Genomic DNA, 57,671 nt, shown 5'->3' with positions numbered 1-57,671 from the left:
GCAGGGCGGTCACCCACTGAAAAAATTCACTTTGCGGGCTGGGGATTCCCAGGATTTTCCCCGTCTGCGGATCAACATAAGCCGTCAGGTTTTTGCCGTCGGCGTCGCTTCCTTTGATCTGCACAAACTGGTTGGCATCGACGCTCAGCTCACTGATTTCTGCAACGCTTTTTTTGAGGACCGGCAGCGTCTGAGCCAGGGTAAGCTCAGTAAACCTTTCGGAACGATACGGCTGAATTTTCCCCAAAACCGGTTCGAAAGCCAGAATAACGCCCGTTACGGAGGCTAACAGCAATAAAAGAAAAGAAGATACAGCCAACGCGAAGTGGCTGTATCTCCACACTGAAATGGTCATAAATCCGTCCGCTTTAATTGGGGCAACTCAGTTGCCCGTGTTGGGGCTGAACCGTACGTAGCGAATGAAACCCGTGCCTTCACTCTTGGCCGAAAGCCCTTCCGTCGTGAGCGGAATTTCGATGTCTTTGGCGTGGTCTTCCTTGTCTTCCACGGCACTTTCGAACCGCAGTTTATAATCCTTGTTGAGCTTCGAATTGTCGATTTCCAGCACAATTACGCTGCGGTCGCCCCCCGCTACCGACGCCCCGGAAATGGCACTGATGTTGGGTGTTTTTTTGCCCAGCGCCTTGTACCAGGCTTTCACATCCTTGTACCATTTTTTGTCGGAGCCGAGCACATACATGGTTTTCTCGTAGGCACCCTGTCCATTCATCAGCGAAACGGCGATATACGCCTTCTCACCCATGTAATTGGTCATCTGGATCATGCACCTGTACTGGGTGGTGCCGGACTGCGCCACCGAAGCCGATGATCCGGCCACGGTCAGGGCCAGCAGCAGCAAGCCGATTTTATGCAAACACGTCATGGCCTTATTTCAGGAAGTTAACGGATACGTTGCTTTTCGAAAGCGATTCATTCTCGCTCGCCAGATCGAAAGCGGTTTCTTTAAAGTTGGTCGCAATCTCCTTTTTGGCCCCGATGGACAGCAGGTACTTCAGGATAGCATCGTCTTTCGAAATCATGGCCGCTTTGTGCAGGGCCGTAATGCCTTCTTTGTTTTTACCGTTGACGTCGATCTGGAGCGGTTCCAGCTTTTTGAGCAACGCCAGATCGTTTTTGGCCACGGCCAAATGGTAGAGCGTATTGCCGTTTTTCTGCGAAGTTTTGAGGTCGAGCCCCTTGTCCTGCAGCAGTTTCAGTTTCGCATCAAACTCGTCGGCCCGGGTCGGGTTATACGACTGGATCAGGTAAGCAACCAGGTTATCACCGGTTTTGTCGGCCACGTTCACGTCGGCACCCTTGCTCAACAGATAACCGACCGCTTCGGGCGAATTGCCCCGAACCGCCAGCGTCAGGGCCGTTGCGCCTTTCTCGTTGCTCTGGTTGATGTTTTTCACTTTCGGTTGCAGCATTTCGAGCACGCTCAGATCGCGGTTGAAAGCCGCAGCGTTCATAAAAACCGTATTGCCTTCGTCGTCGGCCTGGTTAACATCAACGCCTTTCCCCAGAAAATACTGGATAATTTCGTTTTGTTTCGGCCGGCGAACCAGGGCGTGCAGGGCGTTCTCACCCGCCTTGTTGGTAGCCGTCGGTTTGAGGGTCAGGCTTTCCAGATACTGAAACACCTCCATGCAATTTCCGCCCTGACGACCGCCCTGGCTGGCCATGATGATGGCATTGTCCGTGGCCGGAACGCCCCGTTGCAACAGCGCTTTCAGGAGGTTGATGTTCCCGCTGCGGGCCGCATAACTGAACGCGTTGTTGCCAATCGCATCCGTACTTTTCAGGCTCAGTCCTTTCGAGACAAAATAGTCGGTCAGTTTGAAATCCTTGTCGTTGGCAATCGCAATCAGCAAGGCGTTGGCGCCGTCCGGATTCAGGTCTTTCTTCAGGTCGGCACCGTTCTTCAGGCACAATTCATACACCTGCGTATTGGGCTGACCGGCACCGGCCGCAAAATTCAACACGGTCATGCCGTGGCTGTCCACCACGTTGGTTTTGGAACCTTTCGAGAGCAGGTATTCCATCAGCTCCACATTGCCCCGGATGGCGGCCCAGTGCAGGTAGATCCGGCTGTCGTGGGTGATTTTGTTAACCTCGTTGCCGGGTTGCGCCAGCAGATACTTGATCGTTTCGTTCGGTGCCTGCGCATTGATCGCCATTACGACGGGATCAAAACTGGCGGGATTGAACTGCGACGGGCTGTTTCCTTTCTCAATTTCGGCCTTTACCAGACTGACGTCCGGTTTCCCCTGCCAGAACGATGACTCCAGCAAGGTGTTTTTCTGCGCCTGGGCAGCGATGGTAAGGCCGACGAGAAGGACGGTGAGCAGTTTTTTCATACAGATATAAGTCAGTTGAAATACTTTATGAGCCTGTAAATTCTTACGGAATGGCGAAACCGCCCGCAAATTAGTAAGATTGAATCTAAATAAGAGCGTTTGGGTTCTACTAAATTTGACCGGTCGCTGATTTTAAGACCGAAATAGTGGGGCAGAAAAACCGGGGTGTTTTACGGATTCCACCAGATTTTATCGGTTACGATGTCGTCGCTGCCTTGTTTGGACGCTTCCGTGTTGTTGGTCTGGCGCTCCGATTCGGGATACATCAGCCGGAGCGGGCGGGCCGTCGGGGCGGGTGCGTCCAACGAATTCGGAATGGCCGGAATGCCCAACCGGCGGTAATCGCTCCAGGCTTCGATGCTGCTGATGCTGTTCAGAGCCAGCCATTTCTGGGTCACAATGGCCCCCAGCTTGTTGGTAGCCTGATCCAGATTGACGGTCGGCTGGGCGTTGTAAGCCGCAAATTCCGTGGCCGCTACTTCCATGTATTTAAACGATTCCTGAATACCCTGCTCGTAGAAGGTTTTGGCCGAACCGGTGAGCCAGCCGCGCTGGGCGGCTTCGGCTTGCAGAAACAGGCTTTCGAATGAACCCAGCAAAACCGAAGGTTGGATGGCGGTTTTGAACAACGCGCCGGGCCGGTTGCCGTTTTCCTGCGGCCCTTTGAAAGCCGAGGTATTGGCCCGATTGTACTGCGCTTCGGCATTCGGATTGCCAAACAGCACGCCTTTGTAGTCGGTTCCAACGGTGGTGTAAAGCGTGGTCAGGCGTGGGTCGTTCCGGAGTTTGTACTGCTCCACCACAAAAACCGTCGGGCGCAGATCCTGGTGATTGCCGGTGACGGCTCCCTGAACGTTGCGGTAGTAATTTTCCCAGAATGGATTCAGCTTGGCAGCCGTGTTCAGGTAACCGGGTTGCACGAAGGCATTTTCGCCCACGCCCAGAAAACCGCTGCCTTCGGCCTGAATTTTCTGAATTTCGGCCGTGATATACGCCTGATTGCCGGCTTCGCTCTGGTGAACCAGGGCCCGCAGTTTCAGCGTGTTCGCAAACTTGATCCACAACGTTTTGTTGCCTTTGAACAGGACATCGTCGGCGCCGGGCCCCACGCCGGCGGGGGCATTTTTGAGGTCATCGATGCCTTCGCTGATCAGGTTGATGGATTTTTCGTACACGGTTTTCCCGTCTTCGTAGCGGGGCGTCGGATGCCGGGTTCCCTGCAAGGCATCGTCGAACGGCAGGTTGTTGTAGATATCCACCAGCCGAATAAAATGCAGACCCTGCATAATTTTGGCGATTCCGGCGTAAAACGCAGCACCTTCGGTCTGGGCCTGTTCTTTCATCAACTGGTAATACAGCAGCGTCGTATACCCATTTTCCCAGACCGGAATCCCGTCGCGCTGGTGGCGAATGGCCGGACCGTTGTAGGATTTCAGATCGACGAACAGGTTCACCCCTTCGCTGGTGGTTCCCCAGTAGCCCGCCCAGAACGCCCCGATCTGGTTGAGCTGGCCGGTTTCCTGATTGACGGTACTGACCAAGGCCGCCGGAAGTTTGGCGCTCAGCGAGAGATTTTCGCTAACCGGGGCATTGGGGTTGTTGTTCACTTCCAGAAACTCACTGCACGAACTGAAAGAAACCGTCAGCGCAGCCACTAAAACTATCTTTACTATCTTCTTCATGGTCTTTCTCAGAAAGTAAAATTAACATTGAAACCGTACGTGCGATACGGCGGAACCTGACGGAAGCTCAGATAACCGTCTGTGCTGTTGTAGAGGTATTCCGGATCACCGTACTGGTTGTCCTTGTGACGAATGATGAACAGGTTCGTGGCAACGAAACCCAGGCTGGCTTCGCGAACAACTTTCTGTTTGCTGAGCAGCGCAGCGGGCAGCGCGTACGAAACGTTTAATTCCCGTAATTTGAAATAGTCGGATTTGGCTGCGGTATTGCTCTGAATTTCACCCTGTTTGGTCCAGAACGCCTTATCGCCTTTCGACAAAACCGTGGTATTCGGCGTGAAGGTCCCGTCGGCATTCTGAATCACGGAGTTCGGGAAAATGAACGGCTGGCGGTCAAATTCGGCGGTGCGCGGGTCGGTTCCGGCGGTGTACATCCGGGGAACGATTTCGGAATACAGCCAGCCGCCCATCCGCCAGTCGAACTGCGCGCCCACACTGAACCCTTTGACCTGCAGGTTGGTGCTCAGCCCCATCTGGTACGGCGGCACCATGGTGCCCAGGTGAACCGGGTTGGTGGCCACCAGCGGCTCGCCGGTAGTCGGATTGAGAATCACCCGCCCCTGCGGATCGCGCTGGTAATCGCTCACCTGCAGGCTCGGATACTGCTGCCCAATGTTGGCGTACGATTGCCGGAAAATGTTAAACGACGTCAGCCCTTCATACAACTCCTTCACCTCGTTGTTGATGTGCGTAAAATTGAAACCGACGTTCCATTTCAGACCAGTGTTGCGAATTACATCCCCATTCACGCTCAACTCCACAATGTTGTTGGTCAGTCGCCCGGCGTTTACAACTGCGCTGCTGTAACCCGTGGCCCGCGAGGTGGTTGCGTTAAAAATCTGCCCTTTCGAGTCCGAATACACGTAGCTTCCTTCCACATTCAGGCGGTTATTCAGGAAACTTAACTGAAGGCCAGCTTCGTAAGAGGTAACAAATTCGGGCTGAATGTTGGGGTTCGGATACCGCGTTCCCGGCGTAAAACCGACCAGATTGCCGAACGGAAATCCGTTGGCCTGGCTGTAGGGGTTGTTGAGAGAATACGGTTCCAGCGTTACGTTACCGGTTTTGTTCCAGGAAGCAAATACTTTCCCAAACGACAGAAAACGGCTGTTTTTCAGGACATCGATGGCTTCGTTGAATACAAAAGAAGCACTCAGCCCGGGGTAGAAATACGAGCGGTTTTCCCGGCTCAGCACCGAAACCCATTCGTTGCGGCCCGTGAACGTCAGAAACAGAACGTTTTTGTAACCACCTGTGAACTCACCGTATCCGGCGACCGAGCGATACTGCGTAATTCCGGAACTACCGGTTAATTCGCCAATCCGGGTGCTGGGGTTGAACAGATCCGGCAGCAGCAAATTGCTGGACGAAATGGTGGCGGTTTTGGTGTAATCAGAACGGAAGTTCTGACCCAGGATCAGGCGGGTGCTGAACGGGCCGAATTGCCGGTTGAAATTCAGAATCAGGTCGCCATTGAGCCGCTGGAAATTGGCGCTGCCGTCGCTCACGCTCCCGTTCACATTCCGGCGCCCGGCGGCTTCGAACTTGCCCGTCGTACTGCGGGTCTGGGTCGTTGTGCTGAACATCCCAATGCGGTACATGGCGTTGAACCAGGGCGTTACCTGATAATCGAGTTCTACTTTTCCGTTGATGGTCTGCTGCTCGCTGAGGTCGCGGGTATTGTCAATCTGGTGGTACGGGTTTTTCTGCAAATCCGTGAAAAAGTAGTTTGGATTGGCATACGAAGCTGGATTCCTCCAGTCTTTCATCGAATTGAAATCGAAGTTGGCGGGCAAGGCATACGCCGTAATCCAGGGGCCGTCAGGCGTGGTGTTCTTCTTGAAATAAACGTAATTGACGTTGTACGCTGTGTTCAGTCTGCCAAATTTGCGGGTTCCGTTAAACCGGGCACCCGTCCGGTGGCTCACGTCTTCCGGAATGATCCCCTTGATGGCGACATCCTGAACAGAGAAAAAGTAGGTGTTTTTCTCGTCACCACCCGAAAACGAAACGTCGTTCTGAAGGTTGACGCCAGTTTGGAACAAATCGAGCCGGTTGTCACGCGAGGGAGCCGCGTACAGAACCTGATGCCGCAAACCGCCGGGCAAAACCGGGCCAAAATCCTTCATCGTACCGTCAAAGGCCGGACCCCAGGATTCGGCCTGCGTCGGATCATAGACGCCATTGACACCCTGACCAAATTTTGTCTGGGCCGGGGGAAGCATAAAGACCTGCGAGAAGGTCGTCGTATTGCTGAAATTCACCGTTCCGCGTCCGCGGGTGCCGTTTTTGGTCGTAATCATCAGCGCCCCATTCACACCCTCCGACCCGTACAGCGCAGCCGCGTTGGCGCCCTTCAAAACCGTAATATTCTCGATGTCGTTGGGGTTCAGGCGCGTAATTTCCGGCACCGGAATACCGTCCACCACGTAAATCGGTGCGTTTTTGGCGCGATTCAGCGACCGGCTGCCCCGCATCGTGATCTGAATCTGCGGATCCACCTTGCTGTCGTACATATTAATCCGCAAACCGGCCACCTTGCTCGTCAGGCCGAAAAGCGGATTGACGGTTTTTCCCTGATTCAAATTTTCGTTGCTCACCACCTGAGCCCCACCGCCGAACTCGCGGGCGGCCCGTTTGATGCCCAACGCCCCGGTAACGACGACTTCCGATAGTTGCTTCAGATCTTCTTTCAGGGCCACATCGAGTGTTTGGGTGCCGTCGGTGATCGCTATTTCCTGGGCTTCGTAGCTAATAAATGAAAAGACCAGCACCTGCCCCGGATTCACCCGGATCGAAAACTCGCCTTTCTGATCGGCGGTTGTTCCCTGCGCCGTCCCCTTGATGGTGATGTTCGTTCCCGGAAGCGGGGCGCCGGTCGTTTGCTCAATCACTTTCCCCCGCAGCGGGCGACCTTCCTGTGAGAAAGCGGTCAATGTCAGTACTAATAGAAAGAATAAAGTGGATAGTGATTTTACCATAGGGCTTGAATTTTAATTTCAAATTAGAGCCTTCTAATTTTATTTAGATCCAGTCTAATTAATTTTACGGTCGCAAAGGTAGAGACAGAATGAAAAGAGAAATGACGGATCAGGGAGAATCAATGACGCCAGAGGGAGAAATAGGACAAATTGGCCTTACAGGATTTCGGGGACCCACAGGAATCCGATACAACCCGGTTTTTTTTGGAGAAGAGAAAGATTTAATTGTAGAAGAACGGGATCAGCATTTGCAGGATGGATTGGATGGTTCCAGTTACGAATTTATTTCGGGCGGAATTCATATCTGGTACGGAACCATGTGTTTATCCAGGAAAATAAAAACCCGGTTTGCCAATGTCAAGTCGTATATCCAGATGGTTTTTTCGATGCGATCGGATAGCACTTATAATTTTGAAGACACCAACCGTTTTTCTTACAAATTCTCGGATCAGGAACACAACATTTTAGCGCTGCCGGCTAATTATCTATTTGTTGAATTGAAACCCGCAAATCAACTGGAAACACTTTCTATCAATTTATCGCCCGATTTATTTTTCAGTTATTTTTCCGCTACCACCTCCCTTTTAACCGGATTTAAAAGAAGCCTTGAAAAGCAAGTACCGTCGCGATTGAGTAAACGAAATTTACCCATTACGCCCAGAATCAATTCATTACTGTATGAAATTATCCATTGCCCGCTCAATGGTTATAGCAAACGACTTTATATAGAAGCAAAGATAATTGAGCTGTTAGCGCTCCAGCTTGATCAGTACGAACAGGGCTATAATGAACCCGCTCATGCGAATTTAAAAAAGGAAGAAGTTGAAAAAATGCACCAAATTCAACAATTAATATCCGAACATCCTGAGCAAGCGTTCTCGTTAAAAGAAATGGCCCGTCAGGTTGGCACCAATGAATATAACCTGAAAAAGCATTTTAAACAGGTTTTCGGAACTACGGTTTTCGGGTATATTCAAACTTTTCGGATGGAGAAAGCGAAAGAAATGCTGGCGGACAGCACAATGAAAATAGCCGAAATTAGCCGACAAGTAGGCTATAAACATGCAACGCATTTCACCACAGCGTTTAAAAAACATTTCGGTTTTCTCCCGCATAAATTAAAAGCAATGGTATGGCTTCAATTCGTTGAATTGGATACCTTTCTACTTGAAGTTATTTAGTGGACTTTGTCGGAGAAGTTGGATTTTTCGATGTCGATCCGGCTGTAATAAAACCGGTCAGGGCGCATCGTGTCAATCCACCTCATTAGGGCGGTCAGTGGGCCGGCGCGATGAAGGGTTAGCAGTAATGCCGCGCGAAAACCGGTGTTTAAGGGGCGGATTCCCTTTCCTGTCGAAAACAATTGCCTGATTTCGACGATTCATTGACTGTATTCCGGCTTCAAAGCGAGACTCTACTGATGGAAACGAATAAGACAATCTTAGAAAAGGCAAACGCGGCTGTCACGGCGGGCGATAATGAGGGATTTCTGGCTTATTGCACCGAAGATACCGACTGGGTATTTGTCGGCGAAAGAACCCTGCACGGAAAAGAGGCTGTTCGACAGTGGATGACTGTGGCCTACGCAGAACCGCCAAAATTCATGGTTGACCACCTAATCGCTGAGGGTGATTTTGTTACCGCAATTGGCAAAATCAGCACGAAGGACGAAACCGGAGAAACAATTCACTCGGAATATTGCGATGTATGGCGATTTCGCGACGGCAAAATGGCCGAATTAAAAGCATTTGTTATTAAAGCGTAGTCAACGAGTTGGGCTACAACCGCGCTATCACGCCAAAACCGGGATTTGCTGAGCGGTCAATCAACAGCCGGTATTACAGCCGCAGCCTAAACCGGCTTGTTCTGAACATCCTGCCAAAGTTGCTATGTTGCCGGGGATGAGTAACCAACCCTTCGTTTCGACTTACTTGTAATGTCCATTGGTGAGCAGATTGCCGTCTTCGGTGACGGAGTAGCTCTCAACGTTATCGTATTCTTTTACTTCGTACGTTTCATCGGGCCCAAGGTTGTACTTTTCTTTAAACCTTTCTTCGGCCTGCTCGCGCGTTTGATTCACAAAAACCGCCAGGTATTGATAGGGCTCTTTTTGATAAACAATCAGGAAAACGGAACTCGGGCTTGGTAGATAGGCGGCTATTTGATTTTGCATGGCTGTCGTTTCGTTTGGGCTAATAACCGAAAAACTTCCAATGGTAGCCGTTTGTTTGGGGCAGTGAGGCAATAGCCCGGAAAACCTTTTCGGCATTGCCCAACAAAAAGCTCAATCCGGCGGCAGAGCTTACCTCCCTACGAATTGTATTACCACCGAATTTTCAATGAGTTCCAAATCAAAAACCGTCGATCAGTCTGCAACGGGCATGCCCGTTGGTGATTCGGCCGCCGGATTGAATATATTTCTACACGTGGTTACTAAAAGCATCCCGACCTTTGGGATTGTGTATTGCCCCTCGGTAGTATGGAGGTAGTACCGGGGACATCATTAACGAATACACGTTTCCGCTCTACATACCCAGCTACTAATAGCTGGGTATTGTTTTCGGGGCGGTTTAAGCAACCCAGTTGCTTCCTACGGCCACCTTTTCATCCCAAAATCCGGTCCGTTCACCCCATTGTTCCCCACGGTATTTCACCTGTTTGTAAGCTTGCACTACTTGATAAGTCGATTGGTTGCAGGCCCGGTATTTTATGCCGGGTTTTGCTTTTGGAATTGGTCTCCTCGGCTGATTAGTGCATTTCTTCCAGGTCACAAACGGCTCCTTCAATCCCTTGCCTTGATACGCTATTGTTCATCTCGTATCTTTCGGGTAATTACCCTTCCAGTAAAATAGGTAATTAGTTAGTAGCCTATGATTCTTAAAAATGATCCACAGCCCTGGCAAGTGCAGTCGTCTGAATACCTCCACCGGGAGCCGTGGTTTACGGTTCGCCGGGAAGCGGTGCAGATGGCCAACGGCGGTCACATTCCCAACTATTATGTCCTTGAATATCCCGACTGGATCAACGTCGTTGCGGTCACCACGGAAGGTCAACTCGTGCTAATTCGTCAATACCGGCACGGTTTGTCGGACGTTCACTATGAACTTTGTGCAGGCGTAGCCGAATCGGGCGAAGATCCACTCGCAGCCGCGCAGCGCGAATTACTCGAAGAAACCGGTTTTGGTGGCGGTGTCTGGCAATCCTTGCTCACCTTGTCCGCAAATCCGGCAACGCACACCAACCTGACCTATTCCTTTTTGGCAACCGGGGTTGCAGTACAGCAAACACAGCAGCTGGAAGCAACCGAAGAAATCAGTGTGCATCTGGTAAGTCCTGGGCAGGTATTGGACTTGATCAACGCCGGTCAGTTGGTGCAGGCCCTCCACGTAGCTCCTTTACTCCGCTATCTGCTCAGTCTAAACTCAAAAGGCGGTTTTACCCAGGCGGTTTTTAATACAATAGCCTGAAATGTGTTTAAACGTTTTCTTGACTAGGCGTTTAAAAATTCGGTTAAGCATTAGTATCGAGAGAAATTCTTCCCTCAGAGGCTGCAAAAGATTTAAAGCGGATCCCGTTAGAATGTAGTGCTAACCAATCAAAAATACCCGATTGAAATGTACAGCGCCGGCTCTGTCTGAATTTCAACTAAGGTCAATTGTCGGTCAATCGCTTTGCCGGTATTCATTCGAGTTCAACATTCTGAAAAACGCTTTTACGGGCCGACTACACCGTCCCTACCTGCTGTGGGTCTGGGTCAGCAACGCATAGATTTTTTTCACGGCTTTCTTTTCATAAGCTTCTTTGAGAGAAACAATCATAATCGTTCGCTTCATATTTTCTCCTTCAATGGGGATTGCCACGACATCGGGATCGTTTATGCTCGTGTCACTTAATATGGTGTGCCACTGGCCTGTTTTTACAATTTCAAATAAAGTAGGGATGTCGTTTATCTCCATACAGATGTTCGGCTCCAGATTTTTCTGGCTGAAAACGTCTTCAAAAAACTGAATCGTACTGGACCCGCTGAACGGCAAAGCCAGGGGCAGCTCGGCCACTTCCTGAAGCGCTATCGTGTTTTTTTGGGCCAAGGATGATTTCTTAGCCGTTACCAACACCATATTAGAGCTTAAAAGTGGTTGATACTTCAGATGCGGCTCTTTGGGTTTCTCATGAAAAGTCAACACGAAGTCAAAGTGATGCAGATTAAGTCTTTCGAGAAGGTCTTTGGTAGTACCAAACACAACCTGGATTTTGATCTTTGGATACTGCGTAGCGAACTGAATCAAGGTTTTGGCAAACGGAATTCGCATGGAATAAATCACGCCAATGGTGATTTTCCCCGTATTCAGATTTTTTAAATCCTGTAAAAGCAACAATCCTTCATTCGCTTTATTTATACTTTGCAGCGCGTATTCACCAAACAGCTGACCCGCTTCGGTCAGTGTAATCCGTTTTCCAATACGGTTAAACAACGGCACATTTAATTCCTCCTCCAGCTGCTTAATTTGCTGCGACAACGTGCTTTGGCTAATGTTCAAAACCCTTGCCGCTTCCGTAAAATTTAATAGCTCTTTGGCTTTCAAAAAATAATTGAGCTGTCTTAATTCCATTTTTCTAAATCGATTTTTCCGATTGTTTTCATCGAAAAATAACGTTTTGCAAATAAAGGCATTGTTTGAATATTTGCGGAATACGATTTCAAATTGAACCTTTTACCAGTAAATAACGTGATTATGAAATTTAAACTGATTGCATCGTTTTTTCTTTTAACTCTGTGTTTTGCTGCGTCTGGTCAGGAAAAATCCAACCCGGCTGGCGCTGAAAAAGGACTCATTAAAGTATCCATCATGTACCCGTTTGCCGAAGGGAAAACCTTTGATATGGCGTATTATGAAACGAAGCACATGCCGATGGTAGCCGGTTTTTTAGGAGCAAATCTGGTCAAATACACCATCGAAAAAGGACTTGCCAGTGGTATTCCGAACCAACCGCTGCCTTTTATGGCTATTGGAACATTTTATGTAAAAAGCTTAAGCGGTTATCAGGCGGCCATTGCGCCCAACCGAGACGCCATTCGTGCCGATTTTCCAAATTACACCAACATCAGTCCAGTCATTCTGGTGAGTGAGGTAGTCAAATAAACCGGGGATCGCGACCAAGCCGACGGTTAAACCGGGTAGCTGTATCCCAGCCGGATGTACATTGTCAAATGAAAGCGGACCTATACGCGGCTTGATTAAGGTTGAAAAGCCGCGTCAACCAACATTGTGATCACCACACCAATTCACCGAAAGACTATCATCCGTTGAACCGCCTACCGTATCTGCCAAAACTATTCACGGCGGTCAGCTTCCTGATCCTTCTGGGAATCTTTCTCTTTCTTTTCTGGGGGAGAACGAAGCCAGAGTTGCGACCTGAGTGGTTATTGACGTTCCAGCCCGATTTCTACCAGCATGCGTCAAATCTTTGCATCAGCTACTTTCTCTATTCCGCTATCGGCTACACCTGGCTACTCATCGGCGTGAGTCTACGATACCTTGTCCTGCTAGGTGCAGCCATCATATTCGCTAATTTCATCTATGAAAGCTGGATTCCCATTCTGAATACCCCCGACTTACTGGATGCTTATTACGGCGCTGCGGGGACCAGCCTGGGCTTTTTATTTTTAGCCCTTGCCAAACGCTTTGGCCTCCGATTCAACCGGGCGGCAAGCTAAAAGACCTTGTCAGCGAAAACCGGAAAGAGGCTATAAACCTCTTTCCGGTTTTGTTCCGTAAAGTTTAGGCTACCGGTGCGGAGAAATTCAAGAGACCATTGGGCCTGCTCGAGTTTAGCCTCATCCTCCTAGCGAGAAGCCGGAAAAAGAACTATGCAGGTAGTCGTTAACTCTTTTTAACAAGCCGCTCCGTTTGATTCAAAGGCGCAATTCCCATCTTTGCCAGCGCTCCAGGCGCTACACCTGGATCGACTCGTTTGATGAAGCTATTCCCTCTCTTTATACCAACCACCCCAATCTGGGTCTTCAACTTCCCCGAGCGCCGGGGTTCAGCGGAGCGGTATACCTGCTTATTAACGGTGGGACCTTTTCGACGGCGGCCGAGTTTGCCGCTCTGGTTCGCAGCCAGAAGCGGGGGCAGTTTATTGGCCAGGAAACCGGTGGCGGGTATTTGGGTAACAGCAGCCTGGCCGCCCCGGTGCTGACGCTGCCCCATTCGCAATTCAGACTGACCGTTCCCCTGGGCCGGTATGACTTAGCGGTTATGCCACAAGCCATCGTCGGCCGGGGCGTCCAGCCCGACCACCCGATTCGTTATACGCTGGAAGACCATGTGGAAAAGAAAGACCCTGAGCTGACTCGGTGTTTTGAACTCATCCGAAAGCAGAAAACGACGGGGGCATCACGCTAAAGGGTATCCGCATGATAGCAGTACTTAGTTTTCTATAAAGTCAAGGTTGTAAACAAACTGTAAACGAACGCCGTGATTCAGCTCGACCACGGATCGGTTGGTGAAGGGATCAGGCTGAGCATGCTGCCGAATCTGGTACAAATAATTCAGCTCCAGTTTAGTATTTCCACTGAACTGATACCCTATACCACCCGACAGGCGATTCTGGTTAAACACATTATCCTTAACATTCGGACCAAACCCAATAAAGAGTTCATCAAACCCATTAAGATAAAATTCCTGGTCGTCAATTGTGGAGCCAGTTAAGGGAAGGGTTACGGATAACTGAAATCGAATACGGTTTTGAAATTCCCACTTCTGTACTGCCTCCTGGCCCGTTTTATCGCGGCTTCCTAGCCAGCGTTGTTCAAGACGAATACGCTGCTCCAGGCCCAGGCGACCCAATTGATCCTTTAGCGTAATATCTTCATAGATTCGATTTTCCGGTTCTGGTTTACCAGCCACCTCAGGGTATTTACCGTATCGGAACGATTGAAAATAGGTATACCCAGCTGACACTTCCACCCGATCCGAAAGAGTTCGTACGAGACCTAACCGCGCTAAATTTTGCTGCGGCATGCGCAATCCACCCACTCTGCGCCCTTGGTATTCGGTATGGATGGCCCAGTTGGTATTTAATTTATGGTCGCCCACGTAGACAAACCATCCCAGGCAATTCGGATCACGTAGGCGGGGACCTTGTCCGAAGCAAGCCGGCATGGTAGCGATAACCATCCATCCCATAAATAGTAAAGCTTTCATAAACAATGAATGGTGAAAAGCAGGACTTTGTTAACACTGCTCGTTTACTCCAGGAGATTGCCTCGTAATTTTACGTTTCAACTCCCTCCCTGTTCGTCAATTCTTCGGCCAGCGTTTGCATCAGGTCTTTACGCTTTGCTCCGGAATTTGTTCAGACTCAGCTTCTGTTGGGCTCGGTTTTCCTCCATTAGCCGCTTATATGCACGCAAGGCATTGCCGGTGGTCAATTCTTTCCCTCTGGATGAAACCTTTGAGTAAAGGATTAGTTAATCGGGAGTATCATTCGAATTCGTCTCTAGAATTAAGCCTCTTCAATCAGTCGTTATGAAATTGCCTTCGACTCTGTTTAGAATAGTAGGGATTGCTTTTGTTTTGATTGCCCCAAGGGCCTTTTCGCAGGAAGGCAACAAAGAAGTTATTGCCCAGCAAATGGAAGGGCATATTTTTCGGCCCAAACAACTACAGGCCACATCGGATAATATCGCTCAACTGAAATTACCGGCTGGATTTACCATCCGTAAATTTGCAGAAGGTCTGGGGAAACCCCGCATGCTAGCGGTCAGCTCAACTGGAACGGTATACGTTACGAACCGGGAAACCGGAACGGTGACCATGTTGCAAGACCAGAATAAAGATGGGCGAGCCGACAAGAGCCAGGTAGTTGCTCAGAAAAAAAATATGCATGGTATAACCATTCGGGGCAATAAAGTGTACCTGATCACGGTCAATGAGGTTTACACGGCGGCAATCAAACCGGACGGTACGCTGGATAGCCTGCAACAAATCATAAAGGGCTTGCCAGATGGGGGACAGCACGGGAACCGAACCATTCATTTTGGTCCCGACGACCAGCTGTATATCTCCGTAGGCAGCACGTGCAATGCCTGTAAGGAGACCAGTGACGAAAGCGCCACGATGATTCAGGCAAAAGCCGATGGCAGCAGCCGGCGCATTTTTGCGAAAGGACTACGCAACACCATCGGGTTTGACTGGCATCCCCAAACCCACGAGTTGTGGGGGTTCGACCACGGTATTGACTGGCTGGGTGATGAAGACCAGAAAGAGGAATTGAATAAAATTAGCGATGGCGCCGATTACGGCTGGCCGTATGTATATGCCGACGGAAAATTCGAGATGCACTTCGACCCATCGGGAATGACCCACGAGGAGTACGCTAAAAAGACCACCAAACCCACGCTGCTGTATGAGGCTCACGCAGCGCCAATGTCGCTGCTTTTTTACACGGGCGCTCAGTTTCCGGCCGATTACCGGGGTGATGCCTTGGTGAGCATGCACGGTTCGTGGAACCGGGCCAAGCCATCAGGCTACAAAATTGTTCGGGTACGGTTTGATAAAGGAAAACCGGTAAAGATCATGGATTTCATTAGCGGTTTTCTGACCGACAACAACCAGGCCCAGTTTGCCCGCGTCTGTGGACTGGCCCAACTGCCGGATGGTTCGTTGCTAATTGCGGAAGATGCCACTGGAATCGTTTACCGGGTAAGCTATTCCCAGACCAAATAACAAACATCGCCATTGGTCTGTGCCCTTGTATTTTTAAGATGAAGAAAATGGGATGAGTAAATTTATTTTAAATTCCTACTGACTTCCCCTTATAGCTGCATGGCGTGAAATTCCTTTGCGGTTGAAGTAACAAAACAGCTAGTAGTCTGACCGACGATCCGGGACAAATTTTCCTAACCCTGATTTTTGCCGGTTTTCCCGGGAATCCACCTTACGCTTTCAGGTAAAATAGTGGGGAGCGTTATTTCTAAAATTCTCAGGATCAGGCTCAAATGCCCTCTGGCTTTGGCTCCCTCAACTGCCGACAACGTAATGATCAAAAAGCTTCACTTTAAAAGACGTCCTACAGGTTGCCTTGCAACTGAAATAGAAAAAGCACTTACAAATGAATGTAAGTGCCTGATCATTAATGTGGGCCTACTTGGAATCGAACCAAGCACCTACTGATTATGAGTCAGTTGCTCTAACCGAATGAGCTATAGGCCCGGGCCGGAAAACCGGCAGCTTTGTCCGATAGGAGGAAAGCGTTTGCAAATATACAAAATTCGTTGTTTGCTTCAAGGTGCCGCCGGAAAAGTCCCTGCAACATTCTCCCCTATTTTGACGTATATTTGCCCAAGAACCGGCCCCCTTTCCATTGGCTTTCCAGAACAAAAAAAAGATCCTGAACGACCCCGTTTACGGGTTTATTACGCTTCCGAACGAGTTGACCTTCGACTTGGTCGAACACCCGTATTTTCAGCGGCTCCGGCGCATCAAGCAGTTGGGCCTGTCGGAACTGGTTTATCCCGGCGCCCTGCATACCCGGTTTCACCACGCCCTGGGCGCTATGCACCTGATGGGACAGGCCATCCAGACGCTGCGGGGCAAAGGCCACCGGATTTCGGAAGCCGAATGCGATGCCGCCCAGATTGCCATTCTCCTCCACGACATTGGCCACGGGCCGTTTTCGCACGTTCTGGAATATACCATTATGGAGGGCATCCCGCACGAACAGTTGTCGCTGCTGCTCATGCACGAACTCAATCAGCAGTTCAACGGCGGCCTGAGCCTGGCCATCCAGATGTTTGAAGGAACCTACCCCCGCCCGTTCTTTCACCAACTGGTTTCCAGTCAGTTGGATATGGACCGCATGGATTACCTCAACCGCGACTGTTTTTACACGGGCGTAGCCGAAGGCACCATCGGGGCCGACCGCATCATTAAAATGCTGGACCTGGTCGATGACCACCTCGTGGTGGAAGCCAAAGGAATTCTGAGCATTGAAAATTTTCTGAGTTCGCGCCGGCTGATGTACTGGCAGGTTTACCTCCACAAAACATCCCTGTGTGCCGAAGCCATGCTGTTGCAGATCATTCGCCGGGCCCGGTTTCTGCTCACCCAAACCGGGGGTGATCCGGCCAGCGAGCAGGCGGTTTTTACCACCCCGGCGCTGCACACTTTTTTGTCCGGAAAGATCACGATGGACGACTTTCACCAGCATCCCGAATACCTGAGGGCTTTTTCCCGACTGGACGATTACGACATCTGGACCTGCATCAAATTCTGGAGCCAGCATCCCGACCGGGTACTGGCAACGCTCTGTCAGATGCTCCTCGACCGGCGGCTTTTTAAAATCATCATGTCGGACGTACCCTTTGCCGGCGAACTGGTTCACGAAATCGAACAGCAATTGCTCGAATCCAGGGTTCAACCGGATGAATTATCCTATTTCCTGGTTGAGGGAGTTGCAACCAATTCCGCCTATTTACCGTCTATTGATAATATAAATATTAAAATGAAAGACGGGCGGATCATCGACATTGCCGATGCTTCTGATCTACCCGGCATCAAAGCACTTACAAACATGGTCAAACGGTATTATCTCTGCTGGGCGAAAAACCTGCCTCACCAACCGGTTTGGTTGGTATAGTTCAATTTGTTGTCTACCTTAGCGGCACAATTAACCGACTCATACATAGCTCCAACGACGACGACGTCCACCCTATGGAATTAACAGTGAAGCAGATTGCTGCCCTGCTCGGCGGTATAGTTGATGGAAATGAATTTCTGAAAATCAATCAACTATCCAAAATTGAAGAAGGTCAGGAAGGCAGTATCTCTTTTTTATCCAATCCGAAATACGAACAATATTTGTATACTACAGCCGCTTCAGCCGTCATTGTCAACACCGATTTTCAGCCCCGGCAAGCGGTCCAGGCTACATTGATTTTCGTAGATAACTCCTATTCTGCGTTTACCAAATTACTGGAGCAGGTCAACCGGCTTCAACCCGTCGAAAAAATAGGCGTTGAACAGCCTTCCTTTCTGGCCGAAAGTGCGCAGGTGGGCGATCGGATTTACCGCGGAGCTTTTTCGTACGTCGGCGAAAATTGCCGGATCGGCAACAACGTCAAAATTTACCCGCAGGTCTACATCGGCAACAACGTAACCATTGGCGACAATACGGTTATTCAGGCCGGCACCCGGATCAACGACAATACGGTTATTGGTCAGAACTGCGTCATCAAACCCAACGCCGTCATCGGTAGCGAAGGCTTTGGGTTTGCGCCCGAAGCCGACGGTTCGTACCGAACCATCCCGCAATTGGGCAACGTCATCATTGAAGACAATGTCAACATCGGCGCTAATACCACCATCGATTGCGCCACGGTCGGCTCCACCATCATCCGGCAGGGCGTCAAACTGGATAACCTGATTCAGGTTGGTCATAATGTCGAAATTGGTAAAAATACCGTCATTGCGGCCCAATCCGGCATTGCCGGTTCTACCAAAATCGGTGAGAATTGCGTCATCGGTGGACAAGCGGGCGTTACGGGACACATCGCACTAGCGGACGGCACCAAAGTGGGCGGCCGGTCCGGTGTCATGAAAACGGTAAAAAAAAGTGGCCGATCCATTCAGGGATCACCCGCTTTCGAGCTTCAGGAGAGTTTGCGCTCGCAGGTGGTTTACCAGCGGCTTCCTGCGCTCGAAAAGCGTATTGAAGATATTGAAAATAAATTAACCAAACCATGAGTTACGGACGAACGGTTTTCGTTGGAAACACCGTTTTAATGTAACGATAAATGTCTTTAGGTCAGAAGCTTACGGAATGAATACCAAACAGCAAACGATTCAAAAAGCAGTCTCGGTCTCGGGCGTTGGATTGCATACCGGCGTGGTGGCAACAATGACGTTCCTGCCCGCACCGCCCAACCACGGTTACAAATTTCAGCGCATTGATTTACCGGGTCAGCCGATTGTCGATGCCGATGTTGACAATGTAGTCGATCTCTCGCGTGGCACCACTCTGGAGCAAAACGGCGCCCGGATTCATACCGTCGAACACACCCTGGCGTCGCTCGTCGGGCTGCAACTCGACAATATTCTGATTCAGCTCGATGGACCCGAACCACCCATCATGGACGGCAGTTCGATCAAATTCATCGAAGCCCTGCAGGACGCCGGTATTGAAGAGCAGAATGCTTACCGCAACTACTTCGAAATCAACGAGTACGTTCATTTCAAAAATTCAGAAAAAGACATTGAGATCGCGGCTCTGCCGCTCAGCGATTACCGGCTCACCGTTATGGTGGACTATAATTCGCGGGTCATTACGAGTCAGCACGCGTTTCTGAACGACATCAGCCAGTTTTCATCGCAGATTGCCATGTGCCGCACCTTCGTGTTTTTGCACGAACTGGAAGCTCTTTACAAACAGGACCTGATCAAAGGTGGTGACCTGACCAACGCCATTGTGATTGTTGATCGGGATGTGCAGGAAGGCGAACTGGATTACCTGGCTGATCTGCTCAATAAACCCAAAGTCAGCGTTAACAAAAAGGAGGGCATTCTCAACAACCTCGATCTGCATTATCCAAACGAAATGGCGCGCCATAAGCTGCTGGATCTCGTGGGTGATCTGGCCCTTATCGGACGACCCATCAAGGCGCAGATTCTGGCCGCCCGGCCCGGTCATGCGGCTAACGTGGCTTTTGCGAAGAAAATTAAAAAACTGATGCAGAAGAACGCAGCCAACAACATTCCGACGTACGACCCCACCCAGGCGCCGGTGTACGATTTTCAGCGAATTGCCAGCCTCCTGCCCCACCGCTACCCGTTCCAGATGATCGACAAAATCATCGCTCTGGACGAAAACAGCGTAGTGGGTATTAAAAATGTGACGATGAATGAACAGTATTTCATGGGTCACTTTCCGGGCAACCCGGTGATGCCGGGCGTTCTGCAACTCGAGTCGATGGCCCAAACCGGCGGTATTCTGGTGCTCAGCACGGTTCCGGATCCGGAAAATTACTGGCCGTATCTGATCGGTATTGAAAACTGCCGCTTCCGCCGGAATGTCGTTCCGGGCGATACGGTTATTTTCCGGTGCGAATTTATCTCGCCCATGAAGCGGGGAATCGTCAAAATGTCTGGGCGGGGCTATGTGGCCGGACAGCTGGTCTGCGAAGCCGAAATGATCGCCAGTCTCGTCAGAAAAAAATAGGTTTACTGTTTAACGTTTAATGCAAAAACCGGCACCTCAAACGTTAAGCATCAAACGTTAGACGTTCAATAGAAAACCACACAGTTTGATGATTCAACCACTTGCATACATTCACCCGGATGCTAAAATTGCTCATAATGTTGTCATTGAGCCGTTCGCGATCATCCATAAAGATGTCGAAATAGGTGAAGGTACCTGGATTGGCTCCCATGCCGTCATTAACGAAGGAGCCCGCATCGGCAAAAATTGCCGGATTTATCCGGGTGGTGTTATCTCAGCGATTCCGCAGGACCTGAAGTTTAAAGGCGAATATACCTTAACATTTGTCGGTGACAATACGACCATCCGGGAGTACGCAACGGTGAGCCGCGGAACGGAAGAGCACCGCCGAACCGAAATTGGCAGCGGTTGCCTGATCATGGCCTATGCGCACGTTGCCCACGACTGCCGGATTGGCAACAACTGCATCATTGGCAATACCGTGCAGATGGCCGGGCACGTTTACCTCGGTGACTGGGCCATCATCAGCGCCTTCAGCGCCGTCCATCAGTTTGCTAAAATCGGCATCCACGCCTTTATTTCGGGCGGTTCACTGGTGCGGAAAGACGTGCCACCGTTCTCGAAAGCCGCCCGCGAACCAATCACCTATGCGGGAATCAACTCGGTGGGCCTGCGTCGACGCGGCTACACCAACGAGCAGATTAACCAGATTCAGGAAATTTACCGCTACATCTACCTGCGCGGTTTAAACAATGCCGAGGCCCTCACCCGCATCGACCTCGAACTGCCACCTTCCGACGAACGCGACGAAATTGTCAACTTCATCCGTAGTTCCGAACGCGGCATCATGAAAGGGCCCTCGGGCCGGGAAGTAGGCGAATAAAACTACAATATACATGATGAATTGTGAACGATGAAATTCCGTGTGGTAGCTCATCTAGAATTCATCATTCATTGTTCATCCTATTAATGAAAATTACCACCGAACGAATAGGCAAGCGTTTCCGGCGTGAATGGATTTTCCGGCACGTCGACCTGTCTTTGCAGGCTGGCACCAGCTACACGTTCGTCGGCCCTAACGGAAGCGGCAAATCAACCCTGCTGCAAACCCTGATGGGCGTTTTGCCCGCATCGGAAGGGACAATTCAGTATACCCATCAGGAAAAACCGGTTGAGGTGGACGACTGGTTTCGTCACGTCGTGATGGCCGCTCCCTATCTCGAACTGATCGAAGAATTGACCCTCCTCGAACTACTGACTTTTCACCAGTCGTTCAAACCCTTCAAGGATCAGCGCACCCCCGAGCAACTCTGCGAACTGATGCACCTCAGTCACGCCCGCCATAAAGAAGTCAAGGTTTTCTCGTCCGGCATGAAACAGCGGGTCAAACTGGGACTGGCGTTCTACTCCGAAGCAGCCCTGGTCATTCTCGACGAACCGACCTCCAACCTCGACAAGCAAGGCGTGGCCTGGTATCAGGAGCGCGTCCGGCAACTCTCCGACCAGCTTCTGCTCATTGGCTCCAACCAGCCCGACGAATACGATTTCTGCCCCAACGTTATTGATATCAGTCGCTGGAAATGATTTTCCCCACCCGGAAAATGCTTTCAATACGGTTTTTAAAGTCGATCAGCCCCGTATACGGTTGCAACTCTTTGCGTCGTTATGGAGTCATGGTAAGAAAGACAGGAGACGGTAGACCGGAGAAAAGTCCGGGTCGTTCCCAGAAAGTCCGATAAAGTCTTTTGCCGATCGGCTGTACTCTTTTGTCCCAAATAGCTATCTTGACAATCATTTGTGCTGTCGGTCTATGCGTCGAACTTTTACGGTTTTTCTTTTCTTTTTGCTTCTCAACCGGCCGGAATTTGCCTTTGCCGACTCGCCAGCAGCCAGCGCCGTCCGGTTTGTGCAGAACAAAGGCCAGTGGTCGCCCGAAGTGTTGTTTCGGGCCGAGTTGCCGGGCGGTTTTTTATTTCTGAAAAAGCAGTCGCTTCACTACGTGTTTTACGATACTGAAGCGCTGGACGTCATCCATTCGGGCCGGAATAAGCCGGCAGCCGCCCGAACCTCGGCCCCGCCCGAACGAACCGAACCGCTGGTCCGGGCCCACGGCGTCGAGGTGCACCTGGAAAACAGCGCATCCACGGCAACCCTTGAAAGCAAAAACCGGGTTTCTGAAAACCTGAATTATTTTCTGGGCAATGAATCCCGCCGTTGGGCCAGTTCCGTACCGGCTTTTGCCGAACTCGTTTACCACGACATTTATCCGGGCATTGATCTGCGGGTATTCGCGTATTACCAGACCCTGAAATACGAATTCCTGGTCAACCCCGGTGCCGATCCGTCGGTGATCCGGTTGCGGTATGAGGGGGCCAAAACCGTTCGGGCGGAAAAGGAGCAATTGGTGATCGAAACTTCTTTACTGCCGTTTCGGGAAGAAAAACCGTATTCCTTTACCGAAAAAAACGGCAAAACGACCGAAGTACCCTCGCAGTGGACGCTGGCCGATCAGACAGCCTCGTTTCGCTTTCCGAACGGTTTTGACCGGCAGCAAGCCCTCACCATCGACCCCACCCTGATTTTCTCGAGCTATTCCGGTTCGGTCAGCGACAACTGGGGCCACACGGCCACCTACGACAACGCCGGTAATCTGTACACCGCCGGAACGGTTTTCGGAACCAGTTTTGTACCGACCACCGGCGCGTTCCAGACGCGCTACGGCGCCGAAATCGACGTCGCCATCATGAAATTCAGTCCGGACGGGCGGCAGTTGCTGTATGCCGCCTACCTGGGTGGCTCTACCGGCGAAACTCCTCACAGCCTGATCGTTAACAGCAAAAATGAACTGCTGATTTATGGCGTAACGTCCTCCACCAACTTCCCAACGACGTCCTCGGCGTACAGCAAAAAATTCGCAGGCGGCACGCCCTACATTCCCATCGGAAATCAGCTGCCCGATCCCGGCAGCCTCTACGGTTCCATCTATTTCCGCAACGGAACGGATTTGTTTCTGGCCAAAATCAGCCCGGATGGCCGGGCCCTGCAAGCCAGCACCTACGTCGGCGGCTCGTCCAACGACGGGGTCAATTATGCGGATATGTTTCTGGGTATTTACAATTACGGCGACGATTTGCGGGGCGAAATCATGGTCGACAAAACCGACAATGTCTACGTGGCTACCGTTTCCTATTCGGCGGATTTTCCAATCACCACCAACGCTTCGCAGACGAAACTTCAGGGGCCGGCCGATGCGGTTTTGCTGCAACTGAATGCGGATTTGAGTCAGTTACGCTGGAGTACCTTTTTTGGAGGAAGCGGTTACGATGTAGCCTACGCCCTGCGGGTCGGCGCGTCGGGAGCCGTTTATGCCGTGGGCACCACCCGCAGCGCCGACTTACCCGCCACCGCCGGAGCGTATAAACCGCAATTGGGTGGGCAGGAAGACGGTTTTCTGGTTAAATTCACAAACAATCAGGTGGCGCGCAGCACCTATCTGGGAACCACCGCCAACGATGCGGCCTACCTGATCGACCTCGATCCGCAGGAAAATCCGCACGTTTTTGGCCTGACGCGGGGGCAATATCCGGTTTCCGACAGCGTGTACCAGAACGCCCGCAGCGGCCAGTTCATCCACGCCCTGGACCCGACGCTTGCTAAAACCGTCTTTTCGACCGTCATCGGCTCCGGCCGGACGTCGCCGGATATTTCGCCCACGGCTTTTCTGGTCAATGAGTGTGGCAATATTTATCTGTCGGGTTGGGGCGGGGCCGTCAACGTTCGGAATGGGAATGCTTCCAGCAGCACGCGCGGCCTGCCCATCACGCCCGATGCCTATCGCCGAACCACGGACGGCAACAATTACTGGCTGGCGTTGCTGGAACAGGGGGGCAAATCGCTGCTCTATGCCACGTATTTCGGCAGTGACAATCCGGAAGGGCGCGGGGACCACGTCGACGGCGGCACCAGCCGTTTCGACAAAAGCGGGGTGATTTATCATGCCGCCTGTGCCTGCGGGGGAACCCGGTTTCCGGCGACGGCGCAGGCCTGGTCGCAAACCAACAAAAGCCCGAACTGCAACAATGCCGCTTTTAAGTTCGACATTGACCGGTTGAAAGCTGCCTTTGATGCCTACGAAGGTACCAAAAAAGATGTGGTGGAAGGCTGCACACCGCTGACGCTCAACTTCGTGAACACCAGCGAGGGCGGGATAACCTACGCCTGGGACTTCGGCGGAACCGGCGCTTCCACCAATCCCGGTCAGGTCAGCCATACGTTTGAAAAACCGGGTGAATACACCGTCACGCTGACGGCGACGAATAAACTGACCTGCAAGCGGGTCGATGTGGCGCAGAAGCTCATCAAAGTGTATCCAGCCAATTTCAAGGTCAGCAACGACACCACCATTTGCGCCGGAAAACCGGTACAGCTGCTGGCGGAAGGCGGCAAAACCTACGAATGGTCGCCCGTTCAGACCATTACCAGCGCCACCGTGAACAATCCGGTGGTTAATCCGACCCAAACCACCACGTATACCGTCAAAATGACGAATGAAAACGGCTGTTCGACGCAGAGACAGGTGACGATCAAAACCGATGATTCGTTCAAACCCGTGGCTGAGGTACGGCTGAGTTCGGAATGTGGTCAGCCCATGAAGGTAGAACTGGTCAACACCACATCGGCGGCCGACGGTTTTCAGTGGGCCATGGGCAACGGCGACACGCTGAAGACCAATACGCCCGGCACGTACCAGTATGCGCAATCGGGCCAGTACCAGATCTCACTGACCAGTTACAAAAGCGGCTGTAGCCTGACGCTCAATCTGCCGGTTGAAATCGAAAACATGAGCATGGTGCCGAACGTGGTAACCGCCAACGGCGACGGCAAAAATGATGTGTTCGACATCGGTTTCGCGGGGGCCAGGATGGAGATCATGAACCGCTGGGGCAAGCTGATTTACCGCAGCGATAATTACCCCAACAACTGGGGTTCTGATGTTCCGAACGGTTTGTATTACTACCTGATTACGACGCAGCGCGGCACGAAATGCAAGGGATGGGTGGAGGTGATGGAATAAATTTTCTGGTTTATTTTTAGTCGGCCTCTGCTCCTATTCTGGTCCAGCTGTTCAATGAATCTTGTTTTTCGCTATTTTTGTTTAGCAACATCACTAAACTGCATCAGATTATGAAGCACTTAGCCACCTGGGCGCTCGCGCTGGGTCTTTCCTACGGCGCACTGGCGCAGGATAACGTCAGCTACCACGGCAAGAAAATTACGACCGACAATGCCGTTTCGACGACCGAACTGGCCGCTAAACTGGGCGATCAAAAAGCCATCGAAACGAAAGTAGAAGGTACCGTTGAGTCGGTCTGTCAGGTGAAAGGCTGCTGGATTCGCGTCAAAACCGCCGACAACCAGACCATGCTGGTGCGGTTCCGCGATTACGGTTTTTTTGTTCCGAAAGACATTGCCGGTAAAAACGTGGTGTTTGAAGGAACCGCCGAAACCAAAACGACTTCGGTGGCCGAACTCCGCCACTACGCCGAAGATGCGGGCAAAAGCAAGGAAGAAATCGCCAAAATCACCGAACCCGTCAAAGCCATTACCTTTATGGCCGATGGGGTAGTTGTGAAAAAATAAGGAGAAAGGGAGGACGGGAAGAGAGGATGAAAGAGCGAATTGGTTGTCCTCTCCTGCTTTCCCTCCCCTAGTTAAAATTTAAAATACTCCTTCGCATTGTTGTAACAGATGTTCTGAACGAGCTTGCCGATCCAGTCGATGTCGCTGGGGAGTTCGCCGTTTTCGACGTCCTTGCCGAAGATATTGCAGAGAATCCGGCGGAAATACTCGTGACGTGGGTACGACAGGAAACTGCGCGAATCGGTGAGCATCCCGACAAACCGGCTCAGCAGACCCATGTTCGACAAGGCGTTGATCTGCCGTTCCATACCGTCTTTCTGATCCAGAAACCACCAGCCCGAGCCAAACTGAATTTTGCCCGGCGTCGATCCGTCGTTGAAATTCCCGATCATGGTCGCCATGATTTCGTTGTCGCTCGGATTCAGGTTATACAGAATCGTTTTGGCCAGCTGATCGCGGTTGTCCAGCCCCCCCAGAAACCGGGCCAGCGGACGAGCCTGCTGGAAGTCGCCGATGCTATCCCAACCCGTATCCGGTCCGAGCGTCCGCAAAGCCCGCTGGTTGTTGTTCCGCAGCGCCCCCAGGTGAAACTGCTGCGTCCAGCCTTTTTCCCAATCCCATTCGGCAAACCGGTCGAGCATATACGACTTGAATTGCAGCTTTTCCGTTTCGCTCAGCGCCATGCCCGAAAGAAGTTTCTCAAAAACCGCCCGAACCGCCGATTCCGTATAGGCTTCCGCGTACACGGTTTCCAGTCCGTGATCCGACAGGCGGCAGCCCCTTTCGGCAAAATAATCGTGCCTCTGTTTCAGGCACGTCATGTACGTTTCGAGCGTCCGGATTTCTTCATTACAGACCTCCCCGACCCGCTTCACATACGCCTGAAAAACCGCCATGTCATCGACGGCCATCGCCTTGTCGGGCCGGAACGTGGGCAGCACCTTGATCTCAAAACCGTCGTCGGCAATTTTTTTATGATGCTCCAGCGAATCGGTCGGGTCGTCGGTTGTGCAGACGGTTTTGACGTTAAAATGACGCAGCAACGTCCGGGTTGACAAACCGGGCAACTGGCCCGTACAGGTACCATAAACCGACCGCGCCGTCTGGCCGTTCAGAATCGTTTCGACGCCAAACGGATTTTTCAATTCCATATGCGTCCAGTGGTAGAGCGGATTCCGCATCGTGTACGGCACGGTTTCGGCCCACTTCTGGAATTTCTCAAAATCCGACGCATCGCCGGTGCAATACTGTTCCGGAACGCCGTTGGTCCGCATCGCCCGCCATTTGTAATGGTCGCCGTACAGCCAGATTTGCGTCAGGTTTTCGAACGTTTTGTCGGCGGCAATCTGATCGGGCGGCAGGTGACAGTGGTAATCGATGATGGGCATCGCCTTGGCGTAGTCGTGGTAGAGCCGCCGGGCGGTATCGGTCTGAAGCAGAAAATCTTCGTCTAAAAAGGATTTAATCGGTTGGTCGACCAGCATGATCGTAATGGATTCGTTTAAATAGCAAAGACCGCCTAGCCGGCTTTTTACCCGTCGGTGCGGTTTCCGGTTTTTGTTTACCGTGGCTGAGGCCGGAAGAACAGGCTGTAGCTGCCACCGGAAACAAAAACCGGAAACCCGCTTAAAGACTCGAACGCTCAATGCCGAGCATCAAACCGCGTAGTTCGGCGAGGCCACGCAGCCGTCCGATGGCCGTGTACCCCGGATTCGTCCGTTTGCCGGTATTCAGATCATCGAGCATTTTGTGGCCGTGGTCGGGCCGGAACGGCATCCGGAAATTTTCGAGCCCTTCTTCTTCCCGACGGCGTTGTTCGCCGAGCAGGGCACTGACCACCCCAAACATGTCCACGTCGCCGTCGAGGTGGTTGGCTTCGTAAAAATTTCCTTCCTCATCCCGTTTCGTGGCCCGCAAATGAATAAAATGGATGCGGGAACCCAGCCGATCGACCATGCCCACCAGGTCATTGTCCGCCCGGACTCCGTACGAACCGGTACAGAAACACAGTCCGTTGGCCGAACTATCGACGGCATCCAGCAGCATTTTGGCATCGGCTTCCGTGCTGACCACGCGCGGCAAACCCAGAATCGGGTACGGCGGATCATCGGGGTGGATCGACAACCGGACGCCGGCATCCTGCGCTACGGGCGCAATCTCCCGCACAAATGCGTATAGATTTTCGCGTAACTCTTTGTCACCGACGTATTTATAGGCATCCAGCGTTTCCTGAAACTGCTCAACGGTGTAGCTCTCTTCCGAGCCCGGCAAACCGGCGATGATGTTGCGCTGCAACCGCAACGCGGCCGCTTCGTCCAGCGATTCATAGTGGTTGCGGGCTTTCAGGATTTGCTCAGGGGTATAGTGCGCTTCGGCGCCGGGCCGTTTGAGGATAAACAATTCAAAAGCCGCGAACGCTACGGCGTCAAACCGCAGGGCTGTTGACCCGTCCGGCATTTTGTAATCCAGATCGGTGCGCGTCCAGTCGAGCACCGGCATGAAATTGTAACAAACCGTATCGATGCCGCAGCGGCCCAGATTGACCAGTGATTCCTTGTAATTTTCGATGTAGTGCTGAAACCCTTCCGAGCGGGTTTTGATGGCGTCATGAACCGGAATACTCTCCACCACCGACCACGTCAGGCGATCTTCGCCGGGCGCAGCGGCTTCGATGAGGGATTTGCGCGCCTTGATTTCGTCGACCGCCCACACCTGCCCGTTCGGGATGTGGTGCAGCGCCGTAACAATGCCCGTGGCACCGGCTTGTTTGATATCAGCGAGACGAACGGGATCATTGGGGCCGAACCAGCGCCAGGTTTGTTCTAATGCCATTTTGAGTGTGAAATTTTGATAAAAAAGGAACGGAACCAGTGGCTCTACTCATTTCGGGATCCGGCCCGGCGAAGTACTGTTTTTTCGCGCTATTTCGGTAAGTTTGGCAAAACTTTGTCGGCCCAGACTTGCCTTAAACTTCCTTTACTGATGCCTGACCCATCTGGAAATTATCGCTGGCGCATTGTGCTGCTGTTGTTTTTTGCCACCACCATCAATTACATCGACCGGCAGGTGCTTTCGTTTACGATGATTGATGAAACGTTTCGGCAGGAAATGATGGGCAAACCCGCCGGTGAACCCCTGACGGAGAGCGATCTGGACCAGTTTAAAGTGCTCTACAGCTACATCGATACGGTTTTCAAGATAGCCTACGCCCTCGGTTTTCTGCTGACCGGCTGGCTCATCGACCGGGTCGGCACCAAACGCGGTTTTTCCATTTCGATCATCGTCTGGAGCATTGCGGGCGTGCTCAACGCCTTCATCGGTTCGCTGCGCGGCCTGAGCATGGTTCGCTTCATGCTGGGCATCGGCGAGGCCGGTAATTTCCCGTCGGCCATCAAATCGGTGGCCGAGTGGTTCCCCAAAAAGGAACGGTCGTTTGCCGCCGGTCTGTTCAACGCCGGTACCAACGTCGGCATCATTGCCACGGCCGCCCTGATTCCCTGGCTCACGCTCCAATTTGGCTGGCGGTTTTCGTTCATTGCCACGGGTCTGCTCGGTTTTCTGGTGCTGATCGCCTGGCTGAAAACCTACCACCGCCCGGAAGAACACCCGCGCGTCAGCCAGGCCGAATTGGCCTATATTCAACAGGATTACGAAGAAGAGATTCCGGAAGAAAAACTGTCGTGGTGGCGCTTGCTGGGCTTTCGGCAAACCTGGGCGTTCATCGTCGGCAAGTTCATGTGCGACCCCATCTGGTGGTTTTATCTGAGCTGGTTGCCCGATTTCTTCAACAGCAGCGAATCCCTCGACCAGCGTCTGGATCTGAAAAATGTCGGGTTGCCGTTTCTGGTCATTTACATCGTTTCCGACGGCGGCAGTGTGCTGTTTGGCTGGCTTTCCTCCAAGTTCATTCACATGGGCTGGTCGGCCAACCGGGCGCGAAAAATTACGATGCTGATCTGCGCCCTTTGCGTCATTCCAATATTTTTTGCCGCCCAAACCAGTAGTATTTACGTAGCCATTGCCTTAATTTCTTTGGCAACGGCGGCCCACCAGGGCTGGTCGGCCAACATTTACACCTTTGCCTCCGATCTGTTTCCCAAAAGCGCGGTGGCTTCGGTGACGGGCATTGGCGGCATGTTCGGCGCCATGGGCGGTATCTTGCTGGCGGCTGTCGCGGGTAATATCCGGGTCAATTTCGGCTATTTACCTTTGTTTATCATTGCCAGCTCGACCTACCTGATCGCGCTGGTGATCATCCATTTCCTTTCGCCCACCCTCGAACCGGTGACCAAGAAGGAATTGGAAAGTATTGGCGTTTAACAAAGCGAGGAGGAAAGGACGAGAGGAGGCAAGGGAGGAAGGATAACAAACCCTTCTCTCCTTTCCTTCTTTCCTCATCTCCTTCCATAATCCTTTATTCCTTGAAAAAAATAGTTACGTTCGGCGAGGTCATGATGCGACTGGCCCCGCCCGGTTTTGCCAAATTCAATCAGGCGCATTCCCTGAACGTCGTTTACGGCGGCACCGAAGCCAATGTGGCCGTTTCGCTGGCTTATTTCGGGTGCCAGGCTAGCCACGTCACCCGGTTTCCGGACCACGCCCTGGGCCATGCCGCAGCGTCAACGCTGCGGTTTCACGGTGTCGATACGTCCCGGATTACGTTCGGTGCCGGGCGACTGGGCCTGTATTTTCTGGAAACCGGGGCCGTGAGCCGCGCCAGTCAGATCATTTACGACCGCTACGATTCGGCATTTTCGCTCATTCAACCCGGCGATTTCGACTGGGAAGCCATTTTAACCGGGGCCGACTGGTTCCACTGGTCGGGCATCACGCCGGCGCTGTCGCAACAGGCCGCTGACTGCCTGCTGGACGCCATCCAGACGGCAAACCGGCTGGGCGTGAAGGTTTCGGGCGACATTTATTTTCGCAGCAATTTGTGGAAATATGGCAAAAAACCGCAGGACATTCTGCCTGATTTAACCGCCGGGTGCGACCTGGTGCTGGGCAATCAGCAAAACTTTGAGGAACTCTACGGCGTTAAAGCTGAAACGTTCGACGACGCCTGCCGGGGGATGCAGACCAAGTTTCCGCGAATCCGGTATTTTACCGATACAGAACGGCAATCCGTCAGTGCATCGCATAACCGGCTGACGGCCAAGATCTTCGACGGCACCACCATGTACTCGTCGGAAGTATACGACATCACCCACATCATCGACCGGATTGGTGGTGGCGACGCCTACCTGGCCGGTTTGATTTACGGCTTATTAAGCACCGATGATCCGCAGTATGCCGTTGAATTCGGTGCGGCTGCTTCGGCGCTGAAACACACCGTCGAAGGTGACGCAAACTTAGTGTCCGTTTCGGAAGTTGAAGCCTTGGTGGGCGGTGACAAGTCGGGGCGACTGAGAAGATAATTGTTTAAAACGATGCGTTATGAATGCCAAATGGTATTGCGTCAGCCCATTCATCATTCATGATCCATAATTCCAAAAATCCTGTGGCTCGTTTTTCAAGATTGGAAGTATACGAAACCATCCGGCGGGTGCCGGTGGTACCGGTTTTTTACCACGCCGACGCTGGGGTGTGTCGGGAAGTGCTGGGGGCCTGCTACCGGGCCGGCATCCGGGCATTCGAGTTTACAAACCGGGGTGATTTTGCCCACGAACTGTTCAATGAACTGGTCAAAACAGCCGCCCGTGATTTTCCGGATCTGATTCTGGGCGCCGGAACACTCGTGGAAGCCGCCACGGCCGCGCTGTATATCCAGTCGGGGGCGAACTTTATCGTTGGCCCGTCGTTTCACGAATCCATTGCCCGCACCTGCAACCGCCGGAAGGTGGCTTATATGCCCGGTTGTGCGACGCTGACCGAGATTTCAGCCGCGGAAGAACTGGGCGTGGAAGTGGTGAAAGTCTTTCCGGGCGACGCCTTGGGACCCGGTTTTGTCAAAGCCGTGAAAGGACCCATGCCGTGGACCAGCATGATGGTGACGGGTGGTGTCGAACCCACGAAAGAAAGCCTGGGCTCCTGGTTCAACGCGGGGGTGACGGCCGTCGGCATCGGCTCCCAATTGTTCCCGAAAGAAGTCCTGAGCAACCGGCAATTCGACCAGATCGAAGCCAAAGCCAAAGACGTGCTGGCCATTGTCGATTCGCTGCGCGGCCAATACTGAATGATGAACGATGGGTTATAAACGATGAATGGGCTGGCGTACGCAATTCATCGTTCATCATGCATCGATCATCATCCACTATTTAGGTTCAGTTGCGCTCAATGCGTTAAAGCCTTACATTTACACCTTACAAGAAATCCTGAATTCCGTCGAAATAACCGAGAAACGTCGTCCATCACCATGACAGCACTGAACCGTTCAACCCATTCGGCTCCCTCCCATCCTGAGCGCGTCCTCCAATTTGGCACGGGCGTTTTGCTGCGGGGATTGCCCGACTACCTGATTCATAAAGCCAACCAGCAGGGCGTATTTAACGGCAGCATCGTCGTTGTGAAATCAACCGGCGGAGCGACGGACGAATTTGCCGAACAGGATGGGTTGTATACGGTGGTGAACCGGGGCATTCAGAAAGGCCAGCTGGTGGATAAACACACGGTGGTGTCGGCCATTAGCCGGGTTCTTTCGGCGCAGGAAAACTGGAAAGCCGTGCTCGACGTGGCGAAAAAACCGTCCCTGCAAGTCATTATTTCCAACACGACCGAGGTGGGGATTCAGTATGTGGAAGAAAGCATTTTTCAGAATCCTCCGCAGTCGTATCCGGCAAAGCTGACGGCCTTTCTCTACGAACGGTTCAAGAATTTTGGCGGGGGCCGCAACAAAGGCCTGGTGGTGATACCGACCGAACTCATCACGGATAACGGGCTGAAACTCCGCGACATCGTCGAAAAAATCGCTCTGCACAACGAACTGGGCAAGCTGTTTATGAAGTGGCTGAAGTACCACGTTCGCTTCTGCAATTCGCTGGTCGACCGGATCGTTCCGGGAAAACCGGATGCCGAAACCCGTCAGCAACTGCAACAGGAACTCGGTTATGAGGACAAGCTGCTGATTATGGCCGAGCCCTATAGGCTGTGGGCGATTGAAGGTGACGACCGGGTTAAAAATGTGCTTACGTTCGCTAAGGCCGATGCCAATGTCATCATCGATGAAGACATTAATTTTTACCGCGAACGCAAACTTCGCGTGCTGAACGGCGGTCATACGATCAGCGTTCCGCTGGCTTACCTGCTCGGGCTCGAAACCGTCAACGAAATGATGCAGCACCCGCTGATGAGCCGGTTTGTGGAAGAAGTCATTACGCAGGAAATTGTGCCGACCCTGCCGGCCTGGATGATTCCGGAAGAAAACCCGGATGCGGTTCGCGAGTTTGCCGCCGATGTGCTCGACCGGTTTCGCAATCCCTACATCGAACACCTGCTGCTGAGCATTACCCTGCAGGAAACCCTGAAAATGAAAGCCCGCAACCTGCCGACGATTCAGCGATTTGTGGAACAGAACCAGCAGGTTCCGCAGCGCATGGCCCTCGGTTTTGCGGCTTATTTGCGGTTTATGAAAGCGGTGCGGTTTGAAGAAGGCGTCTACCTGGGCGAAGCAAGCACGCCAACCGGTGGCATCATTACCTACCCCATCAAAGACGATCACGCGGAATACTTCTACAAGTTGTGGCAGCAGGTCGATGTGCACGATGCGGCATCGGTCCGGAATTTTGTGCAGACTCTGTGTGCCGATACCATGCTGTGGGAAATGGATCTGAGCGCACTCAGCGGTTTTGCCGACGCCGTGGCCGAGCAGCTCACCAACCTGCTGACCCTGGGCGTCGAAGCCACCATTGAGCGGCAGGTAGCCACCGCCGAGTCTACGACCAGCGACTCAGAAATTGGTTGAAGGCATCTTTATGCTGATCGCTGACCGGAATGGTGGCCGACCCGATCTGGATCGTGTTCCGGGTAACGGCTTCAATTTTGTCCAGCGCAACGATGAACGAGCGGTGCACCCGCATAAACCGCCGGCCCGGCAGTTTATCCTCCAGCGCCTTTAGGCTCGTCAGCGACAAAACCGGCCGGGGCACCGCATCCGGGCGTTCTTTCCGCAAGTGCACTTTGACGTAATCTTTCAGCCCCTCGATGTAAAGAATGTCGTTGAAGGCGATTCGTACCAACTGGTATTCTACTTTCAGGAACAGATACTCTTCTTCCGGTTCGGGAACCGCCGGAGCCAGGGCCGCAGCGGGACGTTTCACCAGTTCAAAGTACGTTTTGGCTTTGCTGGCGGCCCGCAGAAACTCCTCGTAGTTGAACGGTTTGAGCAGGTAATCCAGCGCGTCGACTTTGTACCCTTCCAGGGCAAAATGGTTGAAGGCCGTCGTGAAAATGATGCGGGGTGTGTAACCGGTGGCGTTGCGTTCGAGCACCCGGGCCAGTTCCATCCCCGTCAGATCGGGCATTTGAATATCCAGAAACAACAGATCGACCGGGTGTTCGTGCAGCCCCTGCAAGGCTTCAACCGCACTGCTGTAACGGCCTAACAGGTTCAGAAAAGGCGTTTTGTCGATGAACGCGCACACGAGTCCGAGCGCCAGAGGTTCGTCATCAACCGCAATGCAGTTTAAGGTCATGCCAGATTCAGGTTCAGATGGACCAGATACTCATTAGCGGGCGTATCCTCCATCACCGACAGCTGGTACCGTTCGGGATAGAGCAGATCGAGCCGCCGGCGGGTATTGGTTAAACCGATGCCACTACCGACTTCGAGGGACTGGTTTTTTTCGGGGAAGATCGTATTTCTCACTTTCATTTCCAATTTCTCGCCTTCCTGATGGATGCTGATGACAATGCGGCTCGGCATCAGGGCACTGACCCCGTGTTTGAACGCATTTTCGACGAAGGGCAGCAACAACATCGGCGCTACCGGCACATCGCGCAGCGGCCGGGGCTGCTCGAGCGTTACACTGACCTTGTCCGTCAGCCGGAGTTGCATGAGTTGAATGTAATCCTGCACAAAGTCGATTTCCTTGCTCAGCATGGTGGTGTCGTTTCCGGTTTCGTACAACACATACCGCATCATCCGCGACAACCGGTGCAGAGCCTCGCGGGAGGCTTCGGCGTCGATCAGCGTCAGAGCGTAGATATTATTGAGCGTGTTGAAAAAGAAGTGAGGATTAATCTGCGCCTTCAGAAAGGAGAGTTCGGAGCTGACCCGGGCCTGTTCCAAGTCGAGCCGCAGCCGGGCATCCTCCTGCCATTTCTGAACCGACGCAATGCTGGTTCCAATCCCCAGCATGAGGAAGGTGGTCACCAGAATGGACTGACTCCAGCCCCAGACGTTCCGCGGTTTTCGCGGTCCGCCTTCCGGATGCCAGGCTTTGTGCATCAGTTCCGGCAAATTGAGCCAGTTATCGATATGAAAAAGCAGCACCACCACAAAAACAGCAGTAACAAACAGCGAAACAATGTATAAACTGGTTTGGTCCTTAAAAAGCAGGCGAGGCACCAGCACGATCGTGTTCAGGTAATAGGCACCGACCAGCAATCCAAAATAAAGGGCCTGTTTAACCCAGAACTGCGAAGGGGCCCTGATGTCCCAGTTCAGCGGCTGATAAACCAGCAAGGCAAAACCCAGTAAGCCCCAGGCCAGTATGTGAATCAGCACCGGTACACTACGACGTAACGTGAGTAAATTCATGGAATGCGTAGAATTGTGGGATACTACCAAGTTGAAGATATTTGGCAAGAAAGACAAAACAACCTGATTTCAGCGAAATCAGGTTGTCCAACTACCATCTCTATTAATAAAATCTATCGTATCGTCCGGCAACCATCGGCTTGATTGGGTCTGTCGAAGCGTTCATGAGCTCAATTGATTTACAATCATACGGGACAAACCCCAAACCATCCTCGCAGAATCGACAAATTGCCAGCTTGTCCCGACCAATGGCCGGTTTTTGCCTATTATCCCCTTTCCGCAAACCTTTACGAGCCAAAAACCGCCCTTTTGGGTGCTAATCGGTCAGATCCTGGCATTAATCGACGTCTCTAACTCCCTGGTATATCGCATTTTGTGGTCAATTTGAATTGGGATTGTTTTGTGTCAGTCAAACAGCCGGAACCGGCTATTCAGCAACCAACTACATTATTTATCTTACTCATTGATCATCATGAAAACCGCACTTGCTTCCTTCTTTTTCGCACTCGCCATCAGCGCATCGTCCGTTAGTCTGGCCGCCAACACCGGCGACAAAGCGCCGTTTCAATCATCCGTCGTGGCGTTCCCTTCGACCATGAAAGTGGATGTTGTCGTCGAGAATCCCAACAACGCCAACGTAACGATCCGGCTGGTCGATCACCTGGGCGTTGTTCAGGCTTCGCAAAAACTGAACAAACACGAAAAAGCACTCCGCACCCGCTTCGACATCAGCGAACTGGCGGATGGGGTCTATCAGGTTGTGGTCACTGACGGTGCCAGCACCCAGACGCAGGAGATTAACGTCAAAACCCAGGTGCCGGCGCCCACCACCTACCGCACGGTTTCAATCGGTTGATTACGAACGTTCCGGCACCGGTTTTCGAGCGGGTGCCGGAACAAAAACCGGTGGTGAATTCATCGGTAAAAAGATGCCATCCGACGACGTTTGCACCCTCTTGGTCTATTCCGTTTTCCAGAGTTCCCGCGCTAGTGTTGTTTTGTAACTTCAGTGCATAATGTAATCACACTCATGAACAAGTTTTCCTTCTCACTATTTTCAGTAGCATTCAGTCTGATCGCGTTCCAGACCTTCGCTCAGTTTCCGGGCGGTGGTGGACCGGGGGGCGGTTTTGGAGGCCGGGGACAAGGGCAGGGCCGGATGGGCCAACCAGGGCAACGCGGGGATCAACAGGAAAAAACATTTATTCCCGGTACAGCCGATGACGATAAACCACGCGGCAATGGCAAGATCAACGGCTACCTGATGGATTCGACGTCCAACCAACCCGTTGAATACGCAACAATTGCACTCCTCGATATTAATACCGGCAAACCGATCGACGGTACGACGGCCGACGGAAAAGGAAAGTTCAGCCTGACCCGGCTGGCTCCCGGCGACTATAAATTGCAGTACTCGTTTCTGGGTTACCAGAACAAGATCTCCAATGTGATCAAAATTGTAAAGGGGTCCGACATTAACATCGGCATCGTAAAATTATCGCAGGATGTCCGCACGCTGAACGAGGTGGTGGTGACGGGACAGGCCGCGCTGATCGAAGAGAAAGTGGACCGGCTGGTCTACAACGCCGAAAAAGATATTACCTCCAAAGGGGGCGATGCCGCCGATATCATGCGGAAAGTGCCGATGCTGTCCGTTGACCTGGATGGCAACGTCAGCCTGCGGGGTAGCAGCAACGTCCGGGTGTTGATCAACAACAAACCGTCGACAATCATCGCCAGCAGTGTTGCCGACGCCCTGAAACAGATTCCGGCCGACATGATCAAGTCGGTGGAAGTGATTACCAGCCCGTCGGCCAAATACGACGCCGAAGGGTCTGCCGGGATTATCAACATTGTTACCAAAAAGAACACCCTGCAGGGCGCAACGCTCAACATGGACGTCGGTACCGGAAACCGGAGTTCCAACCTGAACCTGAACGCCAGCTACCGTCAGGGCAAAATGGGTTTCAACCTGGGCGGTTTTGGCCGGGCCATGTACAACGTCAAAGGGGCCTTCAACAGCCAGCAAACGACCGTTGGGCAGATGGGAACCACCACAACCATTCAATCGGCGGATACCCGTCAGCACGGTATGTTCGGAAACTACCAACTGGGCTGGGATTACGACATCGACAAAAATACCTCGCTCACGGCCAGTGTTCGCTACGGCGTTCGGAACATGGTCAACTTCCAGGATAACCTGCAAACGCTGTCGTACCTCAACCTGCTGGCCAGCCGCTCGGGCCGGAATGTCGAAACCAAAAACCTGTCGGGCACGGTCGATGCGAACGTAAGTTATACCAAGACGTACAAAACGAATCAGGAACTGAGCATTCTGGGTTTGTACAGCCGCAACAACAACACGAACAATTTTGTAACCGAACTGCTCAACGGCACCGACATGCACACCATAACCGGTCGCCAGCGGAACGACAACCTGAGCTACAACCAGGAATCAACCCTGCAGGTCGATTACCAAACCCCGATCAAACGCACGCAACTGCTGGAGTTTGGCGGTAAAGGTATTTTCCGGAAAATGAACAGCGATTACCAGTTCTTTACGGCGGCTGGCGATAGCGAGAACTACCAACTGAGCCCGATCCAACCTTCCAACGGCCTGGACTACGATCAAAACATCACCTCGGTCTATGCGGCCTACACCCTGTCTACCAAAACCAAGTGGACGCTGAAAGCCGGTGGTCGTTACGAATACACCTTCATCAACGCCCGTTTTCAGAACAGCGAGCAGGGTGAAATTGAGCAGAACAGTGATTTGAGCAAAATCCCGAATTACGGTGTTTTTGTGCCGAGTGTTAACATTTCGAAAGGCATCAAAGGCGGCAAAATCATCAAGCTGGCCTACAACCGCCGGATTCAGCGGCCGGGTATCCAATCGCTGAACCCCAACCTGAACGCGGCCAACCCGCTCAACATTAGCCAGGGAAATCCGAATCTGTCGCCCGAATACACCGACAACGTCGAACTGGGGATGAGCGGCCAGATCAAGAAGTTCTACCTGAACACCACCCTGTTTGCGCGGATTACCGACAACTCGATTATGAGCGTTCGGGATACCATCACCTACAACGGACAACAGGCGGTTTTGAGCACGTCACAGAACATCGGAACCGAGCGCGCCTACGGGGTCAATGTCTTCACGAACGTGACGCTGTTCTCGATCTGGCAGATGGGGGGCGGTTTTGACCTCTACCACGCCTTCCTGACCAACAACAACGCCAGCGCCATCTACGGGGCTTCCAACTCGGGTTGGGTGCTGGGTGGCCGGCTGTTCACCAGCATCACGCTGAAAAACGGCTGGGGCATCCAGGGCTTCGGCGGGGGTCGCGGACGGCAGATCAACCTGCAGGGGTATCAGGGCAGCTTTGCGTTCTACAACCTCGGCGTGAAGAAAGACTTCAACAACAAGCGCGGCAGCATCGGAATTGGCGCGGAAAACTTCCTGAACCACCCGTTCAAAGTTCGCTCCGAAACGACCTCACCGCTGGTGTCGCAGCGCAGTGTCAACAGCATGTACAACGCCGGTGTCCGCGTAAACTTCTCCTATCGTCTGGGTAAAATGAGCATGGACGGCTCCGGTTTCAGCATCGGACGCCGGAAAAAATCCATCAACAACGATGACCAGAAAAGTGGTGGCGACGACAACGGCGGTGGTGGCCAGCAACAGCAATCACAACCAGCGGGTGGCAACTCCGGCGGCCGTCCCCGGCAAAAATAATACCTGATTATTCCGCCCGACAGGATTACAGCGTGGTTTTATTCTGTAATCCTGTTTACCTTTCCTAGCAAAAACCGTTCATAATAAACCAACCTCTCTATTCATGAAAACCAACCAAATTTTTGCCGGCTTACTAGCGTTCGTTCTCCTGGCCTCGACCCCGCTGACCATCATCGCCGGAACCAGCGGCCCCGGTAAACGGCCCGGCGCGGTCGTTGCCAAATCCGTAACGTACGCCGTTGATACCGAACAAAGTACCCTCATCTGGAATGCCAAAAAAGTAGGTGGAGAACACACCGGAAACATCAAGCTCACCAAAGGCGAGTTTGTTTTTGACGGCAAAAAATTAACGGCCGGCAACTTCACCGCCGACATGACGACGATTACCGAAAACAAAGGCAGCGAGCGCGTGGTGACGCACCTGAAAAATGACGACTTTTTTGCGGTCGACAAAAACCCGACGGCGACCTTCAAAATCACCAAGCTGGCCCCGATTTCCGGCGCGGCTGCGGGTCAGCCCAATTACAACGTCACCGGCGATCTGATGATTAAAGGCACCACCAAGCCAATCACGTTCCCGGCCGTTGTCAAGCAGGACGGCGAGAACGTGGAAGCCGTTGCGAAACTGACCGTCAACCGGCTGGAGTACGATATCAAATACCGGGCTGCGCTGATCGGCACGGCGGCCGACAAAATCATCGAAGACACCTTTTCGCTTGACCTGAAACTGGTCGGTAAAAAATCAAAACCGATGTAATCTGATTCAGACCTGGCAGGTTTTGAAACCTGCCAGGTCTCAGAACTTCTCTGCACCTTCCTGCTTACCAATTCAAAGTCATTCGTTGTTCAGCGGCTTCTCTGATTTCCTTACTTCCATACGTATCGAAACAACCGGAAAAGCTTTTGTAACAACGAATGACTTTTTCTGTAAATTAGTACACAACGAGTTCCGATCGGGGCTCTATTTTTATGATGAAGGATAAAAACCGTCTCTCCAGACCCTTTTCATTTTTGCTCAATGCGACGCTGGTGGCTGGGCTGGCTTCGTTTACCTGGCAGGACAATCCTGCCCATCAAAAACCGGACGAAAGCCGGTTTACGCCGGTCGTTGTGGCTGAAGGGCTGGACGAACCGATGGTGTTTGAAGTAGACAAGGACGGAAGGGTCTACATCATCGAGCGGAAGGGCGCTTTGAAAAAATACGATCCGGCTACCAAAACCGTCAACCTCATTGCCACCATTCCGGTCAACACCAAATACACCAGCGCCGAAGGCGTGTCGCGCGAAGCCGAAGAAGGGCTGATGGGCCTGACACTCGATCCGAATTTCGACAAAAACCATTGGGTATATCTCTATTACGCCCATCCGACCGAGAAAAAACACATTCTGACCCGCTGGAATCTGGTTGATGACAAGCTCGTTGAAGGCTCCGAAAAAGTGATGCTGGACGTGACAACGCAGCGCGAAGTCTGTTGCCATACCGGTGGCGGCATGACCTGGGACAAAACCGGGAATCTGTACCTGACCGTTGGTAATAATACCGGGAACCAGCAGGCGGCCCAAACCGACGAACGGCCCGGCCGCGCCAGTTGGGATGATCAGGGGCACGCCGGCAACACGAACGATTTGCGCGGCAAAATTCTGCGCATCCACCCCGAACCGGACGGTTCCTACACCATCCCCGACGGTAATCTGTACCCGAAAGGCACGGCCAAAACCCGCCCGGAAATCTATTCGATGGGCCACCGCAACCCCTGGCGAATTTCCATCGACAGCAAAACCGGTTTTCTGTACTGGGGCGAAGTGGGTCCGGATGCCAACGAAGACACCGAAATCGGACCGCGCGGCTACGACGAAATGAACCAGGGTCGAAAACCGGGTAACTTCGGCTGGCCCTGGTTTGTCGGCGACGATCAGGCGTTTCCGGTGTATGATTACGCCAACAATAAACCGCTGGCAAAAAAAGATCCGAAAAAACCGGTCAACAATTCGCCCAACAACACGGGTTTGACGGAGTTGCCGCCAGTAGCTCCTACTTTTATTTACTACCCGTACGGCGTTTCCGAGAAGTTTCCGCTGGTCGGCAGCGGCTCGCGTTCGGCCACCGGCGGCCCGGTTTACCACCGCTCCGATTTCAAAAATCCCAAGCGTCCGTGGCCGGCCTATTACGAAAACAAATGGATCACGACCGATTTTTCGCGCGGCTGGATCATGGCGATCACGATGGACGCCAATGGCGATTACCAGTCGATGGAACGCGTGTTGCCCAGCTACCGCCCGGTGGAGCCCATTGACATGAAATTCGGGCCGGACGGCGATATGTACGTACTGGAATACGGCAGCAACTGGTTCCGCAAAAGCGACAATTCGCGGCTCGTTCGGCTGGAGTACAACGGTGGAAACCGCAAACCGCTCGTTCAGGCGTCGGCCAGCAAAACCGGCGGCACGGTTCCGTTCAAAATTACCCTGTCGTCCGAAGGCAGCAAGGATTTCGACGGTGATGCCCTGAAATACTTCTGGAAAGTGGCGTCAGCGGGCGGGGCCGCCCGCACCTTCACGACCGCCAACCCGGCGGTTTCGTTTGACAAACCGGGCGTTTATACGGCCACCCTGACCGTCAGCGACCCGAAAGGAGCCAGCAACAGCCAGTCGGTCAAAATCATTGCGGGCAACGAACCACCCGCCGTGGCCGTGAACCTGACCGGTAACCAATCCTTTTTCTTTCCCGAAAAACCGATTCAGTACGCAGTTCAGGTGACGGACAAAGAAGACGGCAGCCTGGCCAAATCAAACGCGGCTTCGGGAATCAATCCGGCGCGGGTGGCCGTGAGCATCGATTACACCGCCCAGGGGTTTGATTATGCCGAAGTGATTCAGAGTCAGCGCAGTGTCGATGCTTCCACGCAATTTGCCGTGGCCCAGACGCTGATCGGGCAAAGCGATTGCAAGGTATGCCATCAGGTGGCGTCGAAATCCGTCGGGCCGTCGTTTCACGAGGTTGCGAACCGTTCCAAAGGCAAACCGGGCGAAACCGAACGTCTGATCAAGAAGATCATCAACGGCGGTGGCGGTGTCTGGGGTGAAGTGGCCATGCCCGCGCACCCGGCCATGCCGGTCGCCGATGCGGCAGTCCTTGTCAAATACATTCTGAACAGCACCGAAAAAACGCTGAGTACCCTGCCGGTTCAGGGCAGTTATACGGTTAAAATCCCGGAAGGCGACAACGGCAAAGGGGCGGTTTTGGTCCGGGCCGCTTACACCGACCGACCTGTGAAAGCCATTCCTTCTCAAACCTCGGAAAGTCAGATCATTCTGCGTAATCCGGAACTGAGCCCGGTCGATGCGGAGATTACCAAAGGCGTCGACATCAAGGCGCGCGGCATGGGGAACGGCGTCAGCCTGATGGCCTTTTCAAACGGGTACATTGGTTTTAAAAAGCTGGATCTGACTGATATTAAACAACTGGAACTGATGGCTGCGGCCCAGAAACGCGAAGGAGCCGTTGGCGGGACCATCGAAATCCGGCGGGATTCACCGACCGGCGAACTGCTCGGCCAGGTCACTGTTGAAGTCGCCCAACCCCGAACAGCCGCGCCCACGGCGACGGCCATTCAGAACGCGGGTGGCACGAACACCGGCACCACGGCGGCCAAAACACCGGCAACGCCCGCTCCGCCCCGCGCCCCGGTTTATCCGAAAGTCGATCTGAAAGAAACAAACGGCGTGCACGATGTGTACCTGGTGTTTAAAAACGATCGGGCCAAAGACATCGAGCCACTGCTGTCACTGGCGGGGGTTAAATTCAATCTGGAAAAGAAATAAACCCAAATTGTAAAATGATGAATGATGAATGATGAATGATGAATGTAAAAGTTCTGGATTGGAAAACACTTTTAAAATCATCATTCATCATTTATAATTCATCGTTCCTCTTTGTCGTATCAGCTAAAGGCCAGGTTGCCTTCCTTCAGCGCTTTTTTGTATTTTTCTTTATTGAAGCGAAAGAGAAAGGGTGACTTGAAAGCCCCGCCTTTTCGTTGTTCCTCCAGCTTTTCGATGATGCCCAGCGCCCGCATTTTCTTGGAAAAATTTCGGGGATCAAGCGGGCGGTTCAGAATGGTTTCGTAAAGTCGCTGCAATTCGGGCATCGTAAATTTCTCGGGCAGTAAATTGTAACCGACGGGTTGCCAGCTCAGTTGAACCCGCAGCGTTTTAAGCGCCACTTCGATGATGTGGTTGTGGTCGAACAACAGGGGTGGCAGGTTTTCGACGTCCCACCAGCGGCATTCGTCCGTCAGAAAATCGGCGGTGGGCGTCACCTTCGAAAAATCCACCAAGGCAAAATAACCGATGGAAACCGTCCGATTGGGCCACCGGCGCGTCGAGTTATCCGGCCAGTGGAGCTTTTTACTGATCTCTTCCCGGTCGTACCGGGCATTTTCGCCAAACGTGTGAAACTGCTGCAAAAAAAGTTCGTTGATGCCGGTTCGCTCTTTTAACGTACGCTGGGCCGCCACATCAACCGATTCTTCCTTGTAAATAAAACCGCCCGGCAAGCCCCACTCTTCCGTTTGTTTCCACCGCAACAGCAATACTTTTAATTGATTATTAAAAAAACCGAAGATTATACAGTCAATCGAAAGACCCGGCAAACACTTTTCGTCGGCTTCCGCAAAGAACGTTTCCAGTTGTTTTTTGTAATTCATAAGGAAAAAATAAAAAATCTGCTTTATGCATTAAGTACATATTCGATATTTATTTTTAATCGACGCTTTACTTCCGGCTCGCCCATGATCCCACAACTTCGGTTTTTCCTCTCACTGAATTGCATTTTTCTGATCTTCGCACCGCTCGTTTGGGCGCAGCAGGCCCACGTCAATTTAGACTGGAATCCGCACCAAAACACCCAAAATTTAAATCCGTTCGGCGCCAATGTCATTTCGCCCGATGTGGGCAACGACCGGATGGTCACCTTTCGGCTGAAAGCTCCGCAGGCCCGGGAGGTGCTGCTCACGGGCGGACCGATGTTGCTGGCGCTCAAGGCTGCCAAGCCGATTCCTTTCAAAAAAGAAACCGATACGCTCTGGACGCTGACGGTTGGGCCGGTCAAACCGGATGTTTACGTCTACAAATTTATCATCGACGGCGTGACGGTGGTCGATCCCAACAACACCCTGACCGGTTTTTCGGATCAGCCGGGCTACAGCCAGCTGGTGGTGCACGGCGACGGCCCGGCCTATTACGACGCCCGCAGCGTACCGCACGGCGCCGTCACCCGGCATATTTACCATTCCGACGTGCTGAATGGCGAACGGGAAATTTACGTTTACACCCCACCGGGTTACAATCCGAAGAAAAAATACCCGGTTTTATACTTGCTTGGCGGCAGCGGAGAGCTGGCTTCTACCTGGGCGCTGGACGGACGGGCGAACTTCATCGAGGACAATCTGATTGCCGAAGGAAAAGCCGTTCCAATGATCATTGCCATGCCGAACAACCAGGTCATTCACCGCAGTGATCCCCGGCATACGGAGCTGACGTTCAAGCTTTTTGAGGAAGAATTACGCAAGCAGATCGTTCCATTTGTCGACAAAAATTACAGCACCATTACCCGGCCGCAGGGTCGGGCGCTGGCGGGTTTGTCGATGGGCGGACGGCACACCCAACTGGTCGGATTTAATTGCCTGGATTTGTTCAGTTCGTTTGGTTGCCTGAGTTCCGGCGATCTGAACACCCAGCAGACCAGCGCGAAATTTCTGAACGATCCGGCCGTCAACCAGAAAGTCGATTATCTGTTTGTCGGACAGGGAACCGGCGAAGTAGCGACCATCGGTTTGCGCGCCGTGGCGCTGCACGACGCCCTGCAGAAGCACAACATCAGGCACGAATACTACGTCGGTGGCGACGGAGCCCACGACTGGGGAACCTGGCGTCATTTGCTGTATTACCGGTTTTTGCCGAATCTCTGGCGCAAAAAATAGGCCTCGAAAAACCGATCAACCGGGCCAGGTTTTGTTGCCGCGACCGTCAACGGAATAGCTGCCCGGGCCCACAAAAAAGATCGTCGCATAAATCAGGAAAAACAACAACGGCAGTTCTTTTTTGCCAAACGGATCGCTGGCGTGCGCAAAAAACGCAATAACTACCATATTGATCATCAGTACCAGCGCGGCCAGCCGGGTCTGAAAACCGAGGATCAGCAGCAGGGAGCACCCGAATTCGGCCAGCGTAGCCAGAATCAGCGAGGGCGCGCTACCAATGCCAATGGGGTCGCCAAATTGAAAATTACCGGCCAGGATTTTGGTGAATTTGGGCCAGCCGTGCGTCAGCATCAGGGCCGACACGCCCAGGCGCAACAGCAACAACACGGCATGAACCGTCGATGGGCTGGCTTTGGTTCCGAAGAGTGCTTTCATAGAAAGGTTGGATAGTTGGATACTAAACGACCTTCCCGGGATTCTTGTTTTGGCCGCGTTTCGGCGCAGGCCGAAAAGACGGTAGCCAGGCGATTTCGCCAAGGTGTTTACCCTTAGTTACCTGGCTACCGTCTTTCTCCTTTTTCTTCCTTAAAACTGATACAGGATCCGCGCCCGAAAACCGGCGGTGGTCTGGTTCAGGCTACTGCGCGAACTCAGCAGCGGATTCGATAAGTAAGGCATGATTTGCAGCGCCCAGGAACCCGCCTGTTTCTCGACGCCCAGGCTGACCAGCCAGCTATTGTACAGACTGGGTTCGCATTTCCGGTCAAAGACTTCCTGCTTAAATCCGTCGTAGAGGCTGGGGCCTTTCCGGCGCGTAAACGTAATCTCCTCGCGGGTATCCAGACTGAAACTGGCCCCGGCCGTCGGCAGCAGGGCCACCTGGTTGCCAATGGGCAGACGGTAAGTGAGCGTCACCGGCACCTGCCAGGATTTGGCGCGCTGGCCGATGTTCAGCACTTCGATCTTCGGATCAACCGGAACTTTGCCCGGGAAGTCCCGCCGGAAATCGCTCTTTCGCTTTTGGTAATATTGCAGGTCGTTGAAAAACTCATCGCCGGACAGCTTCAGGCGGTTTAGTCCCAGGCCAATGGCCAGATGCTTACCCACCAGGAATTCACCCGCCAGTCCAAAACCGGATTGGCCGCCCGCAATTTCGCCCCCGCCCCCCAGCCGGAACCGGAAGCGCGACTGCGGTTCTTCCACCTCGGGTTGCTTTTTCGGCCGGGCCGTTCCGGCAACAGCCGTAGCAACGGAAGGAGTGTACAACGGGCGAATCCGGCGGACCCGGCGCTGGTAATTTTCAGCGTAATAGCTGGAATCAAACGCCACCGTCCGGTTCAAAACCGGTTCCCACGAAATGGCAGGAGCAGCCGGCGAACCGGTTGAGGGAGCCGCAGCACCCGGTTCGGTGTTCAGGCCCGAAGCGGCTCCGGAAAACGGCCGGCTGGTTTCAAATCCGGGCGACGGTTTTTGCCGGGCCGAATACCGACGGTCCCCGCTGCGGTTCCAGCCATCCCGACCCCGTCGGGAAGAATTAGCAGACGGGGCGGTGTTGTGAACGGCTTCTTCGGAAAGCGCCTGTCCGGGGTTTTCAGAGCCGGTTTCGTTCGGCGGCTTTTGCGCGTCAGTCAACCGTTCCGACGATCCGGGCTGTTCCAACGGCGGCCTGTCACCCGGTTTTTGAAACGGCGAAGCAGGGGTGGTTCCGTCGCTCCGGCGTCGGTTTGGCTCCGGAGCGCCATCAGTCGCCAGACCGCTTTCCAGGCGGTTTTCGTCCTCCCGGTTTTCCTGGCCGGCATCCGGCAGGGAGCGGGGCGGGGCGGGCACCAACCGGGGCACCAAAACCTCCCTGGTAATGTACACGGTATCGGTTTTCGGAGCCACCGCCAGCGGGGCTTCCAGCGGGGCTTGTTGCAGAAGGGTCACGGTGTCGTTCAGCGCCCGAACGGTTTGTTTCAGGTGCTGATTGGTCCGGTATTGCCAGACCGTCAGCACCAGCAACCCGGCCACCGACGCAGCACTCAGCATGGGCACCATCCATTGCGTGACGGTGCCGCCGATGGAAGGCACGCCATGGCGACGCAGAACCGAGCGAAGGTGGACCCAATTGTTCTCCCGGAACGGAGGGTCTATGCCCTCCAGCTTTTTTCGTATAGATTCCTCAAATTTATCAGTTTTCATAGTAACGAATAGGAATCGCAGGATCGGATGGAAAGAGATGGGGATAAGCAGACCGAATCGCCTGCTGAAGACGTTGCCGCGAGCGTAAAAAATGCGACCGGATTGTGGCCTCATTGCTTTGCAACACCTCGGCAATTTCCCGAAGGCTGTAGCCATCAACTACGTGCATCGAAAAAACCGTCCGGTAAGCGGGCGGCAATTGCTGCACCAGCGCCAGAATTTCGTCGGCCGAAATCCGGTCAACAACATCGTCTTCAAACGGCACATCCTGCCCGGACTCCAACGAATTCATGTCCAGTTTGTGGTATTTGCGGTAGTAACTGATGGACGTATTGATCAGAATCGACCGGAGCCAGGCCTTGAAAGGATGGGAAGCATCGTACTGATGCAGCCGTTGGAACACTTTCAGAAAACTCTCGTTCAACACCTCTTCGGCTTCTTCCACCGTTGCCGAATACCGCAGGCAGATACTTTTGGAGTAACTGTAAAACTTTTTAAATAAAACGCGCTGAGCCTGCGCATCGTGGGTACGGCAGGCTTCAATCACACTATCAATATCGTTTTCCGCGAAGGAAGGGCGCTTTCGAAAAAACAAGGCCGTAACGATTTAAGTAAACGATTCACTCATCCTCATCCAGTACGCCGGAATCAGGCCGGGTGTTGCAGCCCAACCCGTTTTTTTTTCACTTTTTTTTATTTCCTGAAATTCCGGTTTTTTTTCGATTCTTCCTGCAACGGTGGCGAAAAAGCGGGCGTACTGGCAAGTGAATCGTTGGAAAACCGGACCGGCCCTGTAGCCTGCGCCCGTTCCAACTCCGAACCAGAACGTGAAAAGGCAATGAAAATACAGGTATTGGTCATTGCGGATAGTCTCCATTACGACTCGGGTCTCAACGCCCGGCAAAGCTATATTGACCAGTTTGTGCAGCAACTTGAGCGCAGCGGGCAGGACGTGATGGTAACTTATTACGCGCCGATGGCCCTCTGCACCATTGCAGACGTATTGCACCGCATGCCGCTCCGGCGGTACGACCTGATCATCCTCCAGATCGCAAACCGCCACCTGCGCGACTCCCGGCTGGCCCTGCGCCCCTCCACCGGCGACCATATCCAGGAGTACGCTACGGTCTGGAAATTACGCATCCAGTCGTGGCTGGGCGGCATCCGGCCCCTGCGCGAAGTCCGGGAAAATCTGTCGCTGATTCTGAAAACCCTGGCTTTTCACCGCCAGCGGGTGATTCTGATGACGCCGTTTCCGCACCGCGAACCCGTTAGTGGCTGGTTGCGCCGGAAAGGAAGCGACCTGCTGAAAAGCGAAGGACGACACCGGGGTTTCCGGGTCTTCGACGTGCAGGCGCTGGTCGACGAGCGTGACGAATTTTTCATTACCGACGACCGCGAACGCCTGAACGCTATTAGCCACGAGCTCATTGGCCGGCGCCTTTACGACTTCTACCGCACCGAACCCAGCAAGACGACCGGATGGCTAAAGCTGGACACCTGATCGATGCATTACCAATTATCTATTTATAATCCACCAAGTTAGCACAGCAAACCAATGAAAAAATCCCTTTTAGTCGCACTGACCGTGCTGGGCATCGGCCTGTACGGTTGCAATCAGAGTCAACAGACTGTAACGCCCGAATCCGATGCGACGCTTTCAGCCACCAGCACGGCCCGGCTGGCATCCGATAGTTCCGGTTTTTTCTGCCGGAAAAAAGTAACCAAAATCGCCGTTAGCGAACTCCCGGCCGCCGTCAGCAGCTACCTCACCACGACGTATGCGGGTGCCACCATCGACTACGCAGCCAAAGACGATAGCGGCAACTTCCTGGTCGCCATCACGCAGAACGGTGAAGCCAAAGCGCTGTTGTTCAATGCCGACGGCAGCTTTAACGAAGAACTGAGCCTGAAAGGGGCCGGGGGCAAAAAAGGCGGGCCACGCGGCAAAGGTCACGGGCCGAAAGGAAACCTGGAGCAGATTGCCCTCACGGATTTGCCCGCGGCCATCACGAGTTACATCAGCGCCAATTACGCCGGTGCCGAACTCAAAACCGCAGCCAAAGACAGCGCCCGCGGCTATCTGGTCATGATTGTCGTCAGCGACCAATCGAAAACGCTGCTATTCAACCCCGACGGAACCTTTAACAAGGAAGTGTCGAAACCGGTGCGGGGCACGTATACGGCGGTTGCCGTGGCCGATCTGCCCGCTGCCGTGACGACCTACATCACCGCCAATTACGCGGGTTCGACGATTAAAGATGCCGCCAAAAATGCGGCAGGTGAACTGATTGTGGTGCTGAAAACTGCCGACGGAAAACCGGTCGCCCTGCTTTTTGCGGCCGATGGCACGTTCAAACACGTGCTGAAGCAACGGCGATGAGCCGGTTTTTACGTTCCCGGCCGACCGGTAATGCGGCCGGGAACGTAAAAAAGAGTGTGGAAAAAAGTGTGTCCTGAATACAACCTGAAAAACCAATGAAACACAACCTGCGTAGTAACCCCGCCTGGTGGGGAATGGCCCTTTTGATGGTCGGGCTGTTGTCATCCTGCAAAAAAGAAACCGATCTGGTTGAACCCGAACCCACCGCAACTGCCCCTGAAAACCAGACGACTACGAACTGGATTCTGGAGAATATGCGGGAATATTATTACTGGAACGATAAGATTCCGACCAGCCCGGACCTGAGCCTGGCGCCCTCCGATTTTTTTGATTCGCTGCTGTACACCTACGATGCCACCGCGCGCCCCGACGGCGACCGGTTTTCGTGGATCGAAGAAAACGCCGATGCCCTGTCGGCGTCGCTGAGTGGCGAGTCGACCACGACCGGGATGGAATTTATGCTGTACCTGCGGGCGCAGGGTTCTACGAACGTCATTGCGCAGGTGCTGTATGTCCTCCCCAACTCACCCGCCGAACAGGCCGGTTTTAAGCGGGGCGATATCATCAGCAAGGTGAACGGGCAAACCATTACCACCGGCAATTACGCTTCGCTGCTGTATTCGGGCGGCACGGTCTTCTCGTTCGGGCTGGCCGCCGTTCAGAATAACGCCATCGTTGATACCGAAACAAGTCGTTCGGTGACGACAACGGTTTTTCAGGCCAACCCGGTTTTTCTGGATTCCGTTTACACGGTTGGCAGCAAAACCGTCGGTTATCTGGTTTATAACCAATTTGTTCCGGCGCCGAACAACAGCAACGGATCGGAATACGACAATCAGGTCGACGCTATTTTCAGCAACTTCAAAGCCAAAGGGGTGAATGAACTGGTGCTGGACCTGCGCTACAACCCGGGCGGTTACACTTCCTCATCGGCCAATCTGGCCAGCCTGATCGGCAAGGGAATCGACAATAGCAAAGTCTATTTCCGCGAAGAATGGAACTCGACCCTGACGCCCCACCTCAAGCAGGAATACGGCGATGAATTCTTCGTGCAGCGGTTTCTGAACAAATCGCAGAACATCGGCAACAACCTTCAGCGGGTGTTTGTGCTGACCACCGACGGAACCGCATCGTCCAGCGAACTGATTATCAATGGCCTGCGGCCCTACATGACCGTCACCACCATCGGCACGAAAACCTACGGCAAAAATGTGGGATCGATCACGATCGTCGATGATTCGGGACAGATCAAGTGGGGCATGCAACCCATCGTTTTCAAATCGTTCAACAGCCAGGGGCAGTCCGATTATTCGGGCGGTTTTACGCCCGGCGTCGAAGTGGAAGAACCGCTGAACCTGCAACCGCTGGGCGATGTGAACGAGGCCCTGCTCAACGAAGCCCTGTTTCAGATCACCGGCAGTCGACTGGCCCGCCGGGGGGTGGCCGAACCTAACCCGCTTACCACCATCGGTTCGTCCATCCAGCGCAAAGCGGGCGGAGGCCGGATGATCCGAAGCTTGTCCAACTTTAAAGCCATCAAACTATAAGCACTACGTTTAAGCTGGCTGCCCATGAAAACCGCACTGACCACGCTCTGGCTTTCCGTGATCGTCTCTCCGGCTTTTGCCCAGGCCCTCACCGACTATTACCGCCCGCCGGTCGAACCCGCCGGTGAGCGTCGCCTGGCGGATCGGTCGGCCCGCAACCGCCGGACCGAGTTGACGCAGCTGGTGGCCCGGTACGGCGAAGCGTATATACGGGAGCGTTGGTACGTGGGAATGGACGGTTTTTTCCGGACGGATCGCAGCCAGCTTAACCAGACCTTCGATGGCTTGATCAGCACCAAAGCCACCACGCAAACCGGCTGGAGCGCCCTCATCGGCTGGGTCGGCAACGAACGCTGGGCGGTGGAAGGGGGCTACGCCCGCTCCCCGATCCACAACACGCTCGTTGTGGGTGAGGGCGCAAACGCGCTTGATTTGCAGTTTGAAAACAACAAACACGGTTTTGTGGTACGCGGCAAACGGCTCATGCGGTTTGGCAGCCGAAGCCGAAAGTCCGGTTTGTGGCTCGGGGCCGGTTTTTGGGTGGTTCCGAACAACGGCCAGCAACTCAGCAGCTTTATCGTAGAAGGGTATCAATACCGCGGCTCCGGTGGTAGTCTGGGTCGGCGCACCAACCGGGTTCAGCTCGATACCATCCAGCTTTTTGGCGTCACCCGCCTGAGTCCGACGCTGACCGGCCTGGCCGAAGCCTCGGCCGAATACACGGTCAAGCTGGGCGGCCGGACCGAACTCAGTCTGTTTGCCCGGAAGGTTTGGGGACTCGGTAACATCATAACAACCAACCTGTTGTACAGCGTCAATAGCGGAGCGTCGCAGCCCGCCGTTCTGCGGAGCGATGGCAGTGGCTGGAGCGTGGGCGTATCGATCCGGTACGTGTACGCACTCCGCTATGACCTGCGCAACATGCCGGGTATTTTCAACCTGCGGGGCCACAAACCGGAACCCGCTCCCGAAAAACGACGGCCCGCTCTCTGACCGTGTATGGTTTTCACTACCAAAAAATTCAGTAACCACCCGTTTCTCCCCCATTGCCAAACCGGCAATGCGATTTTCTGCATAATCACTTTCCCCTTTTTTCCATGAAAAGTTTATTTCAACGTCGGTTATCGCCTTTCTCCCCGCCGGTTTTCCGTTATTTTCAAGTCCGTCGTCCGGCCGTTCTGACGGGCATCGGCTACGCGCTGGTCTGGGTGCTTTGGGGGGCGGTTTTGAGCAGTTGCCGTTCGGAAGATGATGTGGCCGTGCTGGGTGACTGGCAGCGCCGGTCCGATTTTGAAGGGGTGGCCCGGAACGCCGTAGCCGGTTTTGTGCTGAACAATGTGGCTTACATGGGCACCGGCAGCAATGCCGACAACGACCGGCTGAAGGACTTCTGGTCGTATGATCCGGCCCGCAACACCTGGACTCAACTGGCTGATTTTGGGGGAGAAGCCCGCAACACCGCCGTCGGTTTCGCGGTGGGCACAAAAGGCTATCTGGGTACGGGATTAAACGCCAACAGCGACCGGCTGAAAGATTTCTGGGAGTTCGACCCGGCGGTCAACACCTGGAAACGCATTGCCGATTTCGGCGGAACCGCCCGGCGGAATGCGGTGGCGTTCTCGGTCGGCAATAAGGGCTACGTCGGCACCGGTTTTGACGGCAATTACCTGAAGGATTTCTGGTCGTACGATCCGGCCACGGGTGCCTGGGCCAAAGTAGCCAGCTACGGGGGAGCCAAACGTCTCGGCGCCCTTTCGTTCGTGATCGACGGACTGGCCTACGTCGGAACCGGTAATAACAACGGCTCGGCCGAAAAAGACTGGTGGGCCTACGATGCGGCTCAGGATCTCTGGATCGAAAAAGACGATTTTGAAAGCGATGATCTCGTACAGCGCAGCTACGCCGTCGGTTTTTCCATCGGCTCAAAAGGCTACGTCACCCTGGGCGACGGTTCCACCGCCGTTTGGGTTTACGATGCCGCCACCGACGACTGGTTCGAACAGGGCACGTTTGAAGGATCGGCGCGGCAGTATGCGTTCGGGTTTGCCATCAACGGCAAAGGCTACGTGACCACCGGCAGCAGCGGCTCCGGCCGTTTCGACGACTTGTGGGAATTTGACCCCACGCTTGAACAGGACACCGACGCCAACTAAGCGACCCGATGAAACGCAATCAGTTCCAATCCCTGGCCATTCTGCTGCTGGGTCTGGCGGTGGTTACCGCCTACAGCCGGTTTCGTTCCAAACCGCAGTATAAACTCCAGACGATGACCACCCCGGCGGGCTGGGGTTACCAGATGGTCCTGAACGGAAAAACCGTCATCGACCAGCCCACCGTGCCGGGGCAGGCCGGGCAACACGGTTTTGTGAGCGAAGCACTCGCCCGGCGCGTGGGGGAACGGGTTGTGGCCAAACTACGGCTGGGACAGTTCCCACCCACGCTCAGCCCCACGGAACTGACGCAGCTGGGCATTCCGATTCGATAATCGTTTACGCTATTCGGTTGACCGTTTACGGTGGTTGACACACACTTTCCAGCGTGGGAAGGCGCTGTTGCGGCTGTGAATCAGCGCCCTAAACGGTCAACCGAATACCGGAAACTTCAAATACGTGACCTTGTATGCATAATTTCCTGCGCTTTGCGCTCCCTGTGTTGGTCGGCCTGCTGCTGTCGGCCTGCCTGTCGGGGGATCTGGACGTCGGGCAAACCCTGATCAAACCCGACGAAAGTCAGATTCAATACATTGATACGGTTACCGTTAACCTGTCTACGGTGATGGTTCCCGACTCGTTCATCACCTCGTCCGACAGCAGTGTTCTGGTGGGCCGCTGGACCGACGCCCAGACGGGTTTGATGGAAGCCCGCAGCTTTGCCTCCCTCGCCTACGTGACCAACGATTTGCCCGGGCAAAAAGGCGTCCGCTTCGACTCGCTGGTGCTGGAAATGGATTTCAATTACGCCGTGGGCGATACGCTGAAGCCGGTCTTGGTGCAGATTCACCAGCTTCAAAAACCGCTCGAAGCCGGGGCCGTTCATTACAACACGCAGGCCGTTGCCTACAACCCGCAGCCGTTGGTTCAGCATTCGGTGCTGCCGCAATTCAGGGACGCCAACCGGCAAATCCGGGTTCGGCTGCCCGACGTACTGGCCCGAACGTTTTATGATAAGCTGGTCAGCAAAGAAATCAGCAGCGCCGAAACCCTGGCTGATTACTGGAAAGGATTCGCTTTTCTGAGTCCCTCGGCCAGCAACGTTTTTCTGGCGTTTAACCTGACGTCGGCCAATTCCGGCATCCGGCTGTATTACCGGGGGAATGACATCAGCCAGACGGCAGGTAACCTGTTGTTTCCGTTTCAGGCCGGACTGTTTACCCAATTGACCAACAACCGCAGCGGAACGCCCCTGCAGGCGCTGCAACGGGCCACGGATGCGGTGCCCAGCCGGACGACCCAGAATGCGTCGTTTGTGATTCCCGGCGCGTTTCTTTCCACCCGGCTCGACATTCCGTCGCTGAGCGAATTCATTAAACCGGACGGTTTTATCGGGCTGAACAGGGCTGAACTGGTAATCGAACCCATTCGGAAAGACCCGCGCGACAATGCGGCCCCTCCGGCCCAGTTGGGACTGTATTTTACCAACTCCCAGAACGAAACCGTGGAAGCGGTGCCCGGTTTGGTCAATGGCGAAACCTCCGCCGTCGCTGCGTATTCGTATGAATCCGACGAAATCGAATGGCAGGACGGCTACGTGTTCAACATTACCCGGCACATTAACCAGCTGATGCGGGGCGAAACCACCAACCGGCCGATGGTCCTGAAAGTGCCCAGTGGTCAATTGACGCTGAAAACCATGCTGCAACGGGCCGCGCTCGGCGACCGGCAGAATCCCACCGATCGCATCAAACTGAAGCTGTACGTTACCTCTGATTATTGATGATCGAACCGAGCAATAAAAGTATGCCTCTGATTAGCAATCTGTAAACCTGAAAGACGCAAAAACCGCATCGTTCGCGTTAAATCAAATCCCATTTGCTCCGATATTCCCGCGACAGGTACGAGTTGGCTTCCCGGTCGTGGATGAATTTTTCCCGCCTGGCATTCCATTCCAGCTTGCGGCCCAGCCGGTACGAAATCAGCCCGAGGTGCATCGGCATGGTCATTTGCCGGGCGTATTCGAGATTCGATTCGGGCTGCGAGCGGGATTTAACCGCATCGACAAAATTTTGCTGGTGGCCGGGGGATCGCTTAAGGCTCTGGGCAATTTCCGGAATATCGGTCATCACCACGCCGTTGACCGTGATTTCGCGGGAGCCGTAATCGCAGAGTAAGGTCCCCTTGTCGCCTTCAAAATACGCGCCGATGCCTTTTTTGGCGGCACCCGGCACGGTGGGCGGTTCGGAAGTCCAGTGGAGTTTCAGGTTTTCGAATTGATAATCAATCCGGATCGACTTGGGCGCGTCGGCAATGCCGTCCGGTGCTTCCCCGGTGGCGCTGACGCTTTTCAGGTTTTTGGGCTGGATGGACCACCAGACCACGTCGGCGATGTGGCACCAGAAATCCTGAAAAACGCCCCCCGAATAATCCAGAAAATACCGGTACGTGAAATGGCAGCGCTGCGGAGTGTAGAGCGACTGCGGAGCGGGTCCCAGCCACATGTCCCAGTTCAGCGTGGCGGGTGGCGTCTGGTAGTTGGCCGGTCCCAGGTCGGGCGGCAAGCCGGTTTTCCACAAGCGAACCGTGTGCACCCTGCCAATGGCGCCACCCCGAATCAACTCCACCACGCGGTGGTAATTATCGCCGGCGTGAATCTGCGTGCCGAGTTGAAAAACCCGCTTGTGCCGGTTCAGGCTTTTCAGCATTTTCTGCCCTTCGCGCACGTCGAACGAAAGCGGTTTTTCGCCGTACACATCTTTCTCGGCCTGAAACGCCAGAATGGCAATCTGCGCGTGCCAATGGTCGGGCGTTGCCACCGTGATGGCGTCAATATCCTTGCGGTCCAGAATCCGCCGAAAATCGTCGTAACCCTGCGCTTTGGTGCCGGGGTTGAGCTCCGACAGGCGTTTCAGGCTGCTGTTCAAATGCTGCTGATCCAGATCGCAAAGGGCCACAATTTCGACTTCGGGCAGTTTGGCAAACCAGCCCATGTGGTTGTTGCCCATGCCCCCCAGTCCAATGTGGGCGATGCGCAGCCGGTCGCTCGGGGCCACCTTTTTTATGGCGGGCCACAGGGCAAACCCAAGCGCCCCGGCGCTGCTCTGTTTCAAAAAATCCCGGCGGTTAAGGGGGTGATTCATACGGTGAAAGGGTCGGAAGGTGAAGTCTCAAGGTACAAAATAGTCGGATTGCCTTCGTTTAATCTTCACAAAAAATTAACAGACTGAAAACCAAAGGCGCTGACGGCTTTTTGTTATTTTACACCGCCATCCGACCCCCTTCCCGGCTTTCTGAATCCGTATGAACCGACTGCTTCCAACTGCCTGCCTGATTCTTCTGCTGACCCTGGGCCACCGAGAGCACCTGATAGCGCAGCAAACGCAAAATGTCATTCTGGTGACGCTCGACGGCGTTCGCTGGCAGGAAGTTTTTTCCGGCGCCGACTCCACCTTGCTGTTCGACCCGGTTTATTCGCCCGATACGGCAGCGGCCCGCAAATTCTTCTGGGCGGCCAGCCCGCAGCAACGACGCCAGTTGCTGTTTCCGTTTCTCTGGAACACGGTTTCCAAACAGGGGCAACTATACGGCAACCGCCTGAAAGGAAGCCGGGTCAATACCGCCAATCCATTCTGGTTCAGCTACCCGGGCTACAACGAAATTCTGTCGGGGTACGCCGATGATCGCATCAAATCCAACGACAAAATCGACAACCCGAACACGACGGTGCTCGAGTTTCTGCACAACAAGCCTGAATTCAAGGGGAAGATTGCGGCCTTTTCGTCCTGGGACGTGATCGAAGCCGCGGTAAACGAAAAGAAAACCGGTATTTACGCCAACTCCGCCAACGAATTGATTGTGAACCCCAAAACCGGCGCGGATTCGCTGCTCAACAGCATGATGGCCACTGTGCCTCCGCAGGTCTGGGACAAAACCGTACGCAGTGATTTTCTGACCTATTTTGCCGCGAAAAACTATGTCTTGCAAAACCGCCCCCGCGTGCTGTTCATGCAGTTTGACGAAACCGACGGACTGGCCCACGCCGGGCGCTA

48 protein-coding genes and 1 tRNA gene (2 of these 49 cut by a window edge) are annotated in these 57,671 nt (G+C 53.4%); 31 read left to right on the top strand and 18 right to left on the bottom strand.

The annotated features are described in order from the left end of the window. The 5 genes from ACYVHX_RS27915 to ACYVHX_RS27895 form a co-directional block, all read right to left on the bottom strand. Nucleotides 1-355, bottom strand: the 5' portion of a protein-coding gene (locus ACYVHX_RS27915; protein ID WP_460675002.1) for a PepSY domain-containing protein. 1,844 nt of this gene lie to the left of the window's left edge; 355 of the gene's 2,199 nt are visible here — the first part of the coding sequence; the start codon lies at nucleotides 353-355; its stop codon lies off the left edge, out of view. 27 nt (nucleotides 356-382) lie between these two features. Then, nucleotides 383-883 carry a DUF2271 domain-containing protein gene (locus ACYVHX_RS27910; RefSeq protein ID WP_460675001.1) on the bottom strand — a complete coding sequence of 167 codons (501 nt, stop codon included), beginning with the start codon at nucleotides 881-883 and terminating at the stop codon, nucleotides 383-385. Between the two features lie 4 nt (nucleotides 884-887). Continuing rightward, a complete protein-coding gene (locus ACYVHX_RS27905) occupies nucleotides 888-2,360 on the bottom strand; it encodes an ankyrin repeat domain-containing protein (RefSeq protein WP_460675000.1) in 1,473 nt (490 codons plus the stop codon). Between the two features lie 170 nt (nucleotides 2,361-2,530). After that, nucleotides 2,531-4,042 (bottom strand): SusD/RagB family nutrient-binding outer membrane lipoprotein, encoded by a 1,512-nt coding sequence (locus tag ACYVHX_RS27900; RefSeq protein WP_460674999.1) that lies wholly within the window; start codon nucleotides 4,040-4,042, stop codon nucleotides 2,531-2,533. Nucleotides 4,043-4,050: 8 nt separating this feature from the next. Next, entirely contained in the window at nucleotides 4,051-7,038 is a 2,988-nt protein-coding gene (locus ACYVHX_RS27895; RefSeq protein ID WP_460674998.1) for a SusC/RagA family TonB-linked outer membrane protein, read from the bottom strand. 134 nt (nucleotides 7,039-7,172) lie between these two features. On the opposite strand from ACYVHX_RS27895, the gene ACYVHX_RS27890 reads away from it, so the two are divergent. Together ACYVHX_RS27890 and ACYVHX_RS27885 are read left to right on the top strand one after the other, a co-directional pair. Next, entirely contained in the window at nucleotides 7,173-8,264 is a 1,092-nt protein-coding gene (locus tag ACYVHX_RS27890) for a helix-turn-helix transcriptional regulator (RefSeq protein ID WP_460674997.1), read from the top strand. A gap of 239 nt (nucleotides 8,265-8,503) precedes the next feature. Next, entirely contained in the window at nucleotides 8,504-8,848 is a 345-nt protein-coding gene (locus tag ACYVHX_RS27885) for a nuclear transport factor 2 family protein (protein WP_460674996.1), read from the top strand. Nucleotides 8,849-9,010: 162 nt separating this feature from the next. On the opposite strand, the gene ACYVHX_RS27880 is transcribed toward ACYVHX_RS27885, so the two are convergent. Beyond that, nucleotides 9,011-9,256: a hypothetical protein gene (locus ACYVHX_RS27880; RefSeq protein WP_460674995.1), complete on the bottom strand. Its 246-nt coding sequence runs from the start codon at nucleotides 9,254-9,256 to the stop codon at nucleotides 9,011-9,013. 697 nt (nucleotides 9,257-9,953) lie between these two features. Here ACYVHX_RS27880 and ACYVHX_RS27875 point away from each other — a divergent pair. After that, nucleotides 9,954-10,550, top strand: a complete 597-nt coding sequence (locus ACYVHX_RS27875) for an NUDIX hydrolase (protein ID WP_460674994.1) — start codon at nucleotides 9,954-9,956, stop codon at nucleotides 10,548-10,550. A 267-nt stretch (nucleotides 10,551-10,817) separates the two neighbouring features. Here ACYVHX_RS27875 and ACYVHX_RS27870 read toward each other — a convergent pair whose 3' ends face one another. Then, nucleotides 10,818-11,693 (bottom strand): LysR family transcriptional regulator, encoded by an 876-nt coding sequence (locus tag ACYVHX_RS27870; protein WP_460674993.1) that lies wholly within the window; start codon nucleotides 11,691-11,693, stop codon nucleotides 10,818-10,820. A 123-nt stretch (nucleotides 11,694-11,816) separates the two neighbouring features. On the opposite strand from ACYVHX_RS27870, the gene ACYVHX_RS27865 reads away from it, so the two are divergent. The 3 genes from ACYVHX_RS27865 to ACYVHX_RS27855 all read left to right on the top strand — a co-directional run bounded on the left by ACYVHX_RS27865 (nucleotide 11,817) and on the right by ACYVHX_RS27855 (nucleotide 13,490). Continuing rightward, nucleotides 11,817-12,224 carry an EthD family reductase gene (locus ACYVHX_RS27865; RefSeq protein ID WP_460674992.1) on the top strand — a complete coding sequence of 136 codons (408 nt, stop codon included), beginning with the start codon at nucleotides 11,817-11,819 and terminating at the stop codon, nucleotides 12,222-12,224. 101 nt (nucleotides 12,225-12,325) lie between these two features. Further along, entirely contained in the window at nucleotides 12,326-12,799 is a 474-nt protein-coding gene (locus ACYVHX_RS27860) for a hypothetical protein (protein ID WP_460674991.1), read from the top strand. 193 nt (nucleotides 12,800-12,992) lie between these two features. Further along, nucleotides 12,993-13,490, top strand: a complete 498-nt coding sequence (locus tag ACYVHX_RS27855) for a S41 family peptidase (protein ID WP_460674990.1) — start codon at nucleotides 12,993-12,995, stop codon at nucleotides 13,488-13,490. Nucleotides 13,491-13,514: 24 nt separating this feature from the next. On the opposite strand, the gene ACYVHX_RS27850 is transcribed toward ACYVHX_RS27855, so the two are convergent. Next, entirely contained in the window at nucleotides 13,515-14,291 is a 777-nt protein-coding gene (locus ACYVHX_RS27850; protein WP_460674989.1) for a DUF2490 domain-containing protein, read from the bottom strand. A gap of 324 nt (nucleotides 14,292-14,615) precedes the next feature. On the opposite strand from ACYVHX_RS27850, the gene ACYVHX_RS27845 reads away from it, so the two are divergent. After that, a complete protein-coding gene (locus ACYVHX_RS27845) occupies nucleotides 14,616-15,815 on the top strand; it encodes a PQQ-dependent sugar dehydrogenase (RefSeq protein ID WP_460674988.1) in 1,200 nt (399 codons plus the stop codon). 412 nt (nucleotides 15,816-16,227) lie between these two features. On the opposite strand, the gene ACYVHX_RS27840 is transcribed toward ACYVHX_RS27845, so the two are convergent. Beyond that, nucleotides 16,228-16,301 (bottom strand) — tRNA-Ile (locus ACYVHX_RS27840). A 151-nt stretch (nucleotides 16,302-16,452) separates the two neighbouring features. On the opposite strand from ACYVHX_RS27840, the gene ACYVHX_RS27835 reads away from it, so the two are divergent. The 7 genes from ACYVHX_RS27835 (at nucleotide 16,453) to ACYVHX_RS27805 (ending at nucleotide 25,944) form a co-directional block, all read left to right on the top strand. Then, nucleotides 16,453-17,727 (top strand): HD domain-containing protein, encoded by a 1,275-nt coding sequence (locus ACYVHX_RS27835; protein WP_460674987.1) that lies wholly within the window; start codon nucleotides 16,453-16,455, stop codon nucleotides 17,725-17,727. 74 nt (nucleotides 17,728-17,801) lie between these two features. Next, a complete protein-coding gene (gene lpxD, locus ACYVHX_RS27830) occupies nucleotides 17,802-18,833 on the top strand; it encodes a UDP-3-O-(3-hydroxymyristoyl)glucosamine N-acyltransferase (protein ID WP_460674986.1) in 1,032 nt (343 codons plus the stop codon). 76 nt (nucleotides 18,834-18,909) lie between these two features. Further along, the gene (locus tag ACYVHX_RS27825) at nucleotides 18,910-20,304 is read left to right on the top strand and encodes a bifunctional UDP-3-O-[3-hydroxymyristoyl] N-acetylglucosamine deacetylase/3-hydroxyacyl-ACP dehydratase (protein ID WP_460674985.1); all 1,395 of its coding nucleotides are present in this window, start codon (nucleotides 18,910-18,912) and stop codon (nucleotides 20,302-20,304) included. Nucleotides 20,305-20,392: 88 nt separating this feature from the next. Then, nucleotides 20,393-21,187: an acyl-ACP--UDP-N-acetylglucosamine O-acyltransferase gene (gene lpxA / locus ACYVHX_RS27820; RefSeq protein ID WP_460674984.1), complete on the top strand. Its 795-nt coding sequence runs from the start codon at nucleotides 20,393-20,395 to the stop codon at nucleotides 21,185-21,187. 86 nt (nucleotides 21,188-21,273) lie between these two features. Beyond that, nucleotides 21,274-21,888 (top strand): ABC transporter ATP-binding protein, encoded by a 615-nt coding sequence (locus ACYVHX_RS27815; RefSeq protein ID WP_460674983.1) that lies wholly within the window; start codon nucleotides 21,274-21,276, stop codon nucleotides 21,886-21,888. 226 nt (nucleotides 21,889-22,114) lie between these two features. Further along, the gene (locus tag ACYVHX_RS27810; protein ID WP_460674982.1) at nucleotides 22,115-25,378 is read left to right on the top strand and encodes a DUF7948 domain-containing protein; all 3,264 of its coding nucleotides are present in this window, start codon (nucleotides 22,115-22,117) and stop codon (nucleotides 25,376-25,378) included. A 110-nt stretch (nucleotides 25,379-25,488) separates the two neighbouring features. Next, on the top strand, nucleotides 25,489-25,944 hold the full coding sequence (locus tag ACYVHX_RS27805) for a DUF4920 domain-containing protein (protein WP_460674981.1): 456 nt from the start codon (nucleotides 25,489-25,491) through the stop codon (nucleotides 25,942-25,944). A 71-nt stretch (nucleotides 25,945-26,015) separates the two neighbouring features. Here ACYVHX_RS27805 and uxaC read toward each other — a convergent pair whose 3' ends face one another. Continuing rightward, nucleotides 26,016-27,428, bottom strand: coding sequence for a glucuronate isomerase (gene uxaC, locus ACYVHX_RS27800; protein ID WP_460674980.1), 1,413 nt, complete (start codon nucleotides 27,426-27,428; stop codon nucleotides 26,016-26,018). 142 nt (nucleotides 27,429-27,570) lie between these two features. Further along, on the bottom strand, nucleotides 27,571-28,776 hold the full coding sequence (gene uxuA, locus ACYVHX_RS27795) for a mannonate dehydratase (RefSeq protein ID WP_460674979.1): 1,206 nt from the start codon (nucleotides 28,774-28,776) through the stop codon (nucleotides 27,571-27,573). 150 nt (nucleotides 28,777-28,926) lie between these two features. Between uxuA and ACYVHX_RS27790 the strand changes: the two genes are divergently transcribed. The 4 genes from ACYVHX_RS27790 to ACYVHX_RS27775 all read left to right on the top strand — a co-directional run bounded on the left by ACYVHX_RS27790 (nucleotide 28,927) and on the right by ACYVHX_RS27775 (nucleotide 33,844). Beyond that, nucleotides 28,927-30,264 (top strand): MFS transporter, encoded by a 1,338-nt coding sequence (locus ACYVHX_RS27790; RefSeq protein WP_460674978.1) that lies wholly within the window; start codon nucleotides 28,927-28,929, stop codon nucleotides 30,262-30,264. A gap of 101 nt (nucleotides 30,265-30,365) precedes the next feature. After that, nucleotides 30,366-31,361: a PfkB family carbohydrate kinase gene (locus ACYVHX_RS27785; RefSeq protein ID WP_460674977.1), complete on the top strand. Its 996-nt coding sequence runs from the start codon at nucleotides 30,366-30,368 to the stop codon at nucleotides 31,359-31,361. Between the two features lie 83 nt (nucleotides 31,362-31,444). Further along, nucleotides 31,445-32,119 (top strand): bifunctional 4-hydroxy-2-oxoglutarate aldolase/2-dehydro-3-deoxy-phosphogluconate aldolase, encoded by a 675-nt coding sequence (locus tag ACYVHX_RS27780; RefSeq protein WP_460674976.1) that lies wholly within the window; start codon nucleotides 31,445-31,447, stop codon nucleotides 32,117-32,119. 180 nt (nucleotides 32,120-32,299) lie between these two features. Then, a complete protein-coding gene (locus ACYVHX_RS27775; protein WP_460674975.1) occupies nucleotides 32,300-33,844 on the top strand; it encodes a tagaturonate reductase in 1,545 nt (514 codons plus the stop codon). On the opposite strand, the gene ACYVHX_RS27770 is transcribed toward ACYVHX_RS27775, so the two are convergent. Together ACYVHX_RS27770 and ACYVHX_RS27765 are read right to left on the bottom strand one after the other, a co-directional pair. After that, nucleotides 33,816-34,574: a LytR/AlgR family response regulator transcription factor gene (locus ACYVHX_RS27770; RefSeq protein WP_460674974.1), complete on the bottom strand. Its 759-nt coding sequence runs from the start codon at nucleotides 34,572-34,574 to the stop codon at nucleotides 33,816-33,818. The two genes, ACYVHX_RS27775 and ACYVHX_RS27770, sit on opposite strands and share 29 nt — an antisense overlap. Continuing rightward, nucleotides 34,571-35,641, bottom strand: a complete 1,071-nt coding sequence (locus ACYVHX_RS27765) for a sensor histidine kinase (RefSeq protein ID WP_460674973.1) — start codon at nucleotides 35,639-35,641, stop codon at nucleotides 34,571-34,573. The genes ACYVHX_RS27770 and ACYVHX_RS27765 overlap by 4 nt, the downstream gene beginning before the upstream one ends. A 472-nt stretch (nucleotides 35,642-36,113) precedes the next feature. On the opposite strand from ACYVHX_RS27765, the gene ACYVHX_RS27760 reads away from it, so the two are divergent. From ACYVHX_RS27760 to ACYVHX_RS27745, 4 genes are all read left to right on the top strand, one after another. Continuing rightward, entirely contained in the window at nucleotides 36,114-36,497 is a 384-nt protein-coding gene (locus ACYVHX_RS27760; protein ID WP_460674972.1) for a T9SS type A sorting domain-containing protein, read from the top strand. A 174-nt stretch (nucleotides 36,498-36,671) separates the two neighbouring features. Next, complete coding sequence (locus ACYVHX_RS27755; RefSeq protein WP_460674971.1) at nucleotides 36,672-39,377, top strand: TonB-dependent receptor; 2,706 nt, start codon at nucleotides 36,672-36,674, stop codon at nucleotides 39,375-39,377. Between the two features lie 103 nt (nucleotides 39,378-39,480). Further along, entirely contained in the window at nucleotides 39,481-40,134 is a 654-nt protein-coding gene (locus tag ACYVHX_RS27750; protein ID WP_460674970.1) for a YceI family protein, read from the top strand. A gap of 212 nt (nucleotides 40,135-40,346) precedes the next feature. Beyond that, nucleotides 40,347-43,199: a PQQ-dependent sugar dehydrogenase gene (locus tag ACYVHX_RS27745; RefSeq protein WP_460674969.1), complete on the top strand. Its 2,853-nt coding sequence runs from the start codon at nucleotides 40,347-40,349 to the stop codon at nucleotides 43,197-43,199. A 119-nt stretch (nucleotides 43,200-43,318) separates the two neighbouring features. On the opposite strand, the gene ACYVHX_RS27740 is transcribed toward ACYVHX_RS27745, so the two are convergent. Next, nucleotides 43,319-44,083, bottom strand: coding sequence for an NUDIX hydrolase (locus ACYVHX_RS27740; RefSeq protein ID WP_460674968.1), 765 nt, complete (start codon nucleotides 44,081-44,083; stop codon nucleotides 43,319-43,321). 84 nt (nucleotides 44,084-44,167) lie between these two features. Between ACYVHX_RS27740 and ACYVHX_RS27735 the strand changes: the two genes are divergently transcribed. After that, nucleotides 44,168-45,358 (top strand): alpha/beta hydrolase-fold protein, encoded by a 1,191-nt coding sequence (locus ACYVHX_RS27735; protein WP_460674967.1) that lies wholly within the window; start codon nucleotides 44,168-44,170, stop codon nucleotides 45,356-45,358. Nucleotides 45,359-45,373: 15 nt separating this feature from the next. Here ACYVHX_RS27735 and ACYVHX_RS27730 read toward each other — a convergent pair whose 3' ends face one another. The 3 genes from ACYVHX_RS27730 to ACYVHX_RS27720 form a co-directional block, all read right to left on the bottom strand. Further along, nucleotides 45,374-45,793, bottom strand: a complete 420-nt coding sequence (locus tag ACYVHX_RS27730; RefSeq protein ID WP_460674966.1) for a DoxX family protein — start codon at nucleotides 45,791-45,793, stop codon at nucleotides 45,374-45,376. A gap of 150 nt (nucleotides 45,794-45,943) precedes the next feature. Continuing rightward, nucleotides 45,944-47,539: a hypothetical protein gene (locus ACYVHX_RS27725; RefSeq protein WP_460674965.1), complete on the bottom strand. Its 1,596-nt coding sequence runs from the start codon at nucleotides 47,537-47,539 to the stop codon at nucleotides 45,944-45,946. Then, nucleotides 47,529-48,134: an RNA polymerase sigma factor gene (locus tag ACYVHX_RS27720; RefSeq protein ID WP_460674964.1), complete on the bottom strand. Its 606-nt coding sequence runs from the start codon at nucleotides 48,132-48,134 to the stop codon at nucleotides 47,529-47,531. The genes ACYVHX_RS27725 and ACYVHX_RS27720 overlap by 11 nt, the downstream gene beginning before the upstream one ends. A 243-nt stretch (nucleotides 48,135-48,377) precedes the next feature. Between ACYVHX_RS27720 and ACYVHX_RS27715 the strand changes: the two genes are divergently transcribed. From ACYVHX_RS27715 to ACYVHX_RS27685, 7 genes are all read left to right on the top strand, one after another. Next, nucleotides 48,378-49,043 (top strand): hypothetical protein, encoded by a 666-nt coding sequence (locus ACYVHX_RS27715; protein ID WP_460674963.1) that lies wholly within the window; start codon nucleotides 48,378-48,380, stop codon nucleotides 49,041-49,043. A 54-nt stretch (nucleotides 49,044-49,097) separates the two neighbouring features. Further along, nucleotides 49,098-49,922 carry a PepSY-like domain-containing protein gene (locus ACYVHX_RS27710; protein ID WP_460674962.1) on the top strand — a complete coding sequence of 275 codons (825 nt, stop codon included), beginning with the start codon at nucleotides 49,098-49,100 and terminating at the stop codon, nucleotides 49,920-49,922. Between the two features lie 95 nt (nucleotides 49,923-50,017). Further along, nucleotides 50,018-51,469, top strand: coding sequence for a S41 family peptidase (locus tag ACYVHX_RS27705; protein ID WP_460674961.1), 1,452 nt, complete (start codon nucleotides 50,018-50,020; stop codon nucleotides 51,467-51,469). A gap of 24 nt (nucleotides 51,470-51,493) precedes the next feature. Further along, complete coding sequence (locus tag ACYVHX_RS27700; protein ID WP_460674960.1) at nucleotides 51,494-52,462, top strand: hypothetical protein; 969 nt, start codon at nucleotides 51,494-51,496, stop codon at nucleotides 52,460-52,462. 104 nt (nucleotides 52,463-52,566) lie between these two features. Next, nucleotides 52,567-53,622, top strand: coding sequence for a Kelch repeat-containing protein (locus ACYVHX_RS27695; RefSeq protein WP_460674959.1), 1,056 nt, complete (start codon nucleotides 52,567-52,569; stop codon nucleotides 53,620-53,622). A gap of 8 nt (nucleotides 53,623-53,630) precedes the next feature. Beyond that, nucleotides 53,631-53,954, top strand: a complete 324-nt coding sequence (locus ACYVHX_RS27690; RefSeq protein ID WP_460674958.1) for a DUF4907 domain-containing protein — start codon at nucleotides 53,631-53,633, stop codon at nucleotides 53,952-53,954. A 134-nt stretch (nucleotides 53,955-54,088) separates the two neighbouring features. Further along, the gene (locus ACYVHX_RS27685) at nucleotides 54,089-55,402 is read left to right on the top strand and encodes a DUF4270 family protein (protein WP_460674957.1); all 1,314 of its coding nucleotides are present in this window, start codon (nucleotides 54,089-54,091) and stop codon (nucleotides 55,400-55,402) included. A gap of 79 nt (nucleotides 55,403-55,481) precedes the next feature. On the opposite strand, the gene ACYVHX_RS27680 is transcribed toward ACYVHX_RS27685, so the two are convergent. Continuing rightward, the gene (locus ACYVHX_RS27680; RefSeq protein ID WP_460674956.1) at nucleotides 55,482-56,762 is read right to left on the bottom strand and encodes a Gfo/Idh/MocA family protein; all 1,281 of its coding nucleotides are present in this window, start codon (nucleotides 56,760-56,762) and stop codon (nucleotides 55,482-55,484) included. A gap of 160 nt (nucleotides 56,763-56,922) precedes the next feature. Here ACYVHX_RS27680 and ACYVHX_RS27675 point away from each other — a divergent pair, with 160 nt between their 5' ends. Continuing rightward, a protein-coding gene (locus tag ACYVHX_RS27675) for an alkaline phosphatase family protein (protein ID WP_460674955.1) crosses the window boundary here: on the top strand, nucleotides 56,923-57,671 show its 5' portion. Its footprint extends 352 nt past the window's final position; the window shows 749 of its 1,101 coding nt (coding positions 1-749); it begins with the start codon at nucleotides 56,923-56,925; its stop codon lies off the right edge, out of view.

This window comes from Larkinella ripae, from assembly GCF_054780775.1.
This window is presented reverse-complemented; position numbering and strand designations above follow the sequence as displayed.

What these genes read in the sequence shown, in the direction of transcription:
- ACYVHX_RS27730 (WP_460674966.1), bottom strand. Translation starts at nt 45,793, where the DNA reads ATGAAAGCACTCTTCGGAACCAAAGCCAGCCCATCGACGGTTCATGCC.
- ACYVHX_RS27740 (WP_460674968.1), bottom strand. Translation starts at nt 44,083, where the DNA reads ATGAATTACAAAAAACAACTGGAAACGTTCTTTGCGGAAGCCGACGAA.
- lpxD (WP_460674986.1), top strand. Translation starts at nt 17,802, where the DNA reads ATGGAATTAACAGTGAAGCAGATTGCTGCCCTGCTCGGCGGTATAGTT.
- ACYVHX_RS27700 (WP_460674960.1), top strand. Translation starts at nt 51,494, where the DNA reads ATGAAAACCGCACTGACCACGCTCTGGCTTTCCGTGATCGTCTCTCCG.
- ACYVHX_RS27710 (WP_460674962.1), top strand. Translation starts at nt 49,098, where the DNA reads ATGAAAAAATCCCTTTTAGTCGCACTGACCGTGCTGGGCATCGGCCTG.
- ACYVHX_RS27790 (WP_460674978.1), top strand. Translation starts at nt 28,927, where the DNA reads ATGCCTGACCCATCTGGAAATTATCGCTGGCGCATTGTGCTGCTGTTG.
- ACYVHX_RS27755 (WP_460674971.1), top strand. Translation starts at nt 36,672, where the DNA reads ATGAACAAGTTTTCCTTCTCACTATTTTCAGTAGCATTCAGTCTGATC.
- ACYVHX_RS27705 (WP_460674961.1), top strand. Translation starts at nt 50,018, where the DNA reads ATGAAACACAACCTGCGTAGTAACCCCGCCTGGTGGGGAATGGCCCTT.
- ACYVHX_RS27685 (WP_460674957.1), top strand. Translation starts at nt 54,089, where the DNA reads ATGCATAATTTCCTGCGCTTTGCGCTCCCTGTGTTGGTCGGCCTGCTG.
- ACYVHX_RS27810 (WP_460674982.1), top strand. Translation starts at nt 22,115, where the DNA reads ATGCGTCGAACTTTTACGGTTTTTCTTTTCTTTTTGCTTCTCAACCGG.
- ACYVHX_RS27890 (WP_460674997.1), top strand. Translation starts at nt 7,173, where the DNA reads ATGAAAAGAGAAATGACGGATCAGGGAGAATCAATGACGCCAGAGGGA.
- ACYVHX_RS27845 (WP_460674988.1), top strand. Translation starts at nt 14,616, where the DNA reads ATGAAATTGCCTTCGACTCTGTTTAGAATAGTAGGGATTGCTTTTGTT.
- ACYVHX_RS27690 (WP_460674958.1), top strand. Translation starts at nt 53,631, where the DNA reads ATGAAACGCAATCAGTTCCAATCCCTGGCCATTCTGCTGCTGGGTCTG.
- ACYVHX_RS27745 (WP_460674969.1), top strand. Translation starts at nt 40,347, where the DNA reads ATGATGAAGGATAAAAACCGTCTCTCCAGACCCTTTTCATTTTTGCTC.
- ACYVHX_RS27850 (WP_460674989.1), bottom strand. Translation starts at nt 14,291, where the DNA reads ATGAAAGCTTTACTATTTATGGGATGGATGGTTATCGCTACCATGCCG.
- ACYVHX_RS27725 (WP_460674965.1), bottom strand. Translation starts at nt 47,539, where the DNA reads ATGAAAACTGATAAATTTGAGGAATCTATACGAAAAAAGCTGGAGGGC.
- ACYVHX_RS27760 (WP_460674972.1), top strand. Translation starts at nt 36,114, where the DNA reads ATGAAAACCGCACTTGCTTCCTTCTTTTTCGCACTCGCCATCAGCGCA.
- ACYVHX_RS27825 (WP_460674985.1), top strand. Translation starts at nt 18,910, where the DNA reads ATGAATACCAAACAGCAAACGATTCAAAAAGCAGTCTCGGTCTCGGGC.
- ACYVHX_RS27875 (WP_460674994.1), top strand. Translation starts at nt 9,954, where the DNA reads ATGATTCTTAAAAATGATCCACAGCCCTGGCAAGTGCAGTCGTCTGAA.
- ACYVHX_RS27885 (WP_460674996.1), top strand. Translation starts at nt 8,504, where the DNA reads ATGGAAACGAATAAGACAATCTTAGAAAAGGCAAACGCGGCTGTCACG.
- ACYVHX_RS27870 (WP_460674993.1), bottom strand. Translation starts at nt 11,693, where the DNA reads ATGGAATTAAGACAGCTCAATTATTTTTTGAAAGCCAAAGAGCTATTA.
- ACYVHX_RS27805 (WP_460674981.1), top strand. Translation starts at nt 25,489, where the DNA reads ATGAAGCACTTAGCCACCTGGGCGCTCGCGCTGGGTCTTTCCTACGGC.
- ACYVHX_RS27750 (WP_460674970.1), top strand. Translation starts at nt 39,481, where the DNA reads ATGAAAACCAACCAAATTTTTGCCGGCTTACTAGCGTTCGTTCTCCTG.
- ACYVHX_RS27880 (WP_460674995.1), bottom strand. Translation starts at nt 9,256, where the DNA reads ATGCAAAATCAAATAGCCGCCTATCTACCAAGCCCGAGTTCCGTTTTC.
- ACYVHX_RS27715 (WP_460674963.1), top strand. Translation starts at nt 48,378, where the DNA reads ATGAAAATACAGGTATTGGTCATTGCGGATAGTCTCCATTACGACTCG.
- ACYVHX_RS27815 (WP_460674983.1), top strand. Translation starts at nt 21,274, where the DNA reads ATGAAAATTACCACCGAACGAATAGGCAAGCGTTTCCGGCGTGAATGG.
- ACYVHX_RS27765 (WP_460674973.1), bottom strand. Translation starts at nt 35,641, where the DNA reads ATGAATTTACTCACGTTACGTCGTAGTGTACCGGTGCTGATTCACATA.
- ACYVHX_RS27695 (WP_460674959.1), top strand. Translation starts at nt 52,567, where the DNA reads ATGAAAAGTTTATTTCAACGTCGGTTATCGCCTTTCTCCCCGCCGGTT.
- ACYVHX_RS27865 (WP_460674992.1), top strand. Translation starts at nt 11,817, where the DNA reads ATGAAATTTAAACTGATTGCATCGTTTTTTCTTTTAACTCTGTGTTTT.
- ACYVHX_RS27770 (WP_460674974.1), bottom strand. Translation starts at nt 34,574, where the DNA reads ATGACCTTAAACTGCATTGCGGTTGATGACGAACCTCTGGCGCTCGGA.
- ACYVHX_RS27775 (WP_460674975.1), top strand. Translation starts at nt 32,300, where the DNA reads ATGACAGCACTGAACCGTTCAACCCATTCGGCTCCCTCCCATCCTGAG.
- ACYVHX_RS27910 (WP_460675001.1), bottom strand. Translation starts at nt 883, where the DNA reads ATGACGTGTTTGCATAAAATCGGCTTGCTGCTGCTGGCCCTGACCGTG.
- ACYVHX_RS27905 (WP_460675000.1), bottom strand. Translation starts at nt 2,360, where the DNA reads ATGAAAAAACTGCTCACCGTCCTTCTCGTCGGCCTTACCATCGCTGCC.
- ACYVHX_RS27735 (WP_460674967.1), top strand. Translation starts at nt 44,168, where the DNA reads ATGATCCCACAACTTCGGTTTTTCCTCTCACTGAATTGCATTTTTCTG.
- ACYVHX_RS27680 (WP_460674956.1), bottom strand. Translation starts at nt 56,762, where the DNA reads ATGAATCACCCCCTTAACCGCCGGGATTTTTTGAAACAGAGCAGCGCC.
- uxaC (WP_460674980.1), bottom strand. Translation starts at nt 27,428, where the DNA reads ATGCTGGTCGACCAACCGATTAAATCCTTTTTAGACGAAGATTTTCTG.
- lpxA (WP_460674984.1), top strand. Translation starts at nt 20,393, where the DNA reads ATGATTCAACCACTTGCATACATTCACCCGGATGCTAAAATTGCTCAT.
- ACYVHX_RS27900 (WP_460674999.1), bottom strand. Translation starts at nt 4,042, where the DNA reads ATGAAGAAGATAGTAAAGATAGTTTTAGTGGCTGCGCTGACGGTTTCT.
- uxuA (WP_460674979.1), bottom strand. Translation starts at nt 28,776, where the DNA reads ATGGCATTAGAACAAACCTGGCGCTGGTTCGGCCCCAATGATCCCGTT.